General features: G+C 65.4%; 44 protein-coding genes and 1 other RNA gene (1 of these 45 only partly in view). 27 read left to right on the top strand and 18 right to left on the bottom strand.

Annotated features, from left to right (window positions below):
* Window positions 1-2,078 (bottom strand): tandem-95 repeat protein (locus tag ACP153_RS13120; RefSeq protein WP_424971444.1); only part of this gene is annotated, 2,078 nt, incomplete at its 3' end.
* A 296-nt stretch (window positions 2,079-2,374) separates the two neighbouring features.
* On the opposite strand from ACP153_RS13120, the gene ACP153_RS13115 reads away from it, so the two are divergent.
* Window positions 2,375-4,546, top strand: coding sequence for a CHASE2 domain-containing protein (locus ACP153_RS13115; RefSeq protein WP_424971443.1), 2,172 nt, complete (start codon window positions 2,375-2,377; stop codon window positions 4,544-4,546).
* Between the two features lie 3 nt (window positions 4,547-4,549).
* On the opposite strand, the gene ACP153_RS13110 is transcribed toward ACP153_RS13115, so the two are convergent.
* The 7 genes from ACP153_RS13110 to ACP153_RS13080 all read right to left on the bottom strand — a co-directional run bounded on the left by ACP153_RS13110 (window position 4,550) and on the right by ACP153_RS13080 (window position 14,134).
* Complete coding sequence (locus tag ACP153_RS13110; protein WP_424971442.1) at window positions 4,550-5,869, bottom strand: HlyD family type I secretion periplasmic adaptor subunit; 1,320 nt, start codon at window positions 5,867-5,869, stop codon at window positions 4,550-4,552.
* 3 nt (window positions 5,870-5,872) lie between these two features.
* On the bottom strand, window positions 5,873-7,981 hold the full coding sequence (locus ACP153_RS13105; protein WP_424971441.1) for a type I secretion system permease/ATPase: 2,109 nt from the start codon (window positions 7,979-7,981) through the stop codon (window positions 5,873-5,875).
* A gap of 8 nt (window positions 7,982-7,989) precedes the next feature.
* Window positions 7,990-9,420 carry a TolC family protein gene (locus tag ACP153_RS13100; RefSeq protein ID WP_424971440.1) on the bottom strand — a complete coding sequence of 477 codons (1,431 nt, stop codon included), beginning with the start codon at window positions 9,418-9,420 and terminating at the stop codon, window positions 7,990-7,992.
* 205 nt (window positions 9,421-9,625) lie between these two features.
* A complete protein-coding gene (locus ACP153_RS13095) occupies window positions 9,626-10,000 on the bottom strand; it encodes a DUF3307 domain-containing protein (RefSeq protein WP_424971439.1) in 375 nt (124 codons plus the stop codon).
* A gap of 2 nt (window positions 10,001-10,002) precedes the next feature.
* Window positions 10,003-12,228: a cyclic nucleotide-binding domain-containing protein gene (locus ACP153_RS13090; protein ID WP_424971438.1), complete on the bottom strand. Its 2,226-nt coding sequence runs from the start codon at window positions 12,226-12,228 to the stop codon at window positions 10,003-10,005.
* A gap of 326 nt (window positions 12,229-12,554) precedes the next feature.
* Complete coding sequence (locus tag ACP153_RS13085) at window positions 12,555-13,214, bottom strand: alpha/beta hydrolase (protein WP_424971437.1); 660 nt, start codon at window positions 13,212-13,214, stop codon at window positions 12,555-12,557.
* Window positions 13,211-14,134, bottom strand: coding sequence for a ring-cleaving dioxygenase (locus ACP153_RS13080; protein WP_424971436.1), 924 nt, complete (start codon window positions 14,132-14,134; stop codon window positions 13,211-13,213). The genes ACP153_RS13085 and ACP153_RS13080 overlap by 4 nt, the downstream gene beginning before the upstream one ends.
* A 192-nt stretch (window positions 14,135-14,326) precedes the next feature.
* Here ACP153_RS13080 and ACP153_RS13075 point away from each other — a divergent pair, with 192 nt between their 5' ends.
* The 7 genes from ACP153_RS13075 (at window position 14,327) to uvrC (ending at window position 21,030) form a co-directional block, all read left to right on the top strand.
* A complete protein-coding gene (locus tag ACP153_RS13075; protein WP_424971435.1) occupies window positions 14,327-15,283 on the top strand; it encodes an ABC transporter ATP-binding protein in 957 nt (318 codons plus the stop codon).
* Window positions 15,280-16,041, top strand: a complete 762-nt coding sequence (locus tag ACP153_RS13070; protein ID WP_424971434.1) for an ABC transporter permease — start codon at window positions 15,280-15,282, stop codon at window positions 16,039-16,041. The genes ACP153_RS13075 and ACP153_RS13070 overlap by 4 nt, the downstream gene beginning before the upstream one ends.
* A 102-nt stretch (window positions 16,042-16,143) precedes the next feature.
* Window positions 16,144-16,941, top strand: coding sequence for a S49 family peptidase (locus ACP153_RS13065; protein WP_424971433.1), 798 nt, complete (start codon window positions 16,144-16,146; stop codon window positions 16,939-16,941).
* Window positions 16,942-16,944: 3 nt separating this feature from the next.
* Window positions 16,945-17,115 carry a hypothetical protein gene (locus ACP153_RS13060; RefSeq protein WP_424971432.1) on the top strand — a complete coding sequence of 57 codons (171 nt, stop codon included), beginning with the start codon at window positions 16,945-16,947 and terminating at the stop codon, window positions 17,113-17,115.
* 6 nt (window positions 17,116-17,121) lie between these two features.
* Entirely contained in the window at window positions 17,122-18,063 is a 942-nt protein-coding gene (locus ACP153_RS13055) for a calcium/sodium antiporter (RefSeq protein ID WP_424971431.1), read from the top strand.
* A 10-nt stretch (window positions 18,064-18,073) separates the two neighbouring features.
* On the top strand, window positions 18,074-18,853 hold the full coding sequence (locus ACP153_RS13050) for an SDR family oxidoreductase (RefSeq protein ID WP_424971430.1): 780 nt from the start codon (window positions 18,074-18,076) through the stop codon (window positions 18,851-18,853).
* Between the two features lie 293 nt (window positions 18,854-19,146).
* Complete coding sequence (gene uvrC / locus ACP153_RS13045) at window positions 19,147-21,030, top strand: excinuclease ABC subunit UvrC (RefSeq protein WP_424971429.1); 1,884 nt, start codon at window positions 19,147-19,149, stop codon at window positions 21,028-21,030.
* 6 nt (window positions 21,031-21,036) lie between these two features.
* Here uvrC and recR read toward each other — a convergent pair whose 3' ends face one another.
* The 6 genes from recR to ffs all read right to left on the bottom strand — a co-directional run bounded on the left by recR (window position 21,037) and on the right by ffs (window position 25,821).
* Window positions 21,037-21,636 (bottom strand): recombination mediator RecR, encoded by a 600-nt coding sequence (gene recR, locus ACP153_RS13040; protein ID WP_424971428.1) that lies wholly within the window; start codon window positions 21,634-21,636, stop codon window positions 21,037-21,039.
* Window positions 21,637-21,639: 3 nt separating this feature from the next.
* Window positions 21,640-21,984 (bottom strand): YbaB/EbfC family nucleoid-associated protein, encoded by a 345-nt coding sequence (locus tag ACP153_RS13035; protein WP_424965443.1) that lies wholly within the window; start codon window positions 21,982-21,984, stop codon window positions 21,640-21,642.
* A 20-nt stretch (window positions 21,985-22,004) separates the two neighbouring features.
* Window positions 22,005-23,789, bottom strand: a complete 1,785-nt coding sequence (locus ACP153_RS13030) for a DNA polymerase III subunit gamma/tau (protein ID WP_424971427.1) — start codon at window positions 23,787-23,789, stop codon at window positions 22,005-22,007.
* A 91-nt stretch (window positions 23,790-23,880) separates the two neighbouring features.
* Complete coding sequence (locus ACP153_RS13025; RefSeq protein WP_424971426.1) at window positions 23,881-25,188, bottom strand: PepSY-associated TM helix domain-containing protein; 1,308 nt, start codon at window positions 25,186-25,188, stop codon at window positions 23,881-23,883.
* 40 nt (window positions 25,189-25,228) lie between these two features.
* Window positions 25,229-25,705, bottom strand: coding sequence for a hypothetical protein (locus ACP153_RS13020; protein WP_424971425.1), 477 nt, complete (start codon window positions 25,703-25,705; stop codon window positions 25,229-25,231).
* 19 nt (window positions 25,706-25,724) lie between these two features.
* An RNA gene (gene ffs, locus ACP153_RS13015) (signal recognition particle sRNA small type) lies at window positions 25,725-25,821 on the bottom strand.
* Between the two features lie 113 nt (window positions 25,822-25,934).
* Here ffs and nudC point away from each other — a divergent pair.
* The gene (gene nudC, locus ACP153_RS13010; protein WP_424971424.1) at window positions 25,935-26,891 is read left to right on the top strand and encodes an NAD(+) diphosphatase; all 957 of its coding nucleotides are present in this window, start codon (window positions 25,935-25,937) and stop codon (window positions 26,889-26,891) included.
* A gap of 13 nt (window positions 26,892-26,904) precedes the next feature.
* Window positions 26,905-27,372, top strand: coding sequence for an SRPBCC family protein (locus ACP153_RS13005; RefSeq protein ID WP_424971423.1), 468 nt, complete (start codon window positions 26,905-26,907; stop codon window positions 27,370-27,372).
* Window positions 27,373-27,389: 17 nt separating this feature from the next.
* Here ACP153_RS13005 and ACP153_RS13000 read toward each other — a convergent pair whose 3' ends face one another.
* Window positions 27,390-28,223 (bottom strand): prephenate dehydratase, encoded by an 834-nt coding sequence (locus tag ACP153_RS13000; protein ID WP_424971422.1) that lies wholly within the window; start codon window positions 28,221-28,223, stop codon window positions 27,390-27,392.
* Between the two features lie 123 nt (window positions 28,224-28,346).
* On the opposite strand from ACP153_RS13000, the gene ACP153_RS12995 reads away from it, so the two are divergent.
* From ACP153_RS12995 to ACP153_RS12975, 5 genes are all read left to right on the top strand, one after another.
* Window positions 28,347-28,862, top strand: coding sequence for a c-type cytochrome (locus ACP153_RS12995; RefSeq protein ID WP_424971421.1), 516 nt, complete (start codon window positions 28,347-28,349; stop codon window positions 28,860-28,862).
* Window positions 28,863-29,067: 205 nt separating this feature from the next.
* Complete coding sequence (locus ACP153_RS12990) at window positions 29,068-30,969, top strand: extracellular solute-binding protein (protein WP_424971420.1); 1,902 nt, start codon at window positions 29,068-29,070, stop codon at window positions 30,967-30,969.
* A 4-nt stretch (window positions 30,970-30,973) separates the two neighbouring features.
* On the top strand, window positions 30,974-32,074 hold the full coding sequence (locus ACP153_RS12985; protein WP_424971419.1) for a microcin C ABC transporter permease YejB: 1,101 nt from the start codon (window positions 30,974-30,976) through the stop codon (window positions 32,072-32,074).
* A 1-nt stretch (window position 32,075) separates the two neighbouring features.
* The gene (locus ACP153_RS12980) at window positions 32,076-33,260 is read left to right on the top strand and encodes an ABC transporter permease (protein WP_424971418.1); all 1,185 of its coding nucleotides are present in this window, start codon (window positions 32,076-32,078) and stop codon (window positions 33,258-33,260) included.
* Entirely contained in the window at window positions 33,257-34,858 is a 1,602-nt protein-coding gene (locus tag ACP153_RS12975) for an ABC transporter ATP-binding protein (RefSeq protein WP_424971417.1), read from the top strand. Before ACP153_RS12980 ends, ACP153_RS12975 begins: the two co-directional genes overlap by 4 nt.
* Window positions 34,859-34,928: 70 nt before the next feature.
* Here the strand turns inward: ACP153_RS12975 and hemN are convergent, their stop codons facing one another.
* Window positions 34,929-36,290 carry an oxygen-independent coproporphyrinogen III oxidase gene (gene hemN / locus ACP153_RS12970; protein ID WP_424971416.1) on the bottom strand — a complete coding sequence of 454 codons (1,362 nt, stop codon included), beginning with the start codon at window positions 36,288-36,290 and terminating at the stop codon, window positions 34,929-34,931.
* A gap of 51 nt (window positions 36,291-36,341) precedes the next feature.
* On the opposite strand from hemN, the gene fnrL reads away from it, so the two are divergent.
* From fnrL to ccoS, 9 genes are all read left to right on the top strand, one after another.
* Complete coding sequence (gene fnrL, locus ACP153_RS12965) at window positions 36,342-37,091, top strand: transcriptional regulator FnrL (RefSeq protein WP_424971415.1); 750 nt, start codon at window positions 36,342-36,344, stop codon at window positions 37,089-37,091.
* A 374-nt stretch (window positions 37,092-37,465) separates the two neighbouring features.
* Entirely contained in the window at window positions 37,466-39,067 is a 1,602-nt protein-coding gene (ccoN, locus tag ACP153_RS12960; RefSeq protein WP_424971414.1) for a cytochrome-c oxidase, cbb3-type subunit I, read from the top strand.
* 14 nt (window positions 39,068-39,081) lie between these two features.
* On the top strand, window positions 39,082-39,807 hold the full coding sequence (gene ccoO, locus ACP153_RS12955; RefSeq protein WP_424971413.1) for a cytochrome-c oxidase, cbb3-type subunit II: 726 nt from the start codon (window positions 39,082-39,084) through the stop codon (window positions 39,805-39,807).
* Between the two features lie 11 nt (window positions 39,808-39,818).
* Window positions 39,819-40,052, top strand: a complete 234-nt coding sequence (locus tag ACP153_RS12950) for a cbb3-type cytochrome oxidase subunit 3 (RefSeq protein WP_424971412.1) — start codon at window positions 39,819-39,821, stop codon at window positions 40,050-40,052.
* Window positions 40,049-40,909: a cytochrome-c oxidase, cbb3-type subunit III gene (gene ccoP, locus ACP153_RS12945; protein ID WP_424971411.1), complete on the top strand. Its 861-nt coding sequence runs from the start codon at window positions 40,049-40,051 to the stop codon at window positions 40,907-40,909. The genes ACP153_RS12950 and ccoP overlap by 4 nt, the downstream gene beginning before the upstream one ends.
* Window positions 40,910-41,244: 335 nt before the next feature.
* Window positions 41,245-42,687: a cytochrome c oxidase accessory protein CcoG gene (ccoG, locus tag ACP153_RS12940; protein WP_424971410.1), complete on the top strand. Its 1,443-nt coding sequence runs from the start codon at window positions 41,245-41,247 to the stop codon at window positions 42,685-42,687.
* On the top strand, window positions 42,684-43,151 hold the full coding sequence (locus ACP153_RS12935) for a FixH family protein (protein WP_424971409.1): 468 nt from the start codon (window positions 42,684-42,686) through the stop codon (window positions 43,149-43,151). Before ccoG ends, ACP153_RS12935 begins: the two co-directional genes overlap by 4 nt.
* A 1-nt stretch (window position 43,152) precedes the next feature.
* Window positions 43,153-45,345 (top strand): heavy metal translocating P-type ATPase, encoded by a 2,193-nt coding sequence (locus ACP153_RS12930; RefSeq protein ID WP_424971408.1) that lies wholly within the window; start codon window positions 43,153-43,155, stop codon window positions 45,343-45,345.
* A gap of 3 nt (window positions 45,346-45,348) precedes the next feature.
* Window positions 45,349-45,507 carry a cbb3-type cytochrome oxidase assembly protein CcoS gene (ccoS, locus tag ACP153_RS12925; RefSeq protein WP_424971407.1) on the top strand — a complete coding sequence of 53 codons (159 nt, stop codon included), beginning with the start codon at window positions 45,349-45,351 and terminating at the stop codon, window positions 45,505-45,507.
* On the opposite strand, the gene ACP153_RS12920 is transcribed toward ccoS, so the two are convergent.
* The gene (locus ACP153_RS12920; RefSeq protein WP_424971458.1) at window positions 45,504-46,910 is read right to left on the bottom strand and encodes a D-alanyl-D-alanine carboxypeptidase family protein; all 1,407 of its coding nucleotides are present in this window, start codon (window positions 46,908-46,910) and stop codon (window positions 45,504-45,506) included. The two genes, ccoS and ACP153_RS12920, sit on opposite strands and share 4 nt — an antisense overlap.
* Window positions 46,911-47,194: 284 nt before the next feature.
* Window positions 47,195-47,896, bottom strand: a complete 702-nt coding sequence (locus tag ACP153_RS12915) for an HAD family hydrolase (RefSeq protein WP_424971406.1) — start codon at window positions 47,894-47,896, stop codon at window positions 47,195-47,197.
* Between the two features lie 158 nt (window positions 47,897-48,054).
* On the opposite strand from ACP153_RS12915, the gene clpS reads away from it, so the two are divergent.
* The 3 genes in view from clpS to ACP153_RS12900 are tightly spaced (at most 28 nt apart) and all read left to right on the top strand, a layout consistent with a single transcriptional unit that may run on beyond the window.
* Window positions 48,055-48,375, top strand: coding sequence for an ATP-dependent Clp protease adapter ClpS (gene clpS / locus ACP153_RS12910; RefSeq protein WP_424966018.1), 321 nt, complete (start codon window positions 48,055-48,057; stop codon window positions 48,373-48,375).
* 18 nt (window positions 48,376-48,393) lie between these two features.
* On the top strand, window positions 48,394-49,395 hold the full coding sequence (locus ACP153_RS12905) for a class I SAM-dependent methyltransferase (protein ID WP_424971405.1): 1,002 nt from the start codon (window positions 48,394-48,396) through the stop codon (window positions 49,393-49,395).
* Between the two features lie 28 nt (window positions 49,396-49,423).
* On the top strand, window positions 49,424-49,638 hold the 5' portion of the coding sequence (locus ACP153_RS12900) for an SDR family NAD(P)-dependent oxidoreductase (RefSeq protein ID WP_424971404.1). It continues 595 nt past the right edge of the window; only the first 215 of its 810 coding nucleotides appear in the window; the start codon lies at window positions 49,424-49,426; its stop codon lies beyond the right edge, outside the window.

Here is a 49,638-nt window from a genome sequence, read left to right as displayed (position 1 = left end):
CTCGGCCCGTCCTCGACGAGCGCCCCGGCAGCATCATCCGCGCCGGAGGTGACCACGGGCGCATCATTGGTGCCGGTGATCGTGACGCTCAGGGTCTGGGTCGCGCTGCCGCCTTGCCCGTCGGAGACGGTGACTTCCGTGGTCTCGGTGACCTCCTGGCCCGCGGCGAGCGCCTGGGCGGCATCATTGTCGAGCGTATAGCTCCAGGCGCCATCGCCGGTGATCGCAAAGACCCCGAGCGCCGTGGTCTCGCCGCCCGACCAGGTGAGGCTGGCGCCCGTATCCGCGTCGCTCGCGGCGAGCTGCCCGCCGGTCACAGCGCTCGGCCCGTCCTCAACGAGCGCCCCGGCAGCATCATCCGCGCCGGAAGTGACCACGGGCGCATCATTCACAGGTGTGACTGTCACGGTGACTGTGGCCAGATCGGTGCCACCGGCCCCATCATCGACCTCAACCACGAAACTGTCCGTGCCGTTGAAATCGGCATCGGGCACATAGCGATAGGTGCCATCGGACAGGATCGTCACATCGCCATTGCTGGCCGGGTCGGCCAGACGATAGCTCAGCGCGTCGCCATCCACATCCGTGCCTATGACTTCGCCGGTGATCGCGCTGTCTTCAGGCGTGGTGATCCCCACATCCTCAAGCACGGGCGCGTCATTCACGGGCGCGACATTGATGATCGCCTCGCCGAAGCGCACCGCTTCGCCATCGATCTCGACCCGGTATGTGAAACCATCCTGGCCGTTGAAGTCCGCCGCGCCGAAATAGACGAAGGAGCCGTCCGGTTGCAGGGTCACCGTGCCATCGGTGGGTGAGGTCATCAGGATATAGACGGCCCCCCCCATGGGCGGGGGAAGCGCGCCTTCGATCCCGTCCGGGGCATCCTCGATGCCATTGAACACAAAGACGGTCTGGTCAGGATCGGTATCCGTCTCTTCCAAGGCATCGAGACCGCCCTCGGGACCGCCCGGGGCCGGGGGCGTTGCAGCAGGAGCGGGGGGAGAGAAGCTCACCGGGACAACCGGCGCTGATCCACCGCCACCGCCAAGGGCGTCGGCCGCAGAGGCGAGCGCCACGACGGGGGGAAGGCCACCCCCCGGAGGAGGCGGAGCGGGCGTTGCGCCGGGCACGATCTCTTCCCCGGCCTGCACCCGGCCCAAAGCGGCGCGCAGGGCATCGCTGGCTTCTGCGATCAGGATGGAGTCCGAGGCGATGTCATCGGTGCTGCGCGGCACTTCGAGGGCCAGCCCCTGTTGGGGCGAGAGCACCCATTTCGTCTCCGTCCCGGTGATCTCCGCCAGCGGGTTGCCATCCAGATCGAACACCTCGATCCGTCCGAGCGTGCCATCGAGATCCCGGGTCAGGGCAAGCTCGACCGTGATAATTCCGTTGTCGGACTGGATATCCGCCAGCACCGTGGTGCCGCGGATGCCCATGGTGGCGGCGGGGGTCTCAACCTCCATCCCGCCGGTCGGGGCAATCTGACCGGCGATGAAGACAAACCCGCCCTGAATCAGGCTGAAGGTGGCGGAATTGTCCGTTTGGCCCGGATTGTAGATCAGCTCATCGATCACCATCCTTGCATTGGCCGCGAGGGTGAAGATCGTCCCGTCCACGAACGTGACCGAGAGGATCGTGTCATCTGCGGTTTCCAGCACATCGCCGAGGAAGATGGGGGTCTTCAGGTCCAGCGTTACCCGAGTGCCATCGGTGCGTTGGACGGCGGCGTCTCCGGTCAGGGTCTCCACCTGTCCGATCAGCTGTGGCTGCGGGGCCGTGCCCTGCTGGGCCCATTGGCCCGGCGCCTCGGGGCCTGCGAGCCGCTCGACGAGACCGCCGCGCAGGACGGCCCCATTGGGCGCGATCAGGTCATCCGGGGTCCCGTCGCGGAAATAATCGGTAATCAGCCGGGTGGGCTCGCCCTCGATCTCGATCCGCAGGTCCGGGCCGGCGCGCTCGAACCGTCCTTCAAAGAGCCGGTCGCTCGGCACCGCAATGCCTGCCCCTTCCGCCTGGGAGAGCGGCTCGATACGCGCGGCATCGTGGGTCTCAAAGGTCTGCAGCGTCAGGGCCATGGGAAACCTCGGATCTCTCAAGCGGGTGGCGGGGCCACGTTAACCAATCCTGACGGTCTGCCCCAGCCGAAACCGAACCATGCCGCCAAGGCGAAAGGGTAGCCGAGCTTGCCCCGATTCTCTGCAATCTGCATCACACTTTTCCGCAGGGGCGCCCGGGGAGCCGCGCGAAGGTCTTGACCCGGCGCGGAGGGGCGGTCTTGATACCCGGATCCCGGGCGCGGCCCCGGTTTTCGAGAAATGTCAGGACTCTAGGCATGGCAGGATGGCTCAGACAGCAGGCGACGAAAAGTCGAATGCTGGGGCTTGGGCTGATCGTGCTGCTGCTGGGGCTGCGGATCCTCGACCCGGTCTGGGTTGCGGATCTGCGCCATACGGCCTTTGACAGTTTTCAGCGCGTGAACCCGCGCCCGCAGGTGCCGCAGCCCGTGACGATCATCGATATCGATGACCGCAGCTTAACCGAGATTGGGCAATGGCCCTGGCCGCGGACGGTGTTTGCCGACCTGATCGGTGCAGCACAGCAGGGCGGGGCAGCGGCGCTGGCCTTTGACGTGATCTTTGCCGAAGCGGACCGGCTGTCCCCGCCCAATCTGGCCGCAGCGCAAGGGGGGCTGGATCCCGGGTCCCGCGCACTGCTCGAGGCGCTGCCGGATCATGACGCCCAGCTTGCCGCGGCGATCGCCCGGCTGCCCGTGGTGCTGGGCCAGACCAGTGTCCGCCACGCCACGCGGCCTGCCTCGGCGGAGCCGGTTCCGGCGCAGCCTGTGCCCCACGCCTTCATCGGCCCTGATCCCACCCCCTTCCTGCAACGCTATCCGGATCTGGTGCAGAACCTGCCTGAGCTGGAGGCGGCCGCTGCCGGACGCGGGATCTTCACCGTGCGCCCTGATCCGGACGGGATCTATCGACGTCTGCCGCTCGTGATGGAAGTGGACGGGGTGCTGCGCCTCGGACTGGCGCCGGAGCTGTTGCGCGTTGCCACCGGCGGGCAGCCCTTTGCCGTACGCAGCAATGCGGCGGGGGTCGATGGGCTCGTGGTGGCGGGGCAGGCGATCCCGACCTATCGGGATGGTACGATCTGGCCCTGGTTCGGGCCGAGCCTGCCGGCGCGCTTCGTCTCGGCCGTGGACCTGGTGGAGGGGCGCGTGCCCGCCGGGCGCCTGGCCGGGCATCTGGTACTGGTCGGGACCTCCGCCATCGGGCTTGAGGATTATCGCCCGACGCCGCTTGGCACCGCCATGGCCGGGGTCGAGATCCATGCGCAGGTGCTCGAGAACATCCTGTCCGGCACGCTCCTCAGCCGTCCGAACTACACGATCGCGGTGGAGCTGACGGTGGTGCTGGTGCTGGGGCTGCTGGTGGTCCTCTTGGTGCCCCATTTGGCGGCGAGTTGGGTCGTGGTCGCGGCGGGTGTGATCGTGATCGGCTGGGCCGGTGCGAGCTACGCTACCTTTCTGCAGGCGCGCCTCCTGCTGGACCCGAGCTTTCCGGCGCTCGCGCTTCTGATGTTGTTCATCGTCATGGCCGGGGCCAACTACCTGCGCGAAGAGCGGGCGCGCCGCCGCATTCGCGGGGCATTCGGCCAATATGTCTCCCCGGATCTGGTGCAGCGCCTGACCGAGCGGCCCGAGGCTCTGACCCTGGGGGGTGAGGCGCGGGAGCTCACGCTGCTCTTTACGGATGTGCGCGGTTTCACGGCGATCTCGGAGGGATACAAGGACGATCCCGAGGGCCTGACCACGCTCATGAACCAGCTTCTGACCACGCAATCTGAGGCGATCCTGTCCCAACGCGGCACCATCGACAAGTTCATGGGCGATGCGGTCATGGCGTTCTGGAATGCGCCGCTGGACCATGCGGATCACGCGGCGGCGGCCTGCCATGCGGCCCTGCGGATGCGGGACAGTATCGCGGCGTTGAATGCCCGCCGCGCGGCCGGTCCAGGTACGCCGCCCGCGCCGCTCAATGTGGGGATCGGGATCAATACCGGGCTTTGCGTGGTGGGCAATATGGGCAGCGACACGCGGTTCGACTACACCGCGCTGGGGGATCCGGTGAACCTCGCCTCCCGGCTGGAGGGGCAGTCCAAGATCTATGGCGTCGGGATCGTGATTGGGGCTGAGACCGCGCGAGCGGTTGCAGGGGGGTTCGCAACGCTCGAGATCGACCTGATCCGGGTGGTGGGCAAGACCGAACCGGCCCATATCCACACGCTTCTGGGCGATGCCGCCCTGCGGGACGACCCGGAATTTCAGCGGCTGGCGCAGGCCAATGCCCGGATGCTCAGCGCCTTTCGCGCCCGCGAGTGGGACGGGGCAGAGGCGGCCCTTCGGGATCTCGCGCCCCTTGCGCCACGCTTCGGGCTGGAGGCCTATAGCGCGCTTTACGCGGAGCGGGTCGCGCAGCTTCGCGTCGCGCCCCCGGTGGCGGATTGGGACGGTGTGGTGGATGCCACCACCAAATAGGCGCTAGCGTTCGCGGAACGCCTCGGATTGCGCGCGCAGGATCGGCTTGGCGAGATAGTCGAGCACGGTGCGGCTGCCCGTGCGGATATCCACGCTGGCCTGCATTCCCGGCAGGATCGGCAGGGGCTGGTCCGGATCGCCGAGGAAGCTGTCGCCCGTGCGGATCTCGGCGCGGAACACCGGGACCCCGTCGGCGTTCAGGATCGTGTCGGCGCCGATCTGCGTGACCTCCCCCTCCAGCGCGCCATAGATCAGATAGTCATAGGCGCTCAGCTTCACGGATGCGGAGACGCCGGGGGTGATGAAGGCCACGTCGCGCGGTCCGATCTCCACCTCGATCAGCAGGCTGTCATCGAGGGGAACGATCTCGACCACGGGCGCGCCGGGTTGGACAACTTCGCCGATCGTGGTGGTGGTGACCCGGTTCACAGTGCCGCGCACGGGCGCGCGCAGTTGCGTGCGGGTGACCCGATCCGTGGCCGCCCGCAGGCTTTCCTCCACCACTGCCAGATCGCGCTGCACATCCGTCAGACGCTCCTGCGCGGTCAGCACGAAGGCTGAGCGCGCGGCGCCGATCTGGTTCTCGGCCTCGCGCAGTGCGGCCTCCAGCACCGGTGCGCGGGCGGCCCCGATGGCCAGATCCCCCTCCAGATCCGCCTTGCGAGATTGCAGCCGCAGAACTTCGATCTGCGGCACTGCCCCGCGCGCGGCCAGATCCTCGGTCAGGGTGATCTCGGCGCTGAGCGGGGCGAGCACGGCGCGGATCTTGGCCTCTTCGGCGCGCAGGGTCTGTAGCTCCCCGGCCCGCTGGGCGCGCTGATCGGCGAGCACGGCAAGCTCGGTCTCAAGCTGTTGGCGGCGCGTGCGCAGCACCTGTTCCTCGGCGGCCACGGCTTCCGGCGCGTTGGCGCGCAGGTCCTCGGGGAAGGCGGCCTCTCCGCCACTGGCCTCGGCGCGCAGCCGCACCGCTTCCGCCCGCAGGGCGGTTTCCTGTTCCAGCAATTCGCCGCGCCTTGCCGCGAACCCGGTATCGTCGATCTGCACCAGCGGCGCGCCCGCCTCGACCACCATCCCTTCGCGCACGGAAATCGCCTGCACGATCCCGCCTTCCAGGCTCTGGACCACCTGCACCTGTTGGGCGGGCACCACGCGACCCGGGCCGCGCACGACCTCTTCGATCTCGAACATCTGCGCCCAGGCAAAGAACCCGGCCAGACCCAGCGCGATCACCCAGAGGAGCGCGCGTGAGCCCCGCGCCGGGCGCACGCCCTGCAGGGCGCCGGGATCATTGCTGAACTCTTCTTCGATGCGCTGTCCGAACATGGGCTATTCCGCCGCTTTCTTGCGGGCCGCAGCCTGCAATTCGGCAATGACCTGCGCCTTGGGCCCATCAAGGACCTTGCCCCCCCGGTCGAGCACCACATAGCGCGGCGCGATCCGCGCGAGGCTGTCCTTGTGGGTCGTCAAAAGGATTGTTTTGCCCTGCGCGGCGAGGCTTTGCAGTCCGGCGATGACCGTGGCCTCCATCTGCTGATCCATGGCGTTGGTGGGCTCATCGAGGCAGAGGACCGGCGGGTCCCGCAATAGAAGCCGCGCCAGGGCCAAGGCCTGTTTCTGCCCGCCTGACAGGCGACCGCCCCGCTCGCCCAGATCCATGTCGAGCCCTTCCGGGGTTTCGGCCACGAAACGCGTCAGCCCCACAAGGGTCAGGGCGCGGGTGATCTCCTCCGCTGTGGCGGCGGGCCGCCCGATCAAGAGGTTCTCGCGCAGGGTGCCGGTGAAGACCTCCGGGTCCTGGGGAAGGTAGCCGACGCCGGCGCGGAGATCTGCCGGGTCGTATTGCCCGATCCCGTGCCCGTCGATCAGGATCTGCCCCTGATCGGCGCTGATCAGACCGCAGAGCAGGCTCGCAAGCGTGGTCTTGCCCGAGCCGACCCGGCCCAGAACCGCGACGATCTCGCCCGGCGTCACCGTCAGGTGTATCTCGCTCAGGGCAGGTTGCGCCGCGCCCGGATAGCTGTAGCTGACCCCGGCCATCTCGATGTGCCCGGTGGCGACCTGCGGGCCGCCACGCACGGGGCCCGGGCGCTCTTCCGGCAGGGCCATGAAGGCGTTGAGGGCGGCCATGGATTTCGCGGCGTATTGGGCGCGGAAGATCGTCTGGGCGATGGTGCTGAGCGGGGCGAGCACCCGGCCCGCGAGGATATTGGCCGCGATCAGGGCACCGATGGTGATCGCCCCGTCAAAGATCAGGAAGACGCCCCAGATCACGGTGATCACGCTCACCGCCTGCTGCACGGCGAAGCTGCCGGAGGTGGCCACGTTGGACCAGACACGGGTCGCGCCGCTGACCCGGGCGGAGGCGGCGACGGCGGCTTCCCATTCGCGCTGCATCACCGGTTCGGCCCCGAGGGACTTGATCGTCTCGGCGCCAGAGAGCGTCTCAACCAGCACCACATGGCGCTTGGTTGCGAGCTTCTGCGCCTCGGCGGCACGGCGCCCCATGGGGATCTGGGCAAGGCCCGCGATCAGCAGAACCACCGGCACAGCGCAAAGGGGGACGAGCGCGAGCGGCCCTACGAGCCAGAAGAGGACCGCGATGAAGAGCCCGACAAAGGCCAGATCGATCACCGAGATCACGCTGGCGGAGGCAAAGAACTCTCGCACCTGCTCAAAATCGCGGATCGTGTTCACAAGTGCCGCCGCCCCGCCCGGGCGCTGGGTCATGCGCAGGGCCATGGCATGGCGAAAAATCTCGGCGCCCACCTGCAAATCCACGCGCCGTCCTATGGTCTCGATCATGCCGGCCCGCAAGGCGCGCAGGATCATGTCCAGAACCAGTGCGAGGCTGACCCCTATCGCAAGGGTCCAGAGGGTGACGAAGGCCAGGTTCGGGATCACCCGGTCATAGACATTCATCACGAAGATCGGCAGGGCGAGGCTCAGCAGGTTCAGGCAGAAGGCCGCCAGGATCACCTGTCCCCAGCCGCGCCAGTTTGCACGCACAGGCCCCCAGAACCAGTGCTTGGGGGCCTGCGCCTGGGCCACCGTATCCGGCGAAAGGCGCGTGTCGGTTTCCGGGGCTGCTGGCGTTACCAAAAGGACGCGGGGTTGAAAATGCCGGCGCAGCTCGGCCTTGGTCACAGGCTCCGCCGGGCGGTCCTTGCGCAGGAGGCCAAGCCCGCCCCCATGGCGCACCAGCACGGCCAGCTCGCCGGAATGGGCAAAGACCAGACAGGGCAGTACGACCGGATCGACGCTGCCGGGCGCCTGGTCCAGCAGCCGGTTGCGCAGGCCGAGATGGGCGAGCGCGCGGGCGAGGATCTGCGGATCGTTCAGGGCCGCTCCGGCGGGCAGGGCGGCGGCGAGGGCCGTTTCGGAATAGGGCCGTCCGTGATGGGCGGCCAGCCAGCGCAGGGTCCAGGCGTCGCTCACCGCGCCGCTCACTCGAGCGCGGGGATCTCGGTGTCGAAGATCGCTCGCGGGGCCACCAGGGCGCGCGCCTGAAAGGTCGGCTCAAGGGCAATCTCGGACTCCGCGATGCCGAAATGGGCGGCCAGACGGCTCTGGGCCGCGAGCACCCGGAACTGGCTGAAGGCAAAGCTCGCATCGGTGCTGATCTTGCGGAATTCAACGTTATAGAGGGCGCGCTCGGCCTCGAGCACATCCAGCAAGGAGCGCGAGGAGGCCGTGAACTCCTCCCGGAACTGGCGCACGATCTCGCGATTGGCGCGCAGCTGCCGGTCGGCGAGAATGGCGCTTTCGGTATTCGATTGCAGGCTGGACCAGGCGCGTTGCGCGAGCTCTTCGACCTCGCGCATGGTGTCCTGCCGCGAATAGAAGGCCTGATTGCTGCGCTCGATCGCGGCCTTGTCTTCGGCGGGGCGGCCCCCGGAATAGAGCGTCCAGTTCATCCGCAGACCGAGGAAGGCGTCGGTTTCCGAGCCGCGCTGCCCGTCACGGTTCTCGCCCTGGGTCACTCCAGCATTCAGGGTTACCTGAGGCAGGCGGGTGCCTTTGGCGATTTCCTGTTCATAGACGCTCTGGTCGATGGCGCTCTGGGCCTGACGCAGGCGAAAGCTGTTGCGCAAGGCCGCTTGCACGAGGGCGTCGCGGGTGGCGGGCAGGTTGCTCAGGCGCGGGATCTGCATCCCGCCGCCCGGGGCCGCGCCGATCACACGCTCGTAGCGGGAATTGGCGTCGCGCAAGGCCTGGCGCAATTGCACGATGGCCAGGGACGCGGCCTGCAACCGGTCATCGGCAGTGAGCGCATCGCTGGAGGGCAGGCGCCCGCCCTGCACGAGGGCGCGGACCTGATCGGCGATCTCGATATGGCGGTCCAGATTGCGCTGCGCGGCATCCACGAGCATCCGGTGGCGCACCACGTCGAAATAGGCCTCGGTCGCGTTCAGCGCCATGGTCTCGGAGGCGTCGAGCAAGGCGAAGATGCGACCATCCACGCGGGCGGCATTGTCATAGATCCGGTTGGCACGCTGGTAGCCATCAAACAGGGTCAGCTCCGCACCGACGCCCAGCTGGGCCGTGGCCTTCCATTCGTCATTGTCATCCGCGCTGAGCGATCCTGGGTCATCGACCCATTCGCCGCCCGCCTCGCCAAAGGCCGTGACCGTGGGCAGGTAATTCCGCTCGAGCGCGATCAGGTCGTAAGCCGCCGCGCGCATCTCGGCATTGGTGGCCTGCAGGGCAGGATTGGTGGTCAGTGCGGCGCGCACGGCCTCCTCGAGCGAGGCCGCCCCGGCGCTCGTGGCGGACACCCCGAGGACAAGCCCGGTACAGGCGGCCCGCGCCCAACGCCCCAATCCGCGCAATCCGCTGCGCGGCTGAGCCGTTTCAAGCTGCCTTTTGCCTGTCACCAAGACCTCCTCCAGGTCATCTCGCCGGTTGAACTCTGCCCGTGTTTGCGCTGGCCCGAGACCGAAAATCCCCGCCCACGCACGTGATTAAGCTGAATTAACGCGGGAGGCCGGGGGCAAGTCAACGGCACAATGGCGCCAGAACCGGGCTGATCCATGCTGCGTTGCCGGGGGGTGACGCCCAGCCGGGAGGGATCTGGACGGATCACAGGAAGATCAGGGCGACCATGCCGAGATAGGTCGCCTGATGCAGGGCCTGATCCGTGCCGGTGATGTTCCAGAACCGCTTTTCCGTGGGGCCTGCGCCGGAGCGCTTGACCGCCTGCTCCTTGATCCAGTCGATATGGTAATGCAGCACGCATTCCGCCACGCAGATCGCCAGCACCAGCCCGAGCGGGATCGGCGCCAGCAGCGCGAGGATCACGAGGCTCGCCCCGCCATGGACGGCGGCATGGGCCCAGCCGCCGGGATGCCCGTACTGCCCCTTATTCGCGACCATCCATTGGGTTTGCCAGAAAAAATCTGCCAACAGATGCTTGAGCTGCAACAACAGCAGCGTCACAAGCATGGCCTCACTCATGGTCACACACTTTCCCGTAACATCAGTGTTGTCCGGTGGATCTTCTCGGACAAGGTAATCGCAATCATCTTGTGCCAGGCGGCCGCGAGAGCGGGGTCCTCGCTCAGAACCGTGTCGAGAGTGCCCGGATCTATACGATACACAACCACCGGCGTCTCCGCCACAACATCTGCGGTCCGTGGCAAACGGGCATAGCTCGCGATCTCGCCGACAATCGCGCCCGGGCGGAGCGAGCGCACCCGGATCCGGCGGCCATCGGGCACATGGGTAAAAACGGCCAGCCGACCGGCCTCGATCACATAAATGTCCTCATCCGCCGCGCCAAAGGTGATAAGGGTCGCCCCCTCAGAGATCTCCTCCCGGTGCATCCGTGCCAGAAGCTGGGCAGCAAGCCGGTCATCCTGCAAAGCATCAGCTATGGTGGTATGGGCGGATTCGACCCAATAGGCCGGGGGGTGATCCTGCAGGAGCCGATCCTCGGCGCGCTCCAAAGCTTCATCCACCGAAGGCGCGAAGCGCAGCACCGATCGGTCCGTGAGCATCGCTTCGATCCGGAGCAGGGACGCGGCGAGCTGCGGGCGCGCCCCCGCGATGACGATCTCGGTCTCATGCTGTTCGGCGAGGTATTCCAGCTTGCGCATCGCCGCGAGGGCCGCACTGTCGAGGGCCGAGACTTTGCGGAAGTCCAGAATGATCGTCTCCGGCGCGTTGGGCCGGGCGAGGGCGGCTCGGATATGGTCGAGGAGCTGTTCGACGGAGCCGAAGAACAGGAACCCCTGCAGGGTCATGGTCAGCACCTTGTCGGCCCGGGCATCCAGCACATCCGTCTGGGCCGGGCCCCGATCCACGGCGCTGCGTCGCCCGTTCAGATCAAAGAGCTGGGTGACCACGGGCAGGCGCGCATAGCTGATCGCGAAGATCAGCGAGGCGGTGACGATGCCGAGGGCAATAGCCGGCAAGATTCCGAAGAGTACGGTGACCACCACGATGCTGGCCGCAATCGTCCAATCGGCGCGCGACTGTTCGCGCCACTGGCGCAGGAGCCAGCGCCACAGGATGGTGCACCCCATGTAAACCAGCAGGGCCGTGGCCACGAAGGTCGGGGTGAAAGCCACGATCAGGCGCGCATAGACCAGCCCGATGGCCAGTCCCAGCACCAGAACGACCCGTGTCAGCTGCCCGCGCGCGCCGAGCAGGCTGGCTGAGACGGTATTCACTGACGAAACGTAGCCGATGCTGCCGCCGATCAGCCCCAGACCCACATTCGACAGACCCGTGGCCGAAAGCGCCCGGCGGGTGTCGATCTCGCTCCGCAGGGCCAGTTCGATCCCGGTGAAGTTCAGCATCGCCCCGAGCACGCCGATCATCGCCGCGGCGAGGATGAGCGGGGTCTGCTCCCAGACGAAGGCCCAATCCACCGCGCTCAGCAGTGCCGGCGACCAGCCGACGGCATCCTCGGGCAGGATGCGGCGAGGCAAGAGCTCCATGGCGCGGGCATCTTCGGCGCTCAGCCCTTGCCAGGCGAGAAACCCGTAGAACCCGCCAATCCCCAGGAGGATGCCGAGCATCGGGCCCAGATCCACCCGCCAGCGCGCCAGCAGACCCATCGCCCCGGCCAGCCCGAGGGTCAGGGCGATGGCGGGGCCGTGGGTCTCCGAGGCGGCGAGCAGCGCGCGGAGCGTCGGCTCCGGCGCATCCGCAACCCGGTAGAGCCCGGCCAGCACAAGGATCATGCCCGCACTGGCGAGAAACCCGGCGGAAACCGGATGGGGCATGAGCCGCACCACCCGCCCCATATCCAGCGCCGAGAGCGCGAGCATCGCCGCGCCGAGCGTAAAGGCCGAAGCTCCGAGAATGGCCAGCATGGTGGCAATGGCGGCAGTTGGCGCCATGCCCTCGATGCTCCCACTGGCCAGCAGCACCGCGGCGGGCAAAAGGGCGGCAATCGGCACATTCTGCAGCGCCCCCACAGCCATGCCCGGCATCCCCCGCACAGAGGTCAGTGCGAGCGTGGCGGCGATACAGCTGATGATCAAAAGCGCAGTGCTCAGCCCGATGCCCGAGGCCAGCGCCCCGGTAAAGAGCAGACCCGACAGGGCGACCGCTTGGCAGAGGAGGTTGAAGGCGACGAGGAGCCCGGCAATCCCCGAAGCCAGCCCCTCGCCGCGCGCGTCGCTTTGCGGCTCGGCAGCCGGGCTGAGCGCGGGGTCTCCGGGAAACTCGGTCAAGGGCGCGCCCCGGCATGGCCTGTCGCCCTCTGATCCGCCCGCCGCACAGGGCCGGGCGCGCCGGAACGCGGAGGAAAAACAGGCAGATGCATCACAGGTCGCGGGGTCCCCGGGGCAGAACAAATCAGCAGGGCGGGGGCAATCCTCCCCAACCCGGGTCGCAGCCATGCCGCGCCCCGGGCGAGGCTGGCACGGGGGCGGGACCTGCGTCAACAGATCTGACCATGGGGTCCAGTTTCGCCAACCTCCGGTTTTGCCAACCACCGGTTTTTGCCAACCCCGGTTTTGCCAGCCCGCAGCCTTAACGGCCCCCGACCCCGCGGGGGCTAGCGATTGAGCAGGCCCCGCAACGCCGTGACATCCTCGGCCAGCAATCCATGCCCGGCGCCGGGGGCGACATAGGTGTCGACCTTGGCCCCAAGCGTCTCGAACACCTCCGCCGAGCGGCGGGTGCGCGCGAGCGGGATATGCGGGTCCTGCGCATGGACGCTGAGATAGACCGGTAGGCCGGTCAGATCGCTGGCATAGTCAAACTGCTTCTCGGCGAACCCGTAGAGGCCCGGGTCGGCAGACCCGAGCGCCGCATCGCCCGTGCCCACCAGCGCACCCGACAATCCGAACGCCCCGGCGAGGCCCGCCCCAAAGCGCGCGGCGTATTCCACTGCGAGGCAGGCGCCCTGACTGAACCCGGCCACAGCGATGGCCGCGCGGGGCACACCCTCCGCCTCGAGGGCCGCAACGGCCGCGCCCATCGCGGCAAGACCGGTCTCGAGCGGCCCCGCCATCTGTGCATGGGGCGCAAGAAAGGAGGTCGGCCACCAGGACCGCGCCGGATGCTCCGGCGTGATCACAGCGAGATCCGGCAGGCCGAGCGCGTCGGCCAGCGGCGCGATCTCGGCTCCGGAGCCGCCCCGGCCATGGACAAGGACGAGCCCCGCCCGGGCCCGGGACGCAGGCGCCCCGGACCGCAGCAGACGGGCCGTCATGCGGCGGTTCGGATCGGCGGCAGAACCCGCTCGATCCGCTCCCGCAGGCGCTCATGCTGGGCAGGCAGCATGAGCTTGGTGCCCATGGTCTCCACCGGCTCGTCCACGGCAAAGCCGGGCGGGTCGGTGGCGATCTCGAACAGCACGCCGCCAGGCTCGCGGAAGTAGATCGCATCGAAATACTGCCGGTCGATCACCGGAGTGACCGCATGGCCCTGGCTCAGCAGCGTCTCGCGCCACGCCAGATGGGTGTCGTGATCCTCGGCCCGGAAGGCCACATGGTGGATCGTCCCCGCTCCGGGCCGCCCGATAGACGGCGCGTCCGAGCGCAGAATGTCCACAACGGCACCGCGCGCATCGCCGGGGGCGGCAAAGCGCAGACGCTCCATCCCGCCTTCGGTCTGGGACCCGGCAGCCTCATAGCCGAAGATATCTGTGAGCACCCGGGCCGTGGGCTCGGGATCCTGTTCCCACAAGGTGACCGAGTGGAACCCGTCGAGCGGCGCGTCCGCGACGCGATCCGTCTCGATCAGTTCCACCGGCGCGCCATCCGGGTCGCGCAGGGCGATGACCCGCTGCCCGAGCCGCGTGACCGGCCCGTCGAAATCGACCGCATCCTCGGCGAGCCGCTCCATCCAGGCGTCGAACTGCCCAGCGGGGACCGCATAGGCATAGGCGGAGGCCATGCCCGGCCCGGCGCGCCCGGGACCCGCATCCACAAAGGGAAAGAAGGTCAGGATCGTGCCGGGATCGCCGGTCTCGTTGCCGTAATAGAGGTGATAGGTCTCCGGCGCGTCGAAATTGACGGTCTTCTTGACCAGCCGCTGGCGCAAGGTGCCGGTGAAGAAATCGACATTGTCCTGAGGCGGGCCGGAAATGGCCGTGACATGGTGCAGGCCTGGGATGGTTCTGTGCGTCATCGAACTCTCCGTTTTCTGGGGGCGGGCCGGGATGGCCGCCGCTTGCCCGATCACATATGCGCGAGGCGCCTGCGCACAATTCCACGACCGCGCGCCAATTCTGTGCAATTGCGCAGGGCGCGCCGCGCGCTCACGGCGTTTGCACCGGGCGGCGCGGCGGGTAGGGTGCCGATCCGATCAAGGAGCCTTCCCATGACTGCAGCCGCCGCAGATATCGTCACTGTCACCGATCTGGTGAAATCCTACGAGGGCGGGTTCACCGCGCTCAAGGGTGTGGATCTGTCGATCCGCGAGGGGGAGATCCTCGCGCTGCTGGGGCCGAACGGGGCGGGCAAGACAACGCTGATTTCGACGATTTGCGGGCTGAGCACGCCGACCTCCGGCACGGTCACCGTGGGCGGGCATGACGTGGTCACGGACTACCGGGCGAGCCGGTCGCTGGTCGGGCTCGTGCCGCAGGAACTGACGCTGGAGCCGTTCGAGACGGTGATGGCGACGGTCTCGTTCTCGCGCGGGCTCTTCGGCAAGCCGCGCGACCCGGCTTACCTGGAAAAGATCCTTCGGGATCTCAGTCTCTGGGACAAGAAGGACAACAAGATCATCACCCTTTCCGGGGGCATGAAGCGCCGGGTGCTGATCGCCAAGGCCCTGTCCCACGAGCCGCGCGTTCTGTTTCTCGATGAACCCACCGCCGGGGTGGATGTTGAGCTGCGCCGGGACATGTGGCGCGTGGTTGAGGACCTCAAGGCGGCGGGCGTCACGATCATCCTGACCACCCATTACATCGAAGAGGCCGAGGCCATTGCCGACCGGATCGGTGTGATCAACAAGGGGGAGATCCTGCTGGTCGAGGAAACCGCAGGGCTCATGGCCCGGATGGGCCGCAAGGAGGCGGTGATCGACATTGCCGAGCCCCTGACCGCGCTGCCCGAGAGCCTCGCGGCCTATGACCTGACCCTGACCGGGGGCGGCTGCCAGATCGTCTATACCTATGACACCCAGGCCGAGCGCACGGGGATCCGCCGTGTTCTCAACGATCTGGACGCGGCCGGGATCACCATGCGGGACCTCTCGACCCGGCAAAGCTCGCTTGAGGAGGTGTTTGTCTCCCTCGTCCATGCTCCCGAAGCCGAGGAGGCCGCCCAATGAACGTCGCCGCCATACAAACGATCTTCATCTACGAGATGAACCGGTTCTTCCGCACGATGCTGCAGAGCCTGATCTCGCCGATCCTGTCGACCTCGCTCTATTTCGTGGTCTTCGGCGCGGCGATCGGCGCGCGGATGGAGGAGATCGAGGGCACCTCCTATGGCGCCTTCATCGTGCCCGGGCTGATCATGCTCTCGGTGCTGACGCAATCGGTGTCGAATGCGAGCTTCGGGATCTATTTCCCGAAATTCATCGGCACGATCTACGAGATCCTGAGCGCGCCGATCTCCACCCTCGAGATCGTGATCGGCTATGTGGGGGCGGCGGCGGTGAAGTCGTTGCTGATCGGATTGATCATTCTGGCCACGGCATTTCTGTTCGTGCCGCTGCAGATCGCGCATCCGGTCTGGATGCTCTGCTTTCTGGTGCTGACCTGTATCTCCTTCAGCCTTCTGGGCTTCATCATCGGGATCCTCGCCAAGAATTTCGAGCAGTTGCAGCTTGTCCCGCTGCTGGTGATCACGCCGCTCGTCTTCCTGGGGGGCAGTTTTTACTCGATTTCCATGCTGCCGCCGATCTGGCAGACGGTGACCCTGTTCAACCCGGTGGTCTATCTGATCTCCGGCTTCCGCTGGGCGTTTTTCGGAACCGCCGACGTGCCCGTGGTCTGGAGCATTCTGGCGATCCTGGCCTTCACCGCCGCCTGTTTCGGGGCGATCTGGTGGATCTTCCGCTCGGGTTATCGCATCCGCGCCTGAGCGCGCGCGCTGCCGGGCCGGGCGGCATTGCAGCAACAGTATTGTCGGTCCCGCATCTGCGGTGCCTTGTCGCTGGCGCGCACGCGGCTTACATCGCCCTCCATGAAAAGATGGCTGCCCTTCGTCAAAAAACATCCCACCGTCTCGGTCGTTCGCCTGCAAGGCGCGATTGCCGCGACCGGTCGTGGAACCCTGAACGATCCCGGTGTCGCGCCTCTGTTGGAGCGCGCCTTCTCCAAAGGCAAGCCCGCGGCGGTGGCGCTGGTGATCAACTCCCCCGGCGGCTCGCCCGCGCAATCCTCGCTGATCGGGGCGCGGATCCGACGGCTGTCTAAGGAGAAGGAGGTCCCGGTCTACGCCTTTGTCGAGGATGTGGCGGCTTCGGGCGGCTACTGGATTGCGGCGACGGCGGATGAGATCTGGGTCGATGCGACCTCGATCGTCGGCTCCATCGGGGTGATTTCCGCCTCCTTCGGGTTCCATGAGCTGATGCAGCGTCAGGGGATCGAGCGCCGCGTGCACACCGCGGGCAAGGACAAATCCATGCTCGACCCGTTCCGCCCCGAACGTGAAGAGGATGTCGAACGCCTCAAGGCGCTGCAGGCCCAGCTCCATGAGACCTTCAAGGGGCACATCACCGCCCGGCGCGGGGCCAAGCTGCCCGAGGACCAGGATCTCTTTACCGGGGAGGTGTGGATCGGCCAGCAGGGCATTGATGTGGGCCTCGCCGACGGGATCGGCCACCTGGTGCCGGTGATGAAGGACAAGCTCGGCGACAAGACCCGGTTCCGCGTCTATGGCGCGAAGCGCCCGCTGGTCAGCCGGTTCGGCCTTTCGCTGGTCGAAGACACCCTCGCGGGTCTCGAAGAGCGCGGCCTCTGGGCGCGTTACGGTCTCTGAGGGATGATATTCAAGATCGTCACCGTGTTTCTCATCGGCATGGCCGTCCTGGCCATGTTCGGGAAACTGCGTCTGCCCTATCTGGGCAAGGTGGCGTTGAAGAAACCGACGAAATGCAGGTCCTGCGGTCGCTATCTGCTGTCCAATGACCCCTGTGGTTGCGGCAAGGGATAGGCGCGTATGGATTTCCTGTTTGCGGCCCTTGGGCTGGTGATCCTGGTTCTGGCCGGGGACAGCCTGGTGAAGGGGGCCGTCAATCTCAGCCTCCGGGTCGGGATCCCGGCCCTGATCGTGTCCCTGACGATCGTCGCCTTTGGCACCTCGGCCCCTGAGCTGTTGATCTCGATCGCGGCGGTTGAGGATGACGTGCCGGGCCTCGCGCTGGGCAATGTGGTCGGTTCGAACACCGCCAATGTCCTTCTGGTGCTGGGGATCCCGGCGCTCCTCGCGGGGCTGCACACCGCCGATTGCGACACGAAACGAAGTTACATCCAGATGCTGGCGGCGACCTTCCTCTTCATCGCCGTGTGTTTTCTGGGCCCGATCACCTGGATCCACGGGCTGGTGCTTCTGGCGGCGCTGTCCTTCATGCTGGTCGATGCCCTACGCGAGGCGCGCGCCCATCGCAAGGCGCAGGAGGACGAGGAAGAGGAGGTCGAGGGTGCGGATCCCAGCATGTCCTGGCCCAAGATCATCCTGTTCCTGTTGCTCGGTCTGATCGGTCTGCCCCTCGGGGCGGATCTGCTGGTGGATGCCTCGATCAACATCGCTCTGGCCTTCGGCATCTCCGAGGAGGTGATTGGCCTGACGCTCGTCGCCTTTGGCACCTCCCTGCCGGAATTGGCGACGACGGTCATGGCCTCGATCCGGCGACAGGCGGATGTGGCGCTGGGCAATGTGATCGGTTCGAACATGTTCAACCTGCTCGCGATCATCGGCATCACGGCCCTTGTGGGTGAGATCCCCGTGACCGCCGAATTCCTGCGATTTGACCTCTGGGTGATGCTTGGCGCGTCGCTCCTGCTGATCCCGTTTGTCTACTTCCGCGTCAACCTCACGCGGCTCGCCGGAGTCGTCTTGACAGGCCTCTATGCAGCCTATGTGGTGATGCTCCTAACGTGAGGGGCGGGACATGACGAAGGCAGCATTGGTCACCGGGGCGGGCAAACGCCTCGGGGCTTCGATGGCAGTTTATCTGGCGGAACGGGGCTATGATCTGGCCATTCACTACGCCAGTTCCGCGACCGAGGCCGAAGCGGTCGCCGAGCAGATCCGGGCCCTGGGTCGCAAGGCGGTGACCCTGCAGGCGGACCTGCTGTCCGAGACCGACATGAGCCGGCTGGTGCCCGACGCAGCGGCTGCCCTCGGCCCCTTGAGCGTGCTGGTAAACAACGCCTCGATTTTCGAATATGACACGGTGCAGACCGCCACGCGCGAGAACTGGGACCGCCATTTTCAAAGCAATCTGCGCGCGCCCTTCGTGCTGACCCAGGCCTTTGCCGCGCAGGCGCCCGAGACACAGACGGATGCGAACGGGGAGCCGCTGGCCAGCAGCCTCGTGATCAACCTGATCGATCAAAGGGTGCGCAAACTGACCCCGGAATTCATGACCTATACCCTTGCGAAGATGGGGCTCTGGGCCTTTACCCAGACTGCGGCACAGGCGCTCGCACCACAGATCCGGGTCAACGCCATCGGCCCCGGCCCTACCCTGCGTGGGGGGCGTCAATCCGAGGCGCATTTCGCCAAGCAGCGCGCCGCGACCCTGCTGGAACGGGGCGCAGACCCTGCGGGGATCACGACGGCGCTGGGCTATTTCCTCGACGCGCCCGCGGTGACCGGGCAGCTCCTCTGCGTGGATGGAGGACAGCATCTCGCCTGGGCCACACCGGACGTGATCGGGGTCGAGTGACGTTGGGCCAAGCGGCACCGTTTTGCGATTTTTTGCTGGGGGTGGCCTTGACTTGTCCACCGGGCTTTCGCAGCTCAGGAAAAGCGTCACGATTCTGTCACAGAGTTTGACACCCGAAGTGTCAACAGAAATTACGAAGCAAAAACAGTATGTTAGGGCGTTGACCATTTTTTAATCAAAATGAAGAACCCCTCACAAACAAAAGGAAAAATCCGGTTGAAGGAAACTTGCCCCCAGAGTTATCCACACAATCCGTGGACAACCGCGGTCAAGCAATTTCTCGGATGAGTGGTATGGTCGAAACTGATCAAAATGATGCGGAAAACGGGGAATCGTTGACTGGACATGCGCTGATCCAGAGCTACCTCCGAACGCTGGACGGCTCTCCGGGCGTCTACCGCATGCTCGACGCCGAGAGCCGGGTGCTCTATGTGGGCAAGGCGCGGAACCTCAAGGCGCGGGTGTCGAACTACGCGCGGATGTCGGGGCATTCGGCGCGGATTGCGCGGATGATTTCCGAGACCGCGTCGATGATGTTCCTGACCACGCGGACCGAGACCGAGGCGCTGCTCTTGGAGCAGAACCTCATCAAGCAGCTCAAGCCGCGCTACAACGTGCTGCTGCGCGACGACAAGAGCTTTCCGAACATCCTCGTGGCCAAGGACCATCCCTTTCCGCAGATCCGCAAGCATCGCGGGCGCAAGGCGGACAAGGGCGCCTATTACGGCCCCTTCGCCAGCGCGGGCGCCGTGAACCGGTCGCTCAACCAGCTGCAGAAAGTGTTCCTCTTGCGGAACTGCTCGGATTCGATGTTTGCCAGCCGGACGCGGCCCTGCCTGCTCTATCAGATCAAGCGCTGTTCAGCGCCCTGCACCGGCGAGATCTCGGAGACCGACTACGCCGCTTCGGTCAAGGATGCGGAGCGGTTCCTGTCGGGCAAATCCACGGATGTGCAGGAGAAGCTCGCGGCGCAAATGGCCCAGGCCTCCGAAGAGATGGAGTTTGAGCGCGCCGCCGCCCTGCGCGACCGGATCCGCGCCATGACCCAGGTGCAATCGGCGCAAGGGATCAATCCGCGCACGGTGTCGGAGGCCGATGTCATCGCGCTCCATCTTGAGAGCGGGCAAGCCTGCGTGCAGGTCTTCTTCATCCGGGCGAACCAGAACTGGGGGAACCGGGATTTCTATCCGCGCACGGGATCCGGCGCGGAGGAGCCCGAGATCCTCGAGGCGTTTCTCGGCCAGTTCTATGACCAGAAGGATCCGCCCCGGCAGATCCTCCTCAGCCACCCGATAGAGAACACCGACCTGATGGCGACCGCCCTGTCGGAGAAGCTGGGCCGCAAGGTCGAGATCCTCGTGCCCCAGCGCGGCGAGAAGGCGGAGCTGATCGAGAGTGCGGCGCGCAATGCCCGCGAGAGCCTCGCCCGCAAGATGGCCGAGAGCGCGACCCAGACCAAGCTCCTGCGTGGTCTCGCGGAGGCCTTCGAGTTGGACGCGCCGCCCAAGCGGATCGAGGTCTATGACAACTCCCACATCCAGGGCACCGATGCGGTGGGCGCGATGATCGTGGCCGGGGCGGAGGGGTTGCTGAAATCCCAGTACCGCAAGTTTAACATCCGCGGCGATGACCTGACCCCGGGGGACGATTTCGGGATGATGAAGGAGGTGCTGTCGCGCCGCTTCAAACGCTTGCTCAAGGAGGACCCGGACCGCGAGAGCGAAGCCTGGCCGGACCTCCTGCTGATCGATGGCGGCGCGGGCCAGGTCTCGGCCGTGGCCGAGATCCTGGGCGATCTCGGGGTCGAGGATGTCCCCTTCATCGGGGTCGCCAAGGGCCTTGATCGTGATGCGGGGAAGGAGGAGTTCTACCGTCCCGGCATGCGCGCGACCGCGCTGCGCCACAACGATCCGGTGCTCTACTTCGTGCAGCGTTTGCGGGACGAGGCGCACCGCTTTGCCATCGGCACCCACCGGGCGAAACGGTCGAAATCCGTGGGGCGCACGCCGCTGGACGAGATCGCCGGGGTGGGGGCCACGCGCAAACGCGCGCTGCTCGCGCATTTCGGCTCCGCCAAGGCGGTGGGGCGTGCGAACCTGTCGGATCTCAAGGCGGTGGACGGGATTTCAGAGGCGATGGCCCAGACGATCTACGATTTCTTCCACGCGCGCGGATAGGGGGCGTCAGAACGCCTTGCGGGCGCGCAGGGCGGCGGTGATCGTCCCGTCATCGAGATAGTCGAGCTCGCCGCCGATGGGCACGCCCTGGGCGAGGCTGGTCACCGTCGCACCCGATCCTTCCAGCACGTCGGCGATGTAATGGGCGGTGGTCTGGCCATCCACCGTGGCCGCGAGCGCGAGGATCACCTCCGTCGCGCCCTCGCTCGCCACCCGGTCCTTGAGCTGTGGGATGCGCAGCTCCTCCGGGCCGATTGCGTCCAGCGCCGAGAGGGTGCCGCCCAGCACATGGTAGCGCCCCTTGAACACGCCGGAGCGTTCCATCGCCCAGAGATCCGCGACGTCCTCCACAACGCAGATCTCGCCCGTCGCGCGTTTCTCGGAACTGCAGATCTCGCAGATATCCTGCGTGCCGATATTCCCGCAATTCAGGCAATCCCGGGCGGAGGCGGCGACCTCCTGCATGGCAGCGCCCAGAGACCCCAGAAGCCGCTTGTTCTTGCCCAGCAGGAACAGCACCGCGCGCCGCGCCGAACGCGGCCCAAGCCCGGGCAACCGCGCCATCAGGTCGATCAGGTTCTCGATGTCCTTGGGCGCGGTACTCATGGCTTAGAAGGGCAGTTTCATGCCTTCGGGCAAGTTCAGCCCTTCGGTGACCTTCGCCATCTCTTCGCGCCCCTTGTCGAGCGCCTTGGCCTGAGCGTCCTTGATCGCGGCGAGGATCAGGTCCTCGGCGACTTCCTTTTCCTCGGGGTTGAAGATCGACGGATCGATATCCAGCCCGGTCAGTTCGCCCTTGGCGGTGGCCGTGGCCTTGACCAGCCCGGCACCGCTCTCGCCGGTGACGATCATCGTCGCGAGGTTTTCCTGCATTTCGGCCATTTTGGCCTGCATGTCCTGCGCCTGCTTCATGACCTTGGCCATATCGCCAAGCTGTCCCAACCCTTTGAGCATTGTGAGGTTCCTTTCCGGTATCAGTCGTCTTCGAAGGGGTCCCATTCATCCTCGACCTCCGGGAGCGCCTCGATGGCGGCCTCCTGAGCCAGGTCGGAATGGGAGCGAATTTCTGTGATCTTGGCCTTGGGGAAGGCCGCGAAGACCGCCGCCACCATCGGATGCGCGAGGGCGGCCTTTTCCTGTTCGAGCTTTTCCGCGTCGCGGGTCTCGGCGATGGTCGGCGCGTCGGCCTCGGCCACGACGCTCACGGCCCAGCGAACACCGGTCCAGGTCTGGAGCCGTTGCGCGAGGCGCGGGGCCAGATCGCGCGGCGCGCTCTCGGTCGGGGCAAACTCGATCCGCCCGGGGCTGTAGGACGCCAGGCGCAGCCCGCCCTCGATCTCCACCAGCAGTTTCACGTCCCGGCGGGTGCGGATCAGTTCGACCACATCCTCGAACCGTCCGTAACGGGCAAGCGCATCCTCCGCCGGGGCGGCCATGGCCAGCGCGGGGCCTGCGCCGCCATGGGCGCTGACACTGCTTGCGGCGGCGCTCTGCGATGGGGCCGGGGTGCCTTGCATCCGGGCGCGCGCCGTGGTCCCGCCGCCGCCTTGCGGGGCAGGGGCGCCGCCCCCCGCGGGTCCCGAGGGGACCGGCGTGTTCTGCAGCTTGCGCACCAGATCCTCGGGGGAGGGCAGATCTGCCACATGGGTCAGCCGAATGATCGCCATCTCGGCGGCCATCATGGCGTTCGGGCTGATCGCGACCTCCTCCAGCGCCTTGAGCAGCATCTGCCACATCCGCGTCATGGCTCGCATGGGCAGGGCCTCGGCGGCGGCCTGTCCCCGGGCGCGCTCATCGGGGCTGACCGTGGGGTCCTCGGCAGCTTCGGGGGTGATCTTGATGACCGACACCCAATGGGTGACCTCGGCCAGATCCCGCAGCACAGCCATGGGATCCGCCCCGTCGGAGTACTGGGCCGAGAGCTCGGTCAGGGCGCCTGCTGCGTCCCCGCGCATCACCAGATCAAAGAGGTCCATGACCCGCCCGCGATCGGCAAGGCCCAGCATGGCGCGGACCTGCTCGGCGGTGGTCTCGCCCGCACCGTGGCTGATCGCCTGATCCAGAAGGCTCATGGCATCGCGGACCGAGCCTTCGGCGGCCCGGGTGATCAGGGCCAGCGCATCCTCGGCGATCTCGGCCTTCTCCAGATCCGAGATCCGGCGCAGATGGGCGATCATCACCTCCGGCTCGATCCGGCGCAGATCGAAGCGCTGGCACCGGCTGAGCACGGTGACCGGAACCTTGCGGATCTCGGTAGTGGCGAAGATGAATTTCACATGGGCGGGCGGCTCTTCGAGGGTCTTGAGCAGCGCGTTGAACGCGCTGGTCGAGAGCATATGTACCTCGTCGATGATGAAGATCTTGTAGCGCGCCGAGGCGGGGGCGTAATGCACCGAATCGAGCACATTGGCGCGGATGTCGTCGATCTTCGTCTGGCTCGCGCCATCCATCTCGATCACATCCACATGCTGGCCCGCCATGATGCCCCGGCAATTGTCGCATTGCCCGCAAGGATCCGTGGTCGGCCCGCCCGAGCCATCGGGACCGGTGCAATTCATGCCCTTGGCGATGATCCGCGCCGTGGTCGTCTTCCCGGTGCCGCGGATACCGGTCATCATGAAGGCCTGCGCGATCCGGTCCGCCTGGAACGCATTGCGCAGGGTCCGGACCATGGCGTCCTGTCCGATCAGGTCTGCAAAGGTCGCCGGACGGTATTTCCGCGCCAGCACCTGATAGCCGTTCTCGTCCGTCTCGCTCATGTCGCCCCGTCTGACTCGCCCACGCTGCAAGGTAGGCGGGCGCAGGGCAGAGGTCCAGCGCCACCGCAGGGCGGCAGCGCTGGAATATTGCTCAGCTCTGCGGTGCGCCGAACCAGCCCAGCCGCCGGAAGATCAGCCGGTCAAGGATCAGCGCAAGCACCAGCGACGCCCCGACAAGCGGCAGCAGGATCGACAGACCGATCACAAGCAGGATCATACCCGCACCCAGCCGGGCCTCGGGTGCCGCTGGCACCCCGAGGCTGCCCTTGGGCCGTCGCGCCCACCACGCCACGAAGCCCGAGACCGACAGCACCAGCGCGAGCAGAGCCGCGATGGTGTTCTGGATCAGGTTGAGCGGGCCGTAGAGCTCCCCTTGGTGGAACGAGATCCCGAGGGAGACGGCCTTGGCCACGGGTGGGTTGTCGGTGAAATCGACCCGCGCGAGGACCTCGCCGGAATACTGATCCACGATCAGCTCTGTCTGCTCGAACCGGTCGCGGGAGGCGGAGCGGATCCAGAACGCCGCCTCCGCATTTTTGGGCGGACGCAGCTCGTAGGGCGCGGCCAGCCCCTCGGCCCGGGCAATCGCGAAGACCTCTGCCTGGGCGAGGGTCGTGCCACTCTCGCTGGTGGAGCCGGGCACGCGCCCCCCGAAGCGCAAGGATTTCGAAGATTGGCCCGTCTCCTGCTGCACCCGGTCGAGTGCGCCGCCCCAGACATCCGTCCAGGGCAGGCCGGTGACCAGGATCGGAACCACGAGCACCGTCGCCAGCATTCCGGTGAAGAGATGGGTCTGCCGCCACCACGCACGCCCGGGCGTCTTGCGGCCCGGAGGTTGCACGGCCTGCGCGAGGCTACGGTCGCCGCGCGGCCACCAGAGATAGGCGCCGGTGATGAACATCACGATGGCCCAATGGGCGGCAAGCTCGACGAATTTGGTGCCAAAGGCCCCGAGCAGAAGCTCGCCATGGATCTTCTTGACCATGCGCATGAGCGTTTCGTCCCGCGGGGTGACCGCAAGAACCTCGGCCGTATAAGGATCCACCCAGGCATAGGAGCGGGTTTTGTCCCCATCGTTGAACTCGATCAGCGTGCTGCGTCCGGGCATGTCCGACGTGGTGATCCCGCGCAGGCGGGTGATCCCGGCACGCGCTTCCACGGCCGCGACCTGATCCTCGAAGGGCAGAACCTCCGCGCCGATGGGGACGTTCAGCCGGTCGGCATAGATCCATTCCTCGATCTGCGGCTTGTAGAGATAGAGGGCGCCCGTGATCGAGAGAAGCGCCATGAAGGGCAGCACATAGAGTGCGGCCAGAAAGTGCCATTTCCAGACGAGACGGTAGAAGGCGCCGCCGGTCGTCCGCGCGACCTCGGGCGGCGATGCGGTTGCATCGGTCATAAGTTTATTCCTGTGATGTTGTTGAGAGGGATAAGGGGGCTTATCCGATCACAGGCGGTCCCTGAGCGGGCGGGTTGCGGAGAAAGAGCTGCGCGCCGCGCACGGGCGGGGCGGCGACAAAGGGCAGGGCGGCATAGCTGCGTGCGAGCCGCTGCCAGAGGGCCGGAGCGGTCGCCTCCACCGCGCCAAGCGCATGCAGGGTACAGGGCTGATCGCTGTGCTCCTGCCGTTCGACCGGGTTGCCTTCGGCATCAAGCGTGATCGTCTCCAGCGTTGTGCCCGTACAGATCACGATCGTATAGGCCCCGCCAAAGGCCGTGCCCACGGCTGCGGAGAGCCGTGGCGCGAGCGTGGCCGCGATGACCAGCAGGATGACAAGAGACGTGACGATCCGCATCATCCCCCGGTGGTACGAAGGCGCTCCGGGCGCGTGAAGCGCGCATTTCCGCGCAGGGGCGGGATCATCCTCGCGCGCGCCAAAGGGGCCTGCGGGCAGACCACCGCCCGCGTTCGGCATGCATCTAGAGGGGGGGAGAGGTGAGAGGCTGGACAACGACCCAAGCGGGGCTCGTTACGGCTGCTTCCTTCCGGATCTGACCGGGTTGGCGAGGCGCTCGCCCGCGCCAACCTCTCGCCGGGGTATATACGGACCTGAAAGCCGCGCTGCAAGAGGGCGTTTCCCACGGGCAATTGTGTGTCGCGGGCAGACATGGCAAGGATCGGGGATCCCATTGGAAGGCCCCCGCATGCCCTTTGAAGATCAGATCACATTCGGAACCTCCGGGCTCGACCGGGCGGCGCATCTGCGTGGTGATGCCGAGGCGTTGGCCCGATTGGCCAAGGACCCGACGGCGCGGGCTTTCGCCTTCTGGCGCGGCAAACCGCTTGTGGGCGCCGAGGGGCTCGTGGGTCTGCCGCTGGAGCACGCGGTCTTTGCCGCCGCGACCGAGGCGCCCATTTTTCTGGGGCTCGATGCGGCAGGGCCGCGTTTTGCGCGCGATATCTCGGCCTGGGAGCCGGCGGAACCCACGGGTGAGCTTGACAGTTTTCTCGACCGCAGCGAGCAGCAGCACCCGGACCTGCCCGAGGGGGAGGTTTTTGCCGAGCTGCGCGGGATCATGACCCGGCTCACCCGGCGGGATGCGGAGTTTGCGGCCTCGGCGCGGCAGGTCATGGAATGGCACCGCACCCATAGTTTCTGTTCCATGTGCGGCGCGCCTTCGGAGGTCACCATGGGCGGCTGGCAGCGCCAGTGCCCCTCTTGCGGGCGGCACCATTTCCCGCGCACGGACCCGGTTGTGATCATGCTGATCACCCATGGCAACCGGGTGCTTCTGGGCCGCTCGCCCGGCTGGCCCGAGGGGATGTATTCCCTGCTCGCGGGGTTTGTCGAGCCCGGCGAGACCCTCGAGGCTGCCGTGCGCCGCGAGGTCTTTGAAGAGGCGGGTGTCCGTGTCGGCCCCGTGCGCTATCTGGCCTCGCAACCCTGGCCCTATCCTGCGTCCCTGATGATGGGATGCGCGGGCGAGGCGGTTAGCGAGGAGATCACCATTGATCCGGTCGAGATTGAGGATGCCATCTGGATGAACCGCGAGGAGCTTTTGCAGGTCTTCATGGGCGCCCATCCCAAGATGCGCGAGCCCCGGCGCGGGGCGATCGCCCATAGCCTGTTGACGGCGTGGCTCTCGGATCAGGCCGGATAGAAGGCGCGCGAGGATGCAGTTCAAAGCCTCAGAAGTGGTGACCGGGCCGGTCGAGGATGTCTTCGCCCAGCTCAGCGATGTCGCCTTCTATGAGCGCATGGCGCTGGAGAACGGGATTGCCGTCAAACGGCTCGACAAGCTGCCGCGTCCGGGGCCGGGTATGCGCTGGCAGATCCCGTTTCGCGCGCGAGGCCGGGACCGGATCGCCGAGATGACGATGGTCACGCTGCATGCGCCGCAGAAGATGCGGTTCGAGGGGGCGGTGCAAGGGCTGCTTTTTGAGGTCGATGTGCTGGCCGAGGCGCTGGACCCCAACGCCACGGAGGTCACCGTGGCCACCAAGACCCGCGCCAAGTCGATCACCGCGAAGGTGCTGTTGCAATCGATGAAGCTTGCCCGGGACAGCCTGAACAAGGGCTACCGGAAGCGGGTGCGCAAAGCCCTGCGCCAGCTCGAAGACCGGCTCCACGCGGACGGCTAGGTCCGCGCGCGGGTGGCTCAGTCGCGCCGGGGATCCGCCGGATAGACGCCGAGAATCTCCAGACGTGAGGTGAAATAACCGAGCTCTTCGAGGGCGAGCTGGACATTCCTGTCCTCCGGGTGGCCCTCGATATCCGCATAGAACTGCGTCGCGGTGAAGGACCCGCCGACCATATAGCTCTCGAGCTTGGTCATGTTGATGCCGTTGGTCGCGAACCCGCCCATGGCCTTGTAGAGCGCGGCGGGGATGTTGCGCACCTCGAAGACGAAAGAGGTGATCATCTTGCCCGGTCCGCGTCGGGACGTGTTCATCTCCGGCGCCATGATCAGGAACCGCGTGGTATTGTTGTCATGGTCCTCGATATGGCGCGCCAGCACGTCGAGCCCGTAGATCTCGCCCGCAAGCTCCGAGGCCAGCGCGGCCTGGGCCGGGTCGCCCGCGCGGGCGATCTGCATGGCGGATCCGGCGGTATCGGCGCCGGTCACCGCATGGATCTTGTGCTCCTGCAGGAAGCCGCGGCACTGGCCGAGCAGCACCGTGTGGCTCTGGGCCGAGCGGACCTGATCGAGCGTGGTGCCCGGCACCGCGAGCAGGTTGATATGCACGCGGACAAAGGCCTCTTCGATGATATGCAGCCCGCTTTCCGGCAGCAGCCGATGGATATCCGCCACCCGGCCATAGGTCGAGTTTTCGACCGGCAGCATGCCCAGATCGCAGGTTCCATCATGGACGGCGGCAAAGACATCCTCGAAGGTCCGGCACGGAACGGCTTCGGCGTCGGGACGGGCATCATGGCAGGCCTGGTGCGAATAAGCGCCGGGTTCTCCCTGAAATGCGATTTTGACTGTCATGGCGGGCCTCTGTCAGACGCCCGGTCAGCTCTCAGTCGGGCGTTTGGTCGCGGTATCTATACCTTGCCCTCCGGGAGGGGAAGCCATAGTTACCGTGCAAATCTTGCAGCTGGTGGTAGCAACATGTTCGATACTATGACGATGACAAAGGTTGTGGGTGGCTTTTGCGGCGCGCTCCTTGTGTTCCTGTTGGGCAGTTGGGCGGGCGGAATCCTTTATGGCACCTATGGGAGCCACGGGGATGACCACGCGCAGGCCTATTCCATCGACACGGGCGAGAGCGACGCCGTGGTCGAGGAAGTCGTCGAAGTGCCCTTTGCCGAAGTCTATGCCGCAGCCGATGCGGGCGCCGGCGAGCGTCTGTGGCGCCAGTGCCAGGCCTGCCACAAGCTTGAGCCGGGCGCGAATGGCGTTGGCCCCTATCTGCACGGGGTTGTCGATCGTCCGAAGCACGCGGCAGACGGCTACAGCTATTCCGACGGTCTGATGGCCACCACCGGCGAGTGGACCCCGGAAAACCTCAGTGCGTTCCTCGAGAATCCCAAGGAGTACGCACCGGGCACCAAGATGGCCTATCGCGGCATGGGCAAGGCCGAAGATCGCGCCAACCTGATCGCCTATCTGGCCACGTTCCAGTAAGGCGTAGCCCCTTCAGAATGTCCGAGGTCGCCGTGAGGCGGCCTCTTTTTTTGTGTCCGCCCGGACTCCGTTTTTTGTTTTTTGCTCGCGGCGGCATACTTCCTCGTGAAATCCAGGTGAGAAGGCTTGAAACATCCAAGCACGGCTCTTTAGCTTGGAGAACGGGCACGCCAGTGCCGCCATTGACACGTTCAGGAGGACATTCATGCGACATGCCAAGGCGCCCGCCGGCGAGGACACATCCCGAACCGACCGCCGTTCCGGCTGGTCACGCCCGCTCGCGCTGGTCACGGTTTTGGCCCTGAGCGCGCTGCCTGCGCAGGCGGAGATGATCACGGCCCATGGCATTTCCACCTTCGGCAATCTGAAATATGCCGCTGATTTTCCCCATCTGGACTATGTGAACCCGAACGCGCCCAAGGGCGGCGAGATTTCGGTCTGGGCCTTTGGCTCCTTCGATTCCATGAACCCCTACACGCTGAAGGGCCGCGCCGCGGGCCTGTCTTCGGTCTTCTTCGAAAGCCTGATGGCGGGCACGGCGGATGAGATCGGCGCGGTCTATTGCCTGCTCTGCGAGACGATCAGCTATCCTGAGGATCGCTCGGAAGTGACCTTCACCCTGCGGGACGGCATCACCTTCTCCGACGGCTCGGCGCTCACCGCGAGCGATATCGTGTTCTCTTACAACCTGCTTCTGACCAAGGGTCTGCCCTCCTTCCGCGCCCAGCTCGCCCAGAAGGTCGAGAGCGCCGAGGCACTCGATGACCGCACGGTGCGCTTTGTCTTCAAGGAGGGGATCCCGACCCGCGACCTGATCTCCGATGTGGGGGCGCTGCCGGTCTTCTCCGAGGCGTTCTACACCGAAAACGACCGCGATTTCGAAGAGACCTCGCTCGAGCCGCTTCTGGGCTCCGGGCCTTACGTTCTGGGCCGCATGGATGTGGGCCAGACCGTCGTCTATGAGCGGGACCCGGATTACTGGGGCGCAGATTTGCCCATCAATATCGGGCGCAGCAATTTCGACGCGATCCGGATCGAATACTACGCTGACTACAACGCGGCCTTCGAGGGCTTCAAGGGCGGCACCTATACCTTCCGGAACGAGGCCTCCTCCAAGATCTGGGCCACGGGCTATGACTTCCCGGCGATCCAGGAAGGCTCTGTCGTCAAGGCCGAGCTGCCCAACGGCGCCAAGGCCACGGGCCAGGCCTGGGTCTTCAACCTGCGCCGCCCGCAATTTCAGGACCCACGCGTCCGCGAAGCCATCGGCATGATGTTCAACTTCGAATGGTCGAACGAGACGCTGTTCTACGGCATCTATGACTATGTCGACAGCTTCTGGGACAATTCCGAACTTGAGGCGACCGGCATGCCCAGCGAGGGCGAGCTGGCCCTGCTGCAACCGCTGGTGGATGAGGGGCTGCTCGATGCGAGCATCCTGACCTCCGAGCCCTTCAGCTTCCCGCGCTCGGGCGCGCGCCAGCTCGATCGCGGCAACCTGCGCGCCGCCTCGCGCCTGCTGGACGAGGCCGGATGGGAGGTGGGCGATGATGGTCTGCGCCGCAAGGATGGCGAGGTGCTGTCCATCGAGTTCCTCAATGACAGCCAGACCTTCGACCGGGTGATCAACCCCTATGTGGAAAACCTCAAGCGGCTCGGCGTCGATGCCCGCCACACGCGGATCGACAACGCGCAGATGACCCTGCGCGAGCGGCCCCCCTCCTATGATTTCGACATCGTGACGGCCTTCATGTCCACGGATTACATCCCGGGCAGCAACCTTCGGCAGTTCTACGGCTCCGAGACCGCGGATACCTCCACCTTCAACAAGATGGGGATCCAGTCCGAGGCGGTCGACCGCATGATCAATGTGGTGCTGGACGCCGAAACCCAGGAGGAACTGACCACGGCGGTTCATGCCCTCGACCGGGTGCTGCGGGCTGAGAAGTTCTGGGTGCCGCAATGGAACAAGAACACCCATACGGTCGCCTATTACGATATGTATGAGCACCCCGAGACCCTGCCGCCCTTCGGGCTCGGCAATCTCGATTTCTGGTGGTTCAACGCGGACAAGGCCGAAGCCCTCCGGGCCAAGGGCGCGCTGTAACCCCATGGGAGCCTATATCCTGCGTCGTCTGGCGCTGATCATCCCGACCCTGTTCGGCATCATGCTGATCAATTTTGCGCTGACGCAGTTCGTCCCCGGTGGCCCTGTGGAACAGGTGCTGGCCCAGCTCGATGGCGGCGGCGACGTGTTCCAGAACATCGCCGGCGGTGGCGATGCGGGCGGCGGTGGCGGTGATGTGGGCGCAGGGGCTGCGGGCGATGACCGCTATCTCGGCTCGCGCGGGCTGCCCCCGGAATTCATCGCCGAGCTGGAGGCGCAGTTCGGCTTCGACAAGCCGCCCCATATCCGGTTCCTGAACATGATGTGGGACTACATGCGTTTCGATTTCGGCGAGAGCTATTTCCGCTCGATCAGCGTGGTGGATCTGGTGATCGAGAAGATGCCTGTCTCGATCACTCTGGGCCTCTGGTCGACGCTGATCGCCTATCTCGTCTCGATCCCGCTGGGCATCCGCAAGGCCGTCCGCGACGGGTCGAGCTTTGACACCTGGACCTCCGGCCTGATCATCGTGGCCTATGCGATCCCCGGCTTCCTCTTTGCGATCCTGCTCCTCGTGCTCTTCGCGGGCGGATCCTATTTTCAGTGGTTCCCCCTGCGTGGCCTCACCTCGGACAATTTTGACGAGCTGAGCGCGCTGGGCAAGGTGGGTGACTACCTGTGGCACATCACCCTGCCCGTGCTGGCCTCGACCATCTCGGCCTTTGCCACGCTGACCCTGCTGACCAAGAACAGCTTCCTCGATGAGATCAAGAAGCAATACGTGATCACCGCCAAGGCCAAGGGGCTGGGCGAGAGCCAGGTTCTCTATGGCCATGTGTTCCGCAACGCCATGCTGATCGTGATCGCAGGCTTTCCCGCGGTCTTCGTCTCGGTCTTCTTTGGCGGCTCGCTGATCATCGAGACGATCTTCAGCCTCGACGGGTTGGGCCGCATGGGCTTTGAAGCCGCCGTGGCCCGGGATTATCCGGTGATCTTCGGGACGCTCTTCGTGTTCGGACTGATCGGGCTCCTGATGGGGCTCGTCTCGGACCTGATGTATGTCTGGATCGACCCACGGATCGATTTCGCCTCGAGGGAGACGTAACATGGCCCTCGCCGAAGAAACCCGCCCCGACGACACCCCGCAGCCCGAGGCAATCACCGCGCCCGAGAAGAAGTCGCGCTTCGGCCTCTCGCCGCTCGGCCAGCGCCGCTGGCGCAATTTCAAGGCCAACCGCCGGGCCTATTGGTCGCTGATCCTCTTCGGCACGCTCTTTGTCCTGTCGCTCTTTGCCGAGCTGATCGCGAACGACAAGCCGATCATCGTCAGCTATCAGGGCGAGCTGCACTTCCCGGTAACCCAATTCTACCCGGAGACCGCCTTTGGCGGGGATTTCCGGACCGAGGCGGTCTACCGCGACGACGAGGTGCAATGCCTTATCATCTCCGGCGGGCTCGAGGATTGCTTCGACGACCCGATCGGCGTGATCGAGGATGCGCGCGATGGCGAAGTCGGCGGGGCCGAGATCCACAAGGGGTGGCTGCTCTGGCCGCTGATCCCCTACAGCTATGACACGATCAACGACATTCAGGGCACAGCGCCGTCAGCGCCCGACGCCAATCACTGGCTGGGCACCGATGACACGGCCCGCGATGTGCTGGCGCGGGTGATCTACGGCTTCCGCCTCTCGGTGGCCTTTGCGCTGGTCGTGACCTTCCTGACCTCGGTGATCGGGATCGCCGCAGGCGCGGTGCAGGGCTATTTCGGCGGGCTCACGGACCTGATCTTCCAACGGATCATCGAGCTCTGGGGGGCAACGCCGAGCCTCTATATCATCATCATCGTCGCGGCGATCTTCCAGATGAATTTCTGGCTACTCGTCTTCCTCATGGTGCTCTTTGGCTGGACGGCGCTGGTGGGCGTGGTGCGGGCGGAGTTCCTGCGCGCGCGGAACTTCGAGTATGTCCGTGCGGCCCGGGCGCTGGGTGTGTCCAACGTTAAGATCATGTTCCGCCATGTGCTGCCCAACGCGATGGTGGCGACGGTCACCATGCTGCCCTTCATCGTCACGGGCACCGTGGGCTCCCTGGCCACGCTCGACTTCCTCGGCTTCGGTCTGCCGTCCTCGGCGCCGTCCCTGGGTGAGCTGACCCTGCAGGCCAAGCAGAACCTGCAGGCGCCGTGGCTCGGCTTCACCGCCTTCTTTACCTTCGCGATCATGCTGTCGCTGATGGTGTTCGTCTTCGAGGGTATCCGCGATGCCTTTGACCCCAGAAAGACCTTCTCATGAGCGATGCAGTCCTTCAGGTGCGCGACCTGCGCGTGGCCTTCCGGCAGGACGGCCAGCTCTCCGAGGCGGTCAAGGGCGTCAGCTTTGACGTGGCCTCGGGGGAGACCGTGGCCCTTGTGGGCGAGAGCGGTTCGGGCAAGTCGGTAACCGCGCTCAGCACGGTCTCGCTCCTGCCTGATGCGGCGGAGGTCTCCGGCTCCATCACCTATGAGGGCACCGAGATGGTCGGCGCGCCCGAGGCGGATCTGCGACGGGTGCGGGGCAATGATGTCAGCTTCATCTTTCAGGAGCCGATGACCTCGCTCAACCCGCTTCACCCGCTGGAAAAGCAGATCACCGAAAGCCTGACCCTGCATCAGGGCCTCACGGGCGACGCTGCGCGCACGCGGGTCATCGACCTGCTGGAAAAGGTCGGGATCCGCGATGCGGAAAGCCGGTTGGAGGCCTATCCCCACCAGCTCTCGGGCGGGCAGCGGCAGCGCGTGATGATTGCCATGGCACTGGCCAACGGGCCGCATCTCCTGATTGCGGACGAGCCGACCACGGCGCTCGATGTCACCATTCAGGCGCAGATCCTCGATCTTCTGGCGGAGTTGAAGGCCTCCGAAGGGATGAGCCTTTTGTTCATCACCCATGACCTGACCATTGTGCGGCGGATTGCAGACCGGGTCTGTGTGATGCAGGGCGGCGAGATCGTCGAGACCGGCCCCACGGCCGAGATCTTTGCCAATCCGCAGCACCCCTATACGCGCAAGCTCTTGGCGGCGGAGCCATCGGGCCAGCCCGACCCGGTGCCCGAGGCCGCGCCCATCGTGGCGGAGACCCAGAACCTCAAGGTCTGGTTCCCGATCCAGCGCGGCATCCTGCGCCGCACAGTGGGTCATGTGAAGGCCGTCAATGATGCGACACTGGATGTGCGCGCGGGCGAGACCCTCGGCATCGTGGGCGAAAGCGGCTCGGGCAAGACGACTCTCGCGCTCGCGATCCTGCGACTGATCTCCTCCGAGGGGCGGATCGTCTATGCAGGCGAGAACATCCAGGGCTGGAAAACGCGGGAGCTGCGGCGCCTGCGCAAGGATATGCAGGTGGTCTTTCAGGACCCCTATGGCAGCCTGAGCCCGCGCCTGACCATTGCTCAGATCATCGCCGAGGGGCTCGGGGTCCATGGCAACCCGGATGGGCGCGACCCGCGCGAGCTCGTGGCCGAGATCCTCGTGGAGGTCGGGCTCGACCCGGCGATGATGGACCGCTACCCCCATGAATTCTCCGGCGGGCAGCGGCAGCGGATCGCGATCGCCCGGGCGATGATCCTGCGACCCAAGCTGGTGGTGCTGGACGAGCCAACCTCGGCACTCGACATGACCGTGCAGGTGCAAATCGTCGAACTTCTCCGCAACCTGCAGCAGAAATACGGGCTGGCCTATATCTTCATCAGCCACGACCTGAAGGTCGTGCGCGCGCTCAGCCATAAGGTGATCGTGATGAAGCAGGGCGATGTGGTGGAGATGGGTGAAGGCGCCCAGATCTTCGAGCATCCGAGCTCGGATTACACCAAGGAATTGCTGGCCGCCGCATTCATGGATCGCGGGGCGGCCTGACCCAGAGGGTCAGGCCGGTCGCGAGGGCGCGGGCTGGGAGGAAGGGGCCCGTCCCCCGTATCGGGGTATATCAGGTTGCGATCGAGTGGCTGCCCGCAGGGGCTTCATAGCCATCGAAGGCCCGTGCGATCATCCGGGTGAGCGGCTGGGCCCGCTCCGGAATGGTGAGGGTCAGGCGCTCGCGATCCACGATCACCATACCCTCGAACTGGTCAGCGGCCCGTTGGAGCATCTCCCACAGGCGCGCCTCGGTGATCGGGAATTCCTGCTGCAGGGCCGAGCCGTCGATCTTGAAGTCACACATGACCATCTCGATCATCCGCGCGCGGAGCAGGTCATCGCCCACGAAGGCATGGCCCCGCGCCGTGGCGAATTGCCGGGCGCGGATCGCTTTCTGATACTGAGCCGTGCCGCTGGCATTCTGGGCATAGCCCTGGGGGAAGCGCGAGATCGCGGAGGCGCCGAGCCCGATCAGGACAGAGGCCGTGTCATCCGTGTAGCCCTGGAAATTCCGGCGCAGCTTGCCAGTCTGGGCCGCCAGCGCCAGACCGTCAGAGGCATGGGCAAAATGGTCGATCCCGATCTCGGCGTAGTTGTCCCAGCGGAAGAGCCGCCGCGCCGTATCGAAGAGCTCCAGCCGCGCCTCGGGCGTGGGCAGAGCCTCATTCGGGATCAGGTTCTGGCGCCGCGCCATCCAGGGCACATGGGCATAGCCATAAAGCGCCACGCGGTCCGGCTGCAGCGAGAGCAGCTTTTGCACCGAGTCGGTGATTTTCGCGCCAGTCTGGAAGGGCAGGCCATAGAGGATGTCGGTGTTCAGGCTCTGGATCCCGCGGGCGCGCAGACCCAATACGGCGGCCTCGGTCACCTCGAAGCTCTGCTCCCGACCGATCGCCTTCTGGATCTCCGGATCGAAATCCTGCACCCCGATGGAGGCGCGGTTCATCCCCGCCGCAGCCAGGGCATCCAGCCGGGCGTCGTCAATCTCGTTCGGATCGATCTCGACCGAGAACTCGGCATTCTCCGCCTTTGGCGCGACCGCAAACATGGCCGCGGCCAATTCGCGCATCATGTCCGGGCCGAGCAGGGTCGGCGTGCCGCCCCCCCAGTGGATCCGCGACAGGCGCACGCCCTCGGGCAGGGCCTCCCGCAGCATGGCGATCTCGGTCAGAAGTGTTTCGACATAGGCGCGCACGGGCTCATCGCTCTGTGTGCCTTGGGTCCTGCAGGCGCAGAACCAGCACAGGCGCCGGCAAAACGGAACATGCGCATAGAGCGAGATCTCGGTACCCGGCGTGATCGCCGAGACCCAATCGGTGAAATGAGCTGCCGAGACCGTTTTCGCGAAATGCGTCGCCGTGGGGTAGCTGGTGTACCGCGGGACGCGAGCGTCAAAAAGGCCCAAGCGCGAAAGTTGCGTTTTGGTGTCCATTCGCCTAGGGTGGGCTACCAGACTTCCCGCGTCCTTGACCCAGATCAATCTATGACGGCGACCAGCCAAACCATTCAACTGCATAAAGATTGTTCCGACTGCCCTATCCGGCATCGGGCGGTTTGCGCGCGGTGTGAAAGCGATGAGCTCGAGCTGCTCGAAAGCATGAAATACTACCGTGATTTCGAGGCGGGGCAGACCATTGTGTGGTCCGGGGATGAGCTGAATTTCGTGGCCTCCGTGGTCGAAGGGATCGCTTCCCTGAGCCAGACCATGGAAGACGGGCGCCGCCAGATGGTCGGCCTCCTCCTGCCGTCGGATTTCATGGGGCGTCCCGGGCGGATCCATGCGCCCTATGATGTAACGGCGAGCACCAAGGTCACCCTGTGCTGCTTCCGGCGCGGACCTTTCGAGCAGATGATGAACGACACGCCCCATGTGGCGCAGCGTCTGCTGGAGATGACCCTGGACGAGCTTGATGCCGCGCGGGAATGGATGCTGCTTCTGGGGCGCAAGACCGCGCGCGAGAAGATCGCGAGCCTGATTGCGATCATCGCCCGGCGCAATGCGGCCATCGCCCAGCATGACCACACCTCGTCCTTCACCTTCGAGCTGCCCATGACCCGGGAAGCCATGGCTGATTATCTCGGCCTGACCCTTGAGACGGTGAGCCGTCAGGTCTCGGCCCTGAAGCGTGACGGGGTGATCGCCCTGCGCGGCAAGCGCGAGGTCACGATCCCCGATTTCAACCGTCTTCTGGACGAGACCGGGGACGATTCTGACGGCGGTCCGCTGGTCTGATCGGCTTTCGCAAGCAGCGTTAAAACCCGCGATCTTGGGGTGCCATGGCACCTTTTTCCCCCGTGCCAGAAGTTGATTCCTGTCAACTTGTGCCCAGTGCATAGCTGCTCCCCGACCGGGGAAACGATGTCGCAGGAGAGCGCTAACACCCGCGGAAATGGCGGAAATCGGCCCCGAAAATGTCAACAAAATCAGACACCAAGGCTGTCAGATCTGCGACTTATTGCGGCGGGCGGGACTTCTTTGCGCCCTCGTTCCGGATCTTTGACATGGATCAAGGATCCGCCCCCGCATAACCCGCATGTAAATCCCATAATTAACACCGAAGTGTCCCGCGAGTCGGTCACACGAACGGATTAACGAAGGGACGATCAATGTGGGATTACGTTAAAATCGTACTGCTTGGTCTGGTCGCTCTGGCGGCAGCAATCGCTGCCAACTACGCCCGCGATCTGGCCTATCAGGTCCACGCTGTCTTGATCATGCTGATCGCCGGGGGAATGTTCCTCTGGCAGGTGCGTCGTGTGGACGAACCGAAGACAATCGATACAAGTGAATATATGGACGACGTTGTGCGCTACGGCGTCGTGGCCACGGCCTTTTGGGGTGTGGTGGGCTTTCTGGCGGGGACGTTCATCGCGTTTCAGCTGGCCTTCCCCTCGCTCAACTTCGCCTGGGCCGAGGGATATGCAAACTTCGGACGCCTGAGACCGCTGCACACCAGTGCGGTGATTTTTGCGTTTGGCGGCAACGCCTTGATTTGCACGTCCTTCTACATCGTACAGCGCACGTCGGCGTCGCGTCTCTGGGGCGGCAATCTCGCCTGGTTCGTGTTCTGGGGCTACAATCTTTTTATCGTGCTGGCAGCCACGGGCTACCTTCTGGGCGCGACCCAGTCCAAGGAATATGCCGAGCCTGAATGGTATGTGGATCTGTGGCTGACCGTGGTCTGGGTCGCCTATCTGGCGGTCTTCCTCGGCACGATCATGACCCGCAAGGAAAAGCACATCTATGTGGCCAACTGGTTCCTGCTGAGCTTCATCGTCACCGTGGCGATGCTCCATCTGGGCAACAACCTGTCGCTGCCGGTCTCGATCTTCGGATCCCGCTCCGTGCAGGTGTTTGCCGGTGTTCAGGACGCCATGATGCAGTGGTGGTACGGCCATAACGCCGTGGGCTTCTTCCTGACGGCGGGCTTCCTCGGCATGATGTATTACTTCGTGCCCAAGCAAGCCGAACGCCCGGTCTTCAGCTACAAGCTCTCGATCATTCACTTCTGGGCCCTGATCTTCCTGTATATCTGGGCGGGTCCGCACCACCTGCATTACACCGCGCTGCCGGACTGGGCCTCGACCCTCGGCATGGTGTTCTCGATCATCCTGTGGATGCCGAGCTGGGGTGGCATGATCAACGGCCTGATGACGCTCTCGGGCGCCTGGGACAAGCTGCGCACCGACCCGGTGATCCGGATGATGGTGATCTCGATCGGCTTTTACGGCATGTCGACCTTCGAGGGTCCGATGATGTCGATCCGCGCGGTCAACAGCCTGAGCCACTACACCGACTGGACCATTGGCCACGTGCATTCCGGCGCTCTGGGCTGGAACGGCATGATCACCTTCGGCGCGCTCTACTTCCTGGTGCCGCGCCTGTGGAACCGCGAGCGGCTCTATAGCCTCTCCATGGTCAGCTGGCACTTCTGGCTCGCCACGATCGGGATCGTTCTCTACGCCTCGGCCATGTGGGTCACCGGCATCATGGAGGGCCTGATGTGGCGCGAAGTGGATGCGCAGGGTTTCCTCGTGAACTCCTTTGCAGACACCGTCTCCGCGAAGTTCCCGATGTATGTGGTCCGCGGTCTCGGCGGGGTCCTGTACCTGGCTGGCTCGATCATCATGTGCCTCAACCTTTGGTGGACTGTGACCCGTGGCGAAGCGAAGAAAGCTTCCGCCCCGATCGCAGCCCCCGCGGAATAAGGAGGGACTGACAAATGGCTATTCTTGAAAAGCACAAGGTCCTCGAAAAGAACGCCACGCTGTTGCTGGTCTTCAGCTTCCTCGTGGTGACCATCGGCGGCATCGTCGAGATCGCACCGCTCTTCTATCTGGAGAACACCATCGAGGAAGTGGACGGCATGCGCCCCTACTCCCCGCTGGAGCTGCAGGGGCGGGAGATCTACATCCGGGAGGGCTGCTATGTCTGCCACTCCCAGATGATCCGCCCGATGCGCGACGAGGTGGAGCGCTATGGCCACTACAGCCTCGCGGCTGAGTCCATGTATGACCACCCGTTCCAGTGGGGCTCCAAGCGCACGGGGCCGGACCTCGCCCGTGTGGGGGGCCGTTACTCGGATGACTGGCATGTGGATCACCTGATCGATCCGCAATCGGTCGTGCCGGAATCGGTGATGCCGAAATACGCCTTCCTCATGGATCGCGAGCTGGACGGCAAATACATCGGCGACCTGCTGAAGACCCACAAGATGGTGGGCGTGCCCTACACGGATGAGATGATTGCATCCGCGCAGGCCGACTTCCGGGTCCAGGCGGATCCGGATGGCGACTGGGACGATCTTGTCGCCCGCTATCCCAAGGCGCAGACGCGGAACTTCGATGGCCAGCCTCAGCTGACCGAGATGGATGCGCTGGTGGCCTATCTGCAAATGCTCGGCACGCTGGTCGATTTCTCGACCTTCGAAGCCGATGCCAGCCGCTAGGAGGCATTGATATGGAAGATACCTATTCGATCCTGCGGCAGTTCGCAGATAGCTGGATGCTGCTGTTCCTGTTCAGTTTCTTCATCGCAGTGGTCATCTGGGCCCTGCGCCCGGGGAGCAAGAACACCCACAAGGACGTCGCCAACATCCCGTTCCGTCACGATGACAAACCCGCCGCGGCCCGATCCGCTGGCCTGCCTGAGGTCAGCGAACGGATCGCCCAGTACCAGGAGGCGCGGCTATGAGTAAAAAACCCGAAGACAAGCAGGACGTGCCGACAACCGGCCATTCCTGGGACGGTATCGAGGAATACGATAACCCGATGCCGCGCTGGTGGCTGTGGACCTTCTACGCGACCATCCTGTGGGGTGTGCTCTACACCATCGCCTATCCGGCCTGGCCGCTGATCAAGGGGGCGACCCCGGGTCTGCTGGGCTATTCCACACGGGCCGAAGTGGCGCAGGAGATCGCGGCCTTTGATACGGCGAATGCCGAGCTCGACGCGATGCTGGCCTCGGCGGATCTGACGACGCTGGCGGAGAATGACGAGCTCTATCGTTATGCTGTCTCCGGCGGCGCGGCGGTCTTCCGCTCCTGGTGCTCCCAGTGTCACGGCTCCGGTGCGGCTGGTGCGGTGGGCTATCCCAACCTGCTGGACAATGACTGGCTCTGGGGCGGCACGATTGAGGAGATCCAGCTGACGATTGCCCATGGCATTCGCAACGAGAACGACCTCGACGCGCGTTATTCCGAGATGACGGCCTTTGATGAGATCCTGTCCGATGACGAGATCGCATCGGTGGTGCAATATGTCATGAACTTCTCCGGTACGGCCACAGACGAGACCCTCGTGGCTGCGGGCGAGACCGTGTTCCTCGACAACTGCGCGGCCTGTCACATGGATGACGGCACGGGCGACATCTATGGCGGCGCGCCGAACCTCACGGATGCCATCTGGCTCTATGGGGGCGACGCAGAGACCATCGAGGAAACCGTGCGCTATTCCCGCTTCGGTGTGATGCCGAGCTGGATCGACCGGTTGTCGGAGGCCGATGTGGCCGCGGTGGCGACCTATGTGCACCAGCTGGGCGGGGGCGAGTAGCCCCACCCGCATCAAGATACCTGAGCCGCCGCGCGGCGGCTCGGCCCCGGCACCGCCCTCCAGCCTGTTCGCGCATTTCTGGGGGGCGGTGTTGTTTTGTCGCAAGGGATCCGACGGGCAGGGGGCCTGCGGGTCCGCGCAGCCCGGAAGGCGGTTTTAACCCCATGTTCATGCTGTTTTCGCGCTGTCAGCACAGGGGCAGGTCAGCCTCGAGGCGCTGCGCGTCACAGTGCCCGATGGACGCAATCCGCCGGCTGGATTTGACTCAGGTCAATGTAGAGCCCCGGTAAAAAATCCAAATGCTACACTAAGCTTTACGTTTCAGGAGTCGCTCTGTGTCATCCGTTGAGGAACCCAAATCACTCTATGCTGCGCGGGAACCCATCTTCCCGCGTCGTGTCAAAGGGACCTTTCGCTCGCTGAAGTGGTGGATCATGCTGTTCACCCTCGGCATCTACTACATCACCCCGTGGATCCGTTGGGACCGGGGGCCGAACCTGCCGGATCAGGCGGTGCTCGTGGATCTGGCCAACCGCCGCTTCTACTTCTTCATCATCGAGATCTGGCCCCATGAGTTCTACTTCGTGGCGGGCCTGTTGATCATGGCCGGGCTCGGCCTCTTCCTCTTTACCTCCGCCATGGGCCGCGTCTGGTGCGGGTATGCCTGCCCGCAGACCGTCTGGACCGATCTGTTCATCCTGGTGGAGCGCTGGATCGAGGGCGACCGCAACAACCGTTTGCGCCTGCACCGCCAGAAATGGGACGCACGCAAGATCCGCCTGCGGGTGACCAAATGGATCACCTGGCTGCTGATCGCGGTGGCAACCGGCGGGGCCTGGGTGTTCTATTTCACCGATGCGCCGCAGCTTCTGGTCGATCTGCTGACCTTCAGCGCCCATCCTGTGGCCTATACGACCATCGCGATCCTGACCGCGACGACCTTTGTCTTTGGCGGGTTCATGCGCGAGCAGATCTGCATTTATGCCTGCCCCTGGCCGCGGGTGCAGGCGGCGATGATGGATGAAGACACGATCACCATCGGCTATCGCGACTGGCGTGGCGAGCCGCGGGGCAAGCATCGCAAATCCGAGGATGCCGCCGAGAAGGGCGACTGTATCGACTGCATGGCCTGCGTAAATGTCTGCCCCATGGGGATCGACATCCGCAACGGTCAGCAGATGGAATGCATCACCTGCGGGCTCTGCATCGATGCCTGCGACGACATCATGGCCAAGATCGGAAAGCCGCGCGGGCTGGTCGACTACATGGCGCTCTCGGACGAGCCCACGGAACGCGCGGGCGGCAAGGGCAAGCACCCTTGGGCGCATATCCTGCGCCCGCGCACGATCCTCTACACCGTGCTCTGGGCCGGGGTGGGGATTGGCCTGACCGTCGCGCTGTTCTTGCGCTCGGAGATCGAAATGACCGTCGCCCCCGTGCGCAACCCGACCTTCGTGACCCTCTCCAATGGTGACATCCGCAACACCTATGAGGTGCGCCTGCTCAACAAGCATGGGGAGGATCGCCGCTTCGACCTCACACTCGAGGCCGAGACGCCCGCAGGTCAGAGCCTGCAGATCGATCTGGAAGGGACCGAGGGCCTCTGGGTCACCGTGCCCGCCGACAGCACGCAGCTCCAGCGGGTCTATGTGGTCGGGCCGAGCGGCTCGGGTGCCGCCGAGAGCGACCGGACCGAATTCCGGCTCTGGGTCGAGGATTTCACATCGGGCGAGCGCGCCTACAAGGACACCGTGTTCAACGGAAAGGGAAGCAAATGAGCAAGACGCAGGAAAAGGAATTCACCGGTCGCCATATGCTGATGATCATGGTCGGGGCCTTCGGGATCATCATCGCGGTGAACGTGACCATGGCCGTCAATGCGGTCGGCACCTTTCCGGGGCTTGAGGTCAGCAACAGCTATGTCGCGAGCCAGACCTTCGACGATGATCGCGCCGCCCAGGAGGCGCTGGGCTGGAGCACGGATGTGCGCGTCGAGGATGGCGTGCTGCATCTGAGTTTCACCGATGCCGAGGGCGCGCCCGTGCGGGCCCAACTGGTGGATATCACCCTCGGGCGCTCCACCCATGTGCGGGATGATCAGACGCCGCCCTTCCGCTGGAGTGGTGAGGACTATGTCGCGCCGGTCTCGCTGGACGGCGGCAACTGGAACATCCGGCTGGTGGCGCGGGCCGAGGACGGCACCGAGTTCAAGCAGCGCATGATCTTCTATGTGAAAGGCTGAGATGTCGGATCTGAGCGCAGATAGCCCCAGCCCGGCCGGCGCCTCCGCCTGCCCGGCCTGTGCCGCCGCCCCGCTGGCCGAAAGCCTCGGCAGCCGGGCTGTGCGCGGGGGCGTTGTGCTTAGCCTGCCCAAGATCCATTGCGCGGCCTGTATTTCCGGGGTGGAGCGGTTGCTCCACGAGACCCCGGGCGTGCGGGCGGCGCGGGTCAACCTGACCCTGAAACGCGCGCAGGTCGAGATCGAGGAGGAGGTGACCTCCGCCGAGGCTCTGACCGCGCGGCTGACCGAAGCCGGGTTCGAGGCCTATGAGCTCGATCCCGGCCAGCTTGGCAATGCCGAGGCGGAGCGCCCGGCGCGCGAGCTTCTGATGCGCCTCGCCGTGGCGGGGTTTGCGATGATGAATATCATGCTGCTTTCGGTGGCGGTGTGGTCCGGGGCCGAGGCGGCGACACGGGACATGTTCCACTGGATCTCGGCGGCAATAGCGATCCCGGCGGTGGGGTTCTGTGGCCAGCCCTTCTTCGTGAGTGCCTGGGCGGCCCTGCGCGGTGGGCGGCTGAACATGGATGTGCCGATCTCGCTTGCGATCCTTCTGGCGGTGGGCATGTCCCTCTATGAGACGGCCCATTCCGGGGCGCATGCGTATTTCGATGCTGCCGTCTCGCTGACCTTCTTCCTGCTGGCGGGGCGCTATCTCGACTTTCGGACCCGGGCCTCGGCACGCTCCGCAGCGCAGGAGCTGGCCGCGCTCGAAGTGCCCCGCGCCACCAAGCTTGTGGGCGGCACGGAAGTGCAGACCGCGATCTCCGAGCTCTCGGTTGGGGACCTGATCCGGGTCACGCCGGGTGCGAGGATCCCCACGGATGGGGTGATCACCGAGGGCGTGTCCGAGCTCGACCGCTCGCTCCTGACTGGTGAGACGCTGCCGGTTCAGGCCCATCCGGACACGGTTGTGTCGGCGGGAGAGATGAACCTGACCGGGGTGCTGACCCTGCGGGTGACCGCAGCGGGGGAGGACAGCTCGCTTCACCGGATGGCCGAACTGGTCGCCGTGGCCGAGAATGCGCGCTCGCGCTACACTTCGCTGGCCGACAAGGCCGCGGCACTCTACGCGCCGGGGGTGCATATCCTGGCGGCGGTCACCGGGCTGGGTTGGTTGCTTTATTCCTCGGACCTGCGGCTCTCTCTGAACATCGCGAGCGCGGTCCTGATCATCACCTGCCCCTGTGCGCTGGGGCTCGCCGTGCCCGCCGTGGTGACCGCGGCTTCCGGGCGGCTCTTCCGGCGCGGGCTCCTGATCAAGAGCGGCACGGCGCTGGAGCGTCTGGCCGAAGTGGACACCGTGGTCTTTGACAAGACCGGGACCCTGACACTGGGCCAGCCGGTGCTGCAGAATGCCGAGGCGATCCCGGCGGAGACCATGGCGCTCGCCGCGTGTCTTGCCCGGGGTTCGGCGCATCCCCTGGCCCAGGCGCTCGCCGCTTACGCGCCAAGCGCGGACGCGCCCGGGTTGGAGGAGATCCGCGAGGTTCCCGGCTACGGGATCGAAGCCCAGTGGCAGGGGCAGCATCTGCGCCTCGGCCGCGCCGACTGGGTCGGCGCCGAGGCGCGCGATGTGACGGCCACATGGCTACGGATCGGTCAGCAGGCCCCGGTCGCGTTCGAGTTCGCCGATGCGCTGCGCCCCGGTGCCGCCGAGGCGGTTGAGGCCCTGCGCGCCCGGGGCTTGGGGATCAAATTGCTTTCCGGCGACGCGCCGGCGCCTGTGGCCCAGATTGCCGCCGATCTCGGCATCACCGACTGGCAGGCCAGCTGCCGCCCCGAAGACAAGGCGACCGAGATTGCCACGCTGTCCGAGGCCGGTCACCGGGTCCTCATGGTGGGAGACGGGCTCAACGATACGGCAGCGCTGACTGCGGCCCATGTTTCGATCTCGCCGGCCAGCGCCCTAGATGCGGCGCGGGTGGCCTCGGACGTGGTGCTTCTGGGCAAGGATCTCGCCCCCCTGGGCGATGCGTTCGAGACCGCGCGCAAATCCACACGCCTGATTCGGCAGAATTTCTCGATCTCAACGGTCTATAACGTGATTGCTGTCCCGCTTGCCATTGCAGGCCTTGCGACACCCCTCGCGGCGGCCCTGGCCATGTCGCTCTCGTCGATCTCGGTCAGCCTCAATGCGCTGCGGGTCCGGTAACCCATGGAAATCCTGAGCTACCTCATCCCTATCTCACTGATCCTTGGGGGGCTCGGCCTCGCCGGGTTCTTCTGGATGGTCAAGGCCCGGCAGTTTGACGACCCCGAAGGGGACGCCAATCGCATTCTGTCAGACGAGTTCGACGATAAGCCGAAATCCTAGGAGGTCGGGCTGACCGGATCGCAGGGCACGTTCTGCGCCGCCAGTCGCTGACAGGCCATCGCAGCGCTCTCCTCGGTCAGGCCGACGAAATTCGCGTCGTACTTGCCGCCCCGCTGGGACACCTTGCGCAGAGCCTGCTCCAGGGTGCCCGTCTCTTTCAGCGCGATCTTCAGCAGCACGCGCTCGGCCTGATACCGGGTCGTGTAGGAGCCGATATGGATCCCCCATTGCCGCCCGCCGGAGGTCGAGACGCGGGTGACCACCTCGGGCTCGGTCTCCGGACCCACATCCGCAAAGCGGCGGGGCTCGGGGATCGGCAGGGGCTTGGCCAAGGCGGGCATCGCAGCGGCGGCCGCGCCTTGCGCCCTGGGGACACTCGCAAAACCGAGCTGCTGCGGCACCAGCGACGCCATGGCAGTCGTGACCGGCTCCGGCGCGTTTTCCGCTGCGGCTTCGGCGGCATCGCTTTCCACCGCGGCGAGGCTGGCCGTGGTGTCTGCAACGGCGACCTGCACCGAGGGGCTGAGCATCGCGATGAGCGCTTCGCCGGTCTCCGCCGGGACAGTGTCCCCGCGCAGCGGACGGGCCGCAGGTCGCGGGCTCTTGGCCAACTGGGTGCTCGTGCGTGTGACCGAGGCCACCGCCGTGTCATAGCGGGGCAGGCCGGGTTTGCGCACGGCTGCATGGGTCGGCGCGCGCTGGAACCCCATGTCGAGCAGTTCTGCCACCCGCGCATTCCGCGTCGCGGTGGAGCGCCCGCCAAAGACGGTCGCGATGATTCGCTCCTGCCCGCGCTCGGCAGAGGCCACGAGGTTGAACCCCGCCGCCCGCGTATAGCCGGTCTTGATCCCGTCCGCGCCGCGATAGGCATTCAGCAGCCGCCGGTTGGTGTTGTTCACCGTGCCCATGGTCGTGTTGGTCGAGCGGCGCGAGAAGAGGTTGTAGTACTCCGGATAGTCGTAAAACAGGTGCCGCCCCAGAATGGTCATGTCCCGCGCGGTAGAGAGATGCCCATCCTCGGTCAGGCCATGGGCGTTCTTGAAGGTCGTCCGGCTCATGCCGAGCGCCTTGGCCGTGCGGTTCATCCGCCGGGCAAAGGCCGCTTCGGAGCCCGAGATCGCCTCGCCAATCGCCGTGGCCGCATCATTGGCGGATTTCACTGCCGAGGCCCGGATCAAGTAGCGCAGGGCGATCTTCTGCCCCGCGCGCAGGCCGATTTTCGAGGGCACTTCGGCGGCGGCCTTTTTCGAGACGCGCACCTTTGTGTCCAGCCCGATCTCGCCCAGGCGCACGGCCTCGAACGCGATATAAAGCGTCATCATCTTGGTCAGGGAGGCCGGGTGCAGGCGCGTATCCGCGTTGCGCGAATGCAAAACCTCCCCGGTGCGGGCATCCATCACCATCGCCGCATAGGGCGCGGCGGATGCGGGTTTGACGCTCAAATGTGCCGCTAGGCACAGGAGAACGACCGCGGCTATACGGAATCCTTCTAGGCTATGGCGTGCCATGTCTGCTCGATCCTAATTGCTGCCTCTGGGTGCGCCTCGTTGGATGCACCGCGTTTTTGTATGGATGAAGGATAGCACGTAAGGCGCGCGCGAGGAACGATTTTTAGGTTAATAATAGCGCTGATTTTAAGGGCGTTCGTCCCACATCTTGGGGCTGCCAAGCTCACGCCCCATAGCGCCTAGGCAATCAGCCGGTCGATCAGCGGGAGAAGCGCGCCAAGATCGGGCACCTCGTGGAAGCGCTGAGACTCAACCGGCGGCGCGGCATGCTCCAGCTCCCAGGTCAGGTCATGGGGGACATGCACGCCGTAAGCCCCGGCTGCGATGGCCGGGATCACATCGGATTTCAGGGAGTTGCCGACCATCATCGCGCCCGCCGGACCATGGGGGTCCGTGGCAAAGGCGCGGGTATAGGTGTCAGGGGTCTTGTCCGAGACGATCTCGACCGCATCGAAGAGATCGCCAAGGCCCGATTGCGCCAGCTTGCGCTCCTGATCCAGCAGATCCCCCTTGGTGATCACGAGGAGCCGATACCGCCCAGACAGGGTGGCAATGGTCTCGGCGGCCTCGGGCATCAGGTGGATCGGATGGCGCAACATCTCCTGCCCGGCCTCCAGAAGTTCGGCGATCACCGCGCCGGGCACCCGGCGCTCGGTCACATCGAGCGCGGTTTCGATCATCGACAGAACGAAGCCTTTGATTCCGAATCCGTAATGGCCCAGATTGCGCCGCTCTGCCTCCAGCAAGCGCGCATGCAGGTGGTCCCGCTCTACATAATCGGCCAGAAGCTCGGCGAATCGATCCTGGGTCAGACGAAAGAACTGCTCGTTCTGCCAGAGCGTGTCATCCGCATCGAACGCAATCGTGGTTAATTTCGTCATCTCGCCTGCCTTCAACCGGACCGGAGCGTCCCCGGCGCGACCCTTTTGTCCGCCATTCCCGGTGCCTTGCTCTTTTCAGACCGGTCATAGGGCTTATATTGCCACGGGAACGCGCATGACCAGAGCGGTTGCGAATGACAGGATACACCCCGATAGCCATGTCTGATGATCCCGGCACGCCGAAGGATGACACGAGCGTCATCACCAAGACCCGGACCAAGACGGAGAAACCTCCGCTCTACAAGGTCATGATCTTGAATGACGACTACACGCCGATGGAGTTCGTGGTCCATGTGCTCGAGCGGTTCTTTGGCATGACCCATGGCCAGGCGGTCGAGTTGATGCTGACCGTGCACAAGAAGGGCCTCGCCGTGGTCGGTGTCTTCTCCTACGAGATCGCCGAAACCAAAGTCGCGCAGGTCATGGATTTCGCGCGGCGGCACCAGCACCCGCTGCAATGCACCATGGAAAAGGAATAACGCGTCTCCGCGTTGCCGATGCCGTCTCCCCGTCTCAAGCTCGCGCTGGAACGCGCCTATTTCGACTGGCCTGAGGGTCGGGTCCTTGCCTTGCGCCCGCCCGCCGGGACCGAGGGCCTGCCGCAGGACCGGACCCAGGTGGTCCACGGGTTCCGCCCGGAGTTCACCGCCTGGGATCGCGCCGGATATGAGGTCCAGCCGGGGGCCGAGGGGGACTTCGCGGCGGCCTATCTCTGGGCGCCGCGGGCCAAGGATCATGCGAGGGCGCTGCTGGCCGAGGCCATCACGCGGACCGGAGCGGGCGGGTTGATCGTCATCGATGGGCAGAAGACCGATGGCATCGACAGCCTGATCAAGGCGGCCAAACCCCTGCTTCCGGATCTGGACAGCGACGCGAAGGCCCATGGCAAGATCCTCTGGGGGCACGTGCCGGACCCTGTTCCCGCAGTGGCGGCGCTGACCCCGACACCGAACGCGCCGGAGGGCTGGGAGACGGCCCTGGCCGGCTTTTCGGCCGGGGCGGTGGATGCAGGCTCTGCGCTCCTTATCGATCATTTGCCTTCGGGGATCCGGGGCGATCTGCTCGATCTCGGGGCCGGATGGGGATATCTCGCGCGCAGCGTGCTCGCGCGGCCGGAGATCACCGGCATTGATCTGGTGGAGGCGGAGTTCGACGCGCTCGAAGCCGCCCGCCGGAATATCGACGATCCGCGTGCACGCTTCCTCTGGGAGGACGCCTCGGTCTTCGCCCCGGGCAAGCGCTATGACGCGATCCTGTGCAACCCGCCCTTCCACACGGCGCGCAAGGCCGACCCGGCTTTGGGCCAGATGTTCCTGCGCACGGCGGCGCGCCTCCTCAAGCCCGCGGGCGTGCTCGCCCTTGTGGCAAACCGCCATTTGCCCTATGAGCACACGCTCGCAGAGTGCTTTGCGGAGACGCAGACCGTAACCGAGGCTCAAGGCTACAAAATCGTGCATGCGCGCAAACCGCGCCAATCCGGTGCTGCGCGCCGCGGCTGATCCCCTTTCATGATATCGGAGACGACGTATGTCCTTCTCTATTTCCGGAAAAACCGCCATCGTCACCGGGGCGGCCAACGGGGTTGGCCTCGCCATCGCGCGCCAATTCGTGGACCATGGCGCGAATGTGATGTTCGCAGACCGCGACGAGGCACGGCTCGAAGATGAGGTCGGCAAGGCCAGCGAGCAGGACGGCTCCGCGCGCTACTATGCGGGCGATCTGCGAGAGCGTCTGACCCAAGC

The organism is Dinoroseobacter sp. S76, from assembly GCF_049801095.1.
Classification (GTDB): domain Bacteria; phylum Pseudomonadota; class Alphaproteobacteria; order Rhodobacterales; family Rhodobacteraceae; genus Dinoroseobacter.
This window is presented reverse-complemented; position numbering and strand designations above follow the sequence as displayed.

Bases quoted from the DNA above. Each gene is read 5' to 3' on its own strand.
- ACP153_RS13115 (WP_424971443.1), top strand. From the start codon at position 2,375: ATGCTGGGGCTTGGGCTGATCGTGCTGCTGCTGGGGCTGCGGATCCTC.
- ACP153_RS13110 (WP_424971442.1), bottom strand. From the start codon at position 5,869: ATGTTCGGACAGCGCATCGAAGAAGAGTTCAGCAATGATCCCGGCGCC.
- ACP153_RS13095 (WP_424971439.1), bottom strand. From the start codon at position 10,000: ATGAGTGAGGCCATGCTTGTGACGCTGCTGTTGTTGCAGCTCAAGCAT.
- ACP153_RS13085 (WP_424971437.1), bottom strand. From the start codon at position 13,214: ATGACGGCCCGTCTGCTGCGGTCCGGGGCGCCTGCGTCCCGGGCCCGG.
- ACP153_RS13080 (WP_424971436.1), bottom strand. From the start codon at position 14,134: ATGACGCACAGAACCATCCCAGGCCTGCACCATGTCACGGCCATTTCC.
- ACP153_RS13075 (WP_424971435.1), top strand. From the start codon at position 14,327: ATGACTGCAGCCGCCGCAGATATCGTCACTGTCACCGATCTGGTGAAA.
- ACP153_RS13070 (WP_424971434.1), top strand. From the start codon at position 15,280: ATGAACGTCGCCGCCATACAAACGATCTTCATCTACGAGATGAACCGG.
- ACP153_RS13065 (WP_424971433.1), top strand. From the start codon at position 16,144: ATGAAAAGATGGCTGCCCTTCGTCAAAAAACATCCCACCGTCTCGGTC.
- ACP153_RS13060 (WP_424971432.1), top strand. From the start codon at position 16,945: ATGATATTCAAGATCGTCACCGTGTTTCTCATCGGCATGGCCGTCCTG.
- ACP153_RS13055 (WP_424971431.1), top strand. From the start codon at position 17,122: ATGGATTTCCTGTTTGCGGCCCTTGGGCTGGTGATCCTGGTTCTGGCC.
- ACP153_RS13050 (WP_424971430.1), top strand. From the start codon at position 18,074: ATGACGAAGGCAGCATTGGTCACCGGGGCGGGCAAACGCCTCGGGGCT.
- uvrC (WP_424971429.1), top strand. From the start codon at position 19,147: ATGGTCGAAACTGATCAAAATGATGCGGAAAACGGGGAATCGTTGACT.
- recR (WP_424971428.1), bottom strand. From the start codon at position 21,636: ATGAGTACCGCGCCCAAGGACATCGAGAACCTGATCGACCTGATGGCG.
- ACP153_RS13035 (WP_424965443.1), bottom strand. From the start codon at position 21,984: ATGCTCAAAGGGTTGGGACAGCTTGGCGATATGGCCAAGGTCATGAAG.
- ACP153_RS13030 (WP_424971427.1), bottom strand. From the start codon at position 23,789: ATGAGCGAGACGGACGAGAACGGCTATCAGGTGCTGGCGCGGAAATAC.
- ACP153_RS13025 (WP_424971426.1), bottom strand. From the start codon at position 25,188: ATGACCGATGCAACCGCATCGCCGCCCGAGGTCGCGCGGACGACCGGC.
- ACP153_RS13020 (WP_424971425.1), bottom strand. From the start codon at position 25,705: ATGCCGAACGCGGGCGGTGGTCTGCCCGCAGGCCCCTTTGGCGCGCGC.
- nudC (WP_424971424.1), top strand. From the start codon at position 25,935: ATGCCCTTTGAAGATCAGATCACATTCGGAACCTCCGGGCTCGACCGG.
- ACP153_RS13005 (WP_424971423.1), top strand. From the start codon at position 26,905: ATGCAGTTCAAAGCCTCAGAAGTGGTGACCGGGCCGGTCGAGGATGTC.
- ACP153_RS13000 (WP_424971422.1), bottom strand. From the start codon at position 28,223: ATGACAGTCAAAATCGCATTTCAGGGAGAACCCGGCGCTTATTCGCAC.
- ACP153_RS12995 (WP_424971421.1), top strand. From the start codon at position 28,347: ATGTTCGATACTATGACGATGACAAAGGTTGTGGGTGGCTTTTGCGGC.
- ACP153_RS12990 (WP_424971420.1), top strand. From the start codon at position 29,068: ATGCGACATGCCAAGGCGCCCGCCGGCGAGGACACATCCCGAACCGAC.
- ACP153_RS12985 (WP_424971419.1), top strand. From the start codon at position 30,974: ATGGGAGCCTATATCCTGCGTCGTCTGGCGCTGATCATCCCGACCCTG.
- ACP153_RS12980 (WP_424971418.1), top strand. From the start codon at position 32,076: ATGGCCCTCGCCGAAGAAACCCGCCCCGACGACACCCCGCAGCCCGAG.
- ACP153_RS12975 (WP_424971417.1), top strand. From the start codon at position 33,257: ATGAGCGATGCAGTCCTTCAGGTGCGCGACCTGCGCGTGGCCTTCCGG.
- hemN (WP_424971416.1), bottom strand. From the start codon at position 36,290: ATGGACACCAAAACGCAACTTTCGCGCTTGGGCCTTTTTGACGCTCGC.
- fnrL (WP_424971415.1), top strand. From the start codon at position 36,342: ATGACGGCGACCAGCCAAACCATTCAACTGCATAAAGATTGTTCCGAC.
- ccoN (WP_424971414.1), top strand. From the start codon at position 37,466: ATGTGGGATTACGTTAAAATCGTACTGCTTGGTCTGGTCGCTCTGGCG.
- ccoO (WP_424971413.1), top strand. From the start codon at position 39,082: ATGGCTATTCTTGAAAAGCACAAGGTCCTCGAAAAGAACGCCACGCTG.
- ACP153_RS12950 (WP_424971412.1), top strand. From the start codon at position 39,819: ATGGAAGATACCTATTCGATCCTGCGGCAGTTCGCAGATAGCTGGATG.
- ccoP (WP_424971411.1), top strand. From the start codon at position 40,049: ATGAGTAAAAAACCCGAAGACAAGCAGGACGTGCCGACAACCGGCCAT.
- ACP153_RS12935 (WP_424971409.1), top strand. From the start codon at position 42,684: ATGAGCAAGACGCAGGAAAAGGAATTCACCGGTCGCCATATGCTGATG.
- ACP153_RS12930 (WP_424971408.1), top strand. From the start codon at position 43,153: ATGTCGGATCTGAGCGCAGATAGCCCCAGCCCGGCCGGCGCCTCCGCC.
- ccoS (WP_424971407.1), top strand. From the start codon at position 45,349: ATGGAAATCCTGAGCTACCTCATCCCTATCTCACTGATCCTTGGGGGG.
- ACP153_RS12920 (WP_424971458.1), bottom strand. From the start codon at position 46,910: ATGGTGATGGATGCCCGCACCGGGGAGGTTTTGCATTCGCGCAACGCG.
- ACP153_RS12915 (WP_424971406.1), bottom strand. From the start codon at position 47,896: ATGACGAAATTAACCACGATTGCGTTCGATGCGGATGACACGCTCTGG.
- clpS (WP_424966018.1), top strand. From the start codon at position 48,055: ATGTCTGATGATCCCGGCACGCCGAAGGATGACACGAGCGTCATCACC.
- ACP153_RS12905 (WP_424971405.1), top strand. From the start codon at position 48,394: ATGCCGTCTCCCCGTCTCAAGCTCGCGCTGGAACGCGCCTATTTCGAC.